This window comes from Janthinobacterium sp. CG_23.3 (genome assembly GCF_046115965.1).
GTDB lineage: Bacteria > Pseudomonadota > Gammaproteobacteria > Burkholderiales > Burkholderiaceae_D > Janthinobacterium.
The window spans coordinates 1-42,865 of sequence record NZ_JBJXIB010000035.1 but is presented as its reverse complement, the minus strand read 5'-3'; the positions used below and the strand labels follow the sequence as shown (position 1 = coordinate 42,865).

At 66.5% G+C, this 42,865-nt stretch carries 40 protein-coding genes and 4 pseudogenes; 20 read left to right on the top strand and 24 right to left on the bottom strand.

The features are described from left to right. From ACFDR9_RS11000 to lon, 12 genes and pseudogenes are all read left to right on the top strand, one after another. Window positions 1–684: pseudogene (locus ACFDR9_RS11000) on the top strand (Na+/H+ antiporter); the annotation flags it as partial. A 68-nt stretch (window positions 685–752) separates the two neighbouring features. Continuing rightward, the gene (locus ACFDR9_RS10995; protein WP_409031024.1) at window positions 753–1,781 is read left to right on the top strand and encodes a LacI family DNA-binding transcriptional regulator; all 1,029 of its coding nucleotides are present in this window, start codon (window positions 753–755) and stop codon (window positions 1,779–1,781) included. A 194-nt stretch (window positions 1,782–1,975) separates the two neighbouring features. After that, entirely contained in the window at window positions 1,976–2,545 is a 570-nt protein-coding gene (locus ACFDR9_RS10990; protein ID WP_017876308.1) for a YfiR family protein, read from the top strand. Further along, a complete protein-coding gene (locus ACFDR9_RS10985) occupies window positions 2,542–3,804 on the top strand; it encodes a diguanylate cyclase domain-containing protein (RefSeq protein ID WP_409031023.1) in 1,263 nt (420 codons plus the stop codon). The genes ACFDR9_RS10990 and ACFDR9_RS10985 overlap by 4 nt, the downstream gene beginning before the upstream one ends. Then, window positions 3,804–4,319 carry an OmpA family protein gene (locus ACFDR9_RS10980; protein WP_409031026.1) on the top strand — a complete coding sequence of 172 codons (516 nt, stop codon included), beginning with the start codon at window positions 3,804–3,806 and terminating at the stop codon, window positions 4,317–4,319. The genes ACFDR9_RS10985 and ACFDR9_RS10980 overlap by 1 nt, the downstream gene beginning before the upstream one ends. A gap of 330 nt (window positions 4,320–4,649) precedes the next feature. After that, window positions 4,650–5,183, top strand: a complete 534-nt coding sequence (locus tag ACFDR9_RS10975; RefSeq protein ID WP_017876311.1) for a gluconokinase — start codon at window positions 4,650–4,652, stop codon at window positions 5,181–5,183. 60 nt (window positions 5,184–5,243) lie between these two features. Next, complete coding sequence (locus ACFDR9_RS10970; RefSeq protein ID WP_017876312.1) at window positions 5,244–5,777, top strand: TRAP transporter small permease; 534 nt, start codon at window positions 5,244–5,246, stop codon at window positions 5,775–5,777. Continuing rightward, window positions 5,774–7,051 carry a TRAP transporter large permease gene (locus ACFDR9_RS10965; protein WP_017876313.1) on the top strand — a complete coding sequence of 426 codons (1,278 nt, stop codon included), beginning with the start codon at window positions 5,774–5,776 and terminating at the stop codon, window positions 7,049–7,051. The genes ACFDR9_RS10970 and ACFDR9_RS10965 overlap by 4 nt, the downstream gene beginning before the upstream one ends. A 22-nt stretch (window positions 7,052–7,073) precedes the next feature. Beyond that, a complete protein-coding gene (locus tag ACFDR9_RS10960) occupies window positions 7,074–8,087 on the top strand; it encodes a TRAP transporter substrate-binding protein (protein WP_327075966.1) in 1,014 nt (337 codons plus the stop codon). Window positions 8,088–8,199: 112 nt separating this feature from the next. Continuing rightward, the gene (locus tag ACFDR9_RS10955; protein ID WP_017876315.1) at window positions 8,200–9,258 is read left to right on the top strand and encodes a porin; all 1,059 of its coding nucleotides are present in this window, start codon (window positions 8,200–8,202) and stop codon (window positions 9,256–9,258) included. 196 nt (window positions 9,259–9,454) lie between these two features. Continuing rightward, on the top strand, window positions 9,455–10,885 hold the full coding sequence (locus ACFDR9_RS10950; RefSeq protein ID WP_017876317.1) for an aldehyde dehydrogenase family protein: 1,431 nt from the start codon (window positions 9,455–9,457) through the stop codon (window positions 10,883–10,885). A 98-nt stretch (window positions 10,886–10,983) separates the two neighbouring features. Then, window positions 10,984–13,383 carry an endopeptidase La gene (gene lon / locus ACFDR9_RS10945; RefSeq protein ID WP_409031022.1) on the top strand — a complete coding sequence of 800 codons (2,400 nt, stop codon included), beginning with the start codon at window positions 10,984–10,986 and terminating at the stop codon, window positions 13,381–13,383. 13 nt (window positions 13,384–13,396) lie between these two features. Here lon and ACFDR9_RS10940 read toward each other — a convergent pair whose 3' ends face one another. The 6 genes from ACFDR9_RS10940 to dnaK all read right to left on the bottom strand — a co-directional run bounded on the left by ACFDR9_RS10940 (window position 13,397) and on the right by dnaK (window position 19,059). Further along, window positions 13,397–13,951 (bottom strand): gamma carbonic anhydrase family protein, encoded by a 555-nt coding sequence (locus ACFDR9_RS10940; RefSeq protein WP_409031021.1) that lies wholly within the window; start codon window positions 13,949–13,951, stop codon window positions 13,397–13,399. 51 nt (window positions 13,952–14,002) lie between these two features. Continuing rightward, complete coding sequence (locus tag ACFDR9_RS10935) at window positions 14,003–14,320, bottom strand: antibiotic biosynthesis monooxygenase family protein (RefSeq protein ID WP_409031025.1); 318 nt, start codon at window positions 14,318–14,320, stop codon at window positions 14,003–14,005. A gap of 169 nt (window positions 14,321–14,489) precedes the next feature. Then, a complete protein-coding gene (locus ACFDR9_RS10930; protein ID WP_409031020.1) occupies window positions 14,490–15,107 on the bottom strand; it encodes an OmpW/AlkL family protein in 618 nt (205 codons plus the stop codon). Between the two features lie 207 nt (window positions 15,108–15,314). Next, on the bottom strand, window positions 15,315–15,827 hold the full coding sequence (locus ACFDR9_RS10925) for a MarR family winged helix-turn-helix transcriptional regulator (RefSeq protein ID WP_409031019.1): 513 nt from the start codon (window positions 15,825–15,827) through the stop codon (window positions 15,315–15,317). Window positions 15,828–15,833: 6 nt separating this feature from the next. Next, window positions 15,834–16,700, bottom strand: a complete 867-nt coding sequence (locus ACFDR9_RS10920; protein ID WP_409031018.1) for a lysostaphin resistance A-like protein — start codon at window positions 16,698–16,700, stop codon at window positions 15,834–15,836. Window positions 16,701–17,148: 448 nt separating this feature from the next. Next, window positions 17,149–19,059, bottom strand: a complete 1,911-nt coding sequence (dnaK, locus tag ACFDR9_RS10915; RefSeq protein WP_409031017.1) for a molecular chaperone DnaK — start codon at window positions 19,057–19,059, stop codon at window positions 17,149–17,151. Window positions 19,060–19,571: 512 nt separating this feature from the next. On the opposite strand from dnaK, the gene fur reads away from it, so the two are divergent. Continuing rightward, entirely contained in the window at window positions 19,572–20,009 is a 438-nt protein-coding gene (gene fur / locus ACFDR9_RS10910; RefSeq protein WP_409031016.1) for a ferric iron uptake transcriptional regulator, read from the top strand. Between the two features lie 73 nt (window positions 20,010–20,082). Continuing rightward, entirely contained in the window at window positions 20,083–20,286 is a 204-nt protein-coding gene (locus ACFDR9_RS10905; protein ID WP_409031015.1) for a MerR family DNA-binding transcriptional regulator, read from the top strand. A gap of 3 nt (window positions 20,287–20,289) precedes the next feature. On the opposite strand, the gene ACFDR9_RS10900 is transcribed toward ACFDR9_RS10905, so the two are convergent. The 16 genes and pseudogenes from ACFDR9_RS10900 to ACFDR9_RS10825 form a co-directional block, all read right to left on the bottom strand. Beyond that, on the bottom strand, window positions 20,290–21,546 hold the full coding sequence (locus ACFDR9_RS10900; protein WP_409031014.1) for a cytochrome-c peroxidase: 1,257 nt from the start codon (window positions 21,544–21,546) through the stop codon (window positions 20,290–20,292). Beyond that, complete coding sequence (locus tag ACFDR9_RS10895) at window positions 21,543–21,977, bottom strand: FixH family protein (RefSeq protein WP_409031013.1); 435 nt, start codon at window positions 21,975–21,977, stop codon at window positions 21,543–21,545. The genes ACFDR9_RS10900 and ACFDR9_RS10895 overlap by 4 nt, the downstream gene beginning before the upstream one ends. Then, window positions 21,971–22,609 (bottom strand): DJ-1/PfpI family protein, encoded by a 639-nt coding sequence (locus ACFDR9_RS10890; protein ID WP_409031012.1) that lies wholly within the window; start codon window positions 22,607–22,609, stop codon window positions 21,971–21,973. Before ACFDR9_RS10890 ends, ACFDR9_RS10895 begins: the two co-directional genes overlap by 7 nt. 188 nt (window positions 22,610–22,797) lie before the next feature. Further along, a complete protein-coding gene (locus tag ACFDR9_RS10885; protein WP_409031011.1) occupies window positions 22,798–23,598 on the bottom strand; it encodes a ferritin-like domain-containing protein in 801 nt (266 codons plus the stop codon). A 210-nt stretch (window positions 23,599–23,808) separates the two neighbouring features. Beyond that, the gene (locus ACFDR9_RS10880) at window positions 23,809–24,813 is read right to left on the bottom strand and encodes a LacI family DNA-binding transcriptional regulator (protein WP_026132794.1); all 1,005 of its coding nucleotides are present in this window, start codon (window positions 24,811–24,813) and stop codon (window positions 23,809–23,811) included. A 61-nt stretch (window positions 24,814–24,874) separates the two neighbouring features. Then, window positions 24,875–25,270, bottom strand: coding sequence for a D-ribose pyranase (rbsD, locus tag ACFDR9_RS10875; protein WP_409031010.1), 396 nt, complete (start codon window positions 25,268–25,270; stop codon window positions 24,875–24,877). Beyond that, window positions 25,267–26,262, bottom strand: coding sequence for a ribokinase (gene rbsK / locus ACFDR9_RS10870; protein ID WP_017876334.1), 996 nt, complete (start codon window positions 26,260–26,262; stop codon window positions 25,267–25,269). Before rbsK ends, rbsD begins: the two co-directional genes overlap by 4 nt. Further along, window positions 26,259–27,281 (bottom strand): ABC transporter permease, encoded by a 1,023-nt coding sequence (locus ACFDR9_RS10865; protein WP_409031009.1) that lies wholly within the window; start codon window positions 27,279–27,281, stop codon window positions 26,259–26,261. The genes rbsK and ACFDR9_RS10865 overlap by 4 nt, the downstream gene beginning before the upstream one ends. Before the next feature lie 13 nt (window positions 27,282–27,294). Next, window positions 27,295–28,836: a sugar ABC transporter ATP-binding protein gene (locus ACFDR9_RS10860; protein WP_409031008.1), complete on the bottom strand. Its 1,542-nt coding sequence runs from the start codon at window positions 28,834–28,836 to the stop codon at window positions 27,295–27,297. Between the two features lie 116 nt (window positions 28,837–28,952). Continuing rightward, entirely contained in the window at window positions 28,953–29,909 is a 957-nt protein-coding gene (locus ACFDR9_RS10855) for a sugar ABC transporter substrate-binding protein (protein ID WP_017876337.1), read from the bottom strand. Between the two features lie 262 nt (window positions 29,910–30,171). Beyond that, on the bottom strand, window positions 30,172–30,852 hold the full coding sequence (locus tag ACFDR9_RS10850) for an aquaporin (protein ID WP_409031007.1): 681 nt from the start codon (window positions 30,850–30,852) through the stop codon (window positions 30,172–30,174). Window positions 30,853–30,860: 8 nt separating this feature from the next. Next, window positions 30,861–31,010: pseudogene (locus ACFDR9_RS10845) on the bottom strand (arsenate reductase ArsC); the annotation flags it as partial. Between the two features lie 3 nt (window positions 31,011–31,013). Beyond that, window positions 31,014–31,133 (bottom strand): annotated as a pseudogene (locus ACFDR9_RS10840) (glyoxalase/bleomycin resistance/dioxygenase family protein); the annotation flags it as partial. A 2-nt stretch (window positions 31,134–31,135) separates the two neighbouring features. Further along, window positions 31,136–31,415, bottom strand: a pseudogene (locus ACFDR9_RS10835) (winged helix-turn-helix domain-containing protein). A gap of 79 nt (window positions 31,416–31,494) precedes the next feature. After that, the gene (locus ACFDR9_RS10830) at window positions 31,495–32,259 is read right to left on the bottom strand and encodes an SDR family oxidoreductase (protein ID WP_017876340.1); all 765 of its coding nucleotides are present in this window, start codon (window positions 32,257–32,259) and stop codon (window positions 31,495–31,497) included. Between the two features lie 294 nt (window positions 32,260–32,553). After that, the gene (locus ACFDR9_RS10825) at window positions 32,554–33,159 is read right to left on the bottom strand and encodes a LysE family translocator (RefSeq protein WP_409031006.1); all 606 of its coding nucleotides are present in this window, start codon (window positions 33,157–33,159) and stop codon (window positions 32,554–32,556) included. A 128-nt stretch (window positions 33,160–33,287) separates the two neighbouring features. On the opposite strand from ACFDR9_RS10825, the gene ACFDR9_RS10820 reads away from it, so the two are divergent. Next, window positions 33,288–33,770 carry an Lrp/AsnC family transcriptional regulator gene (locus ACFDR9_RS10820; protein ID WP_017876342.1) on the top strand — a complete coding sequence of 161 codons (483 nt, stop codon included), beginning with the start codon at window positions 33,288–33,290 and terminating at the stop codon, window positions 33,768–33,770. A 131-nt stretch (window positions 33,771–33,901) separates the two neighbouring features. Here ACFDR9_RS10820 and ACFDR9_RS10815 read toward each other — a convergent pair whose 3' ends face one another. Further along, complete coding sequence (locus tag ACFDR9_RS10815; RefSeq protein WP_409031005.1) at window positions 33,902–36,337, bottom strand: penicillin acylase family protein; 2,436 nt, start codon at window positions 36,335–36,337, stop codon at window positions 33,902–33,904. A gap of 230 nt (window positions 36,338–36,567) precedes the next feature. Here ACFDR9_RS10815 and ACFDR9_RS10810 point away from each other — a divergent pair, with 230 nt between their 5' ends. From ACFDR9_RS10810 to ACFDR9_RS10790, 5 genes are all read left to right on the top strand, one after another. After that, window positions 36,568–37,947, top strand: coding sequence for a GH1 family beta-glucosidase (locus tag ACFDR9_RS10810; protein ID WP_409031004.1), 1,380 nt, complete (start codon window positions 36,568–36,570; stop codon window positions 37,945–37,947). Window positions 37,948–38,036: 89 nt separating this feature from the next. Then, window positions 38,037–39,287 (top strand): ABC transporter substrate-binding protein, encoded by a 1,251-nt coding sequence (locus ACFDR9_RS10805; RefSeq protein ID WP_409031003.1) that lies wholly within the window; start codon window positions 38,037–38,039, stop codon window positions 39,285–39,287. Further along, a complete protein-coding gene (locus tag ACFDR9_RS10800) occupies window positions 39,284–40,192 on the top strand; it encodes a carbohydrate ABC transporter permease (RefSeq protein ID WP_409031002.1) in 909 nt (302 codons plus the stop codon). Before ACFDR9_RS10805 ends, ACFDR9_RS10800 begins: the two co-directional genes overlap by 4 nt. Then, complete coding sequence (locus ACFDR9_RS10795) at window positions 40,189–41,082, top strand: carbohydrate ABC transporter permease (RefSeq protein ID WP_409031001.1); 894 nt, start codon at window positions 40,189–40,191, stop codon at window positions 41,080–41,082. The genes ACFDR9_RS10800 and ACFDR9_RS10795 overlap by 4 nt, the downstream gene beginning before the upstream one ends. A gap of 22 nt (window positions 41,083–41,104) precedes the next feature. Beyond that, window positions 41,105–42,184, top strand: coding sequence for an ABC transporter ATP-binding protein (locus ACFDR9_RS10790; protein ID WP_409031000.1), 1,080 nt, complete (start codon window positions 41,105–41,107; stop codon window positions 42,182–42,184). Window positions 42,185–42,261: 77 nt separating this feature from the next. Here the strand turns inward: ACFDR9_RS10790 and ACFDR9_RS10785 are convergent. Further along, window positions 42,262–42,865, bottom strand: a 604-nt coding sequence (locus tag ACFDR9_RS10785) for a substrate-binding domain-containing protein (RefSeq protein WP_409030999.1), incomplete at its 5' end; no start/stop codon positions are given.

Below are 42,865 nucleotides of genomic sequence, written 5' to 3'. Positions count from 1 at the left end.
GTGATGGCCGTCCCCCTCCCCTCCTTGCGCTTCTGCGTTTGCATTCTCGAGCCAAACCCTGCGCTCTCCCCCCACCACGGTGACGCCGCCGGCCCCCCCCCCCGGCCCAGCCTGCGCCTGCTGATGGTGGCGTCGCTGGCCGGCGTGCGCGGCGCGCTGACGCTGGCCGGCATCCTGACGCTGCCGCTGCTGATGCCCGACGGCAGCCGCTTCCCGGCGCGCGACCTGGTGATCTTCCTGGCGATGGGGGTGATCCTGCTGTCGCTGCTGCTGGCCAGCGTCGCCCTGCCGCTGCTGACGCGCGCCCTGGTGTTCGCGCCGCCGCCGCGCCGCGCCAGCGAGGAGCGCATCGCCCGCGTCGCCGCCGGCGAGGCGGCCATCCGCGCGCTCGAGCGAGCCTGCGCCGGCCAGGCCGCCGCCGACCCGGACAAGGCCGTGCACGCCGAGGCGGCCACGCTGTTGATCGAAGCCTACCGCCGCCGCGTGGCCTGCGGCGAGGGCAACGGCGACGCCGCCGCGCAAATGCGCCGGCTGGCCAAGGCCGAGCGCAGCCTGCACCGGCAGGCGCTGGGCGCCGAGCGCGACGAGCTGTACCGCCGGCGCCTGTCGGGCGAACTCGACGACGACATCCACCTGCGCCTGCTGCGCGAAATCGACCTGCTCGAGGCGACGCTGGAACATTAAGCGGGCGCCGCCGCGCACGGCGCCCCGGCCTCCAGTATGATACCGTTACCAACGACACCCAACAGACCATGACAAAGACTTCGAACGGCAAGAGCCGCGCCAGCGGCCGCGTAACCCTGGCCGAGGTGGCGGCGCACGCCGGCGTGGCGACGATGACGGCCTCGCGCGCCATCAGCCAGCCCGACATGGTCTCGGCGGCGCTGCGCGCGCGCGTCGAGCAGGCGGTGGCCGAACTCGCTTACGTGCCGAACCGGGCCGCGCGTGCGCTCGCCTCGGCGCACTCGAACGTCATCGTGGTGCTGGTGCCGTCGCTGTCGAACGCCGTCTTCACGGCGGTGCTGGCCGGCATCCAGGACGCGCTCGACGCCGACAACTACCAGATCCTGATCGGCAACACGCGCTACTCCGACGCCGAGGAGGAAAAGCTGCTCGGCATCTACCTGCAATCGAACCCGGACGGCATCCTGCTGTCGGGCCTGAGCCACAGCGCGCGGGTGCGGCAGATGCTGGCCACGTCGCAGGTACCGGTGGTCTCGATGATGGACCTGGCCAGTGAGCCGGCGCAACTGTCGGTCGGCTTCTCGCAGCAGCAGGCCGGCCACACGATGACGCAGTATCTGATCGACAAGGGCTACCGCCGCATCGCCTTCCTCGGCGCCCAGCGCGACGAACGCACGCTCAAGCGCGCCGAGGGCTACCGCGCGGCGATGGCGGCGGCCGGCCTGGCCGACCCGCGCCTGGAGCTGATGGTCGACGACCCGTCGACCATCGCGCTGGGCGCCGACCTGCTGGGGCGCATGCTCGCCAGCGTGCCCGATTGCGACGCGATCTTTTGCTGCAACGACGACCTGGCGCACGGCGCGATCTACCAATGCCAGCGGCGCGGCATCGCGGTGCCGCGGCAACTGGCGATCTGCGGCTTCAACGACCTGCCGGCGTCGGCCTGGATGAACCCGTCGGTGACGACCATCGGCACGCCGCGCTACCGCATCGGCTTCGAGGCGGCGACGCTGCTGCGCGCCGTCATCAAAGGCGACACGCCGGCGGCCACCCGCATCGACCTCGGCTTCACGCTGATGGCGCGCGAGAGCGCCTGAACGATCCCCTTGGGCGGGAAAAAAAAGCCCTTGGCATAATGAAAAAGTAATGCAAATTAACAAATCAATTTACTTTTGCTACACATTTCCGTACAGTCGAGCCTGCCCGCGACGCGCGCCGGCGACGGCATCCGACGACGTCACCCGATCTACCGATTTTTGAGGCCGCCGTGCATTCTTCGCCGCGTTTTGACATGCCCACGCCGGCCCCCGCCGAGCGCAGGCGCCGCCTGGCCCGCTACCTGCTGCCGGCCCTGTGCGCGCTGGGCCTGGCCGGCGCCGCCGCCCGTGCCGAGAACGCCGCGGCCGAGCCGAAACGCGCCGCCGAGGTGGCGCAGGTGGTATGGGGCATCATCAGCTACGTGCGCTGGCCGGCGCCGCACGCCGAGTTGCACATCTGCCTGGCCGGCGACACCAAATACGCCGACGCCCTGCTCGACGCCCCGGCCGCCGGCGCGCAGCCGCGCAGCCGCAACCTGCGCCTGGCCGCCGGCGCCGCCGCCCCCACGCCGGAGCAATGCCAGGTACTCTACATCGGCAGCGTCGCCGACGCCGAGCGCGACAAACTCTACGCCCAGATCATCGGCCGCCCCATCCTCGCCATCAGCGAGCCCATCGTTCCGTGCTCCGTAGCCACTATGTTTTGCCTGAAATTGCGCGACGCCCAAGTCACCTTCGACGTCAACCTCGACGCCATCGCCCGCAGCGGCTTGCGGGTGCACCCGAACGCCCTGCGCATCGCCAGACGTTCGCCGCAACCATGACGCGCCCGCGCCAAGGGCCGCACCGCGCCACGCTCGACAGCGTGTTGCGCCGGGCCCACCTGAGCGTGTCGCTGATCGCCGTCGTCACGGCCGGGCTGACGCTGACCGCCGCCAGCCTGGTGGCCATGCGCGTGTATTCCGGCCAGAACCTGCGCCTGGTGGCGCGCTCGATGAGCTACACGGTCGAGGCGGCGGTGGTCTTCAACGACCCGCTCGCCGCGCAGGAGGCGCTGGCGCTGATCGGCGTCAACGAGGACATCGACCAGGCCCAGGTCAGCGACGCCGGCGGCAAGCTGCTGGCGCAATGGCAGCGCCCGCGCGGCGGCGCCCGCTACCGGCTGGAACACGCCGTCACCGGCTGGATCATGCCGGCCGCGCTGACCTTCCCGATCCAGCACGCCGACGCCACCATCGGCAGCATCCGGCTGGTGCCGCACAGCCGCGGCCTGCTGCAATTTCTCGCCAGCGGGCTGGCCTGCGTGCTCGGCTGCCTGGCGCTGAGCATTGTTGTGGCGGTGCGCCTGTCGCGGCGCATGGAGGCCAACCTGACCGGGCCGCTGCGCACACTGGCCGACACCGCCCACCGGGTGCGGCGCGAGCGCGCGTTCGGCTTGCGCGTGCCGCCGGCCGAGATCGCCGAAATCAACCAGATCAACGACGACTTCAACGCCCTGCTCGACGAACTGGAAGCCTGGCAAAGCCACCAGCAACGGGAACACGCGACGCTGTCGCACCGCGCCAACCACGACAGCCTGACCGGCCTGTCGAACCGCGCGCAGCTGGAGGCCGAGCTGCAGCGCGGCGTCGCCGAGGCGCGCCTGACGGGCGGCCGGGTCGCCGTGCTGTTCCTCGACAGCGACCGCTTCAAGCACATCAACGACAACCACGGCCACGCCGCCGGCGACGCCGTGCTGGTGGCGACGGCGGCGCGCATCAAGCGCCAGTTGCGCGACGGCGACCTGGTGGCGCGGCTGGGCGGCGACGAGTTCGCCATCCTGCTGCGCCCGCTGCGCAGCGGCGCCGACGCCGAGCACATCGCCGACATGATCATCGACGCGATGCGCGCGCCGATCGCCTTGCCGGACGGCGCCGGCATCGTCAGCTCGCTGTCGATCGGCGTGGCAGTCTACCCCGACCACGCCGACGCCGCCGCCCTGCTCGGCGCGGCCGACGAGGCCATGTACCGCGCCAAACAGGCGCAACGCGGCTCGCGCCAGCTGGCGCGCCCGCTCACCCACCTCCACGAAGAAAGCACTTGATGTCCGACCGCCCGTCCCACCTCGCCGGCGCGCTGCGCCCGATCCTGCTCGCCGCGGCGCTGCTGCTGCCGCTGAGCGCCTGCCGCACGGCGGCGCCGGCGAGGCCAACCCTGAACCCGCAACAAATCGCCGCGCTGCAAGAACAAGGCTTCAAGCAAACCGACGACGGCTGGGAACTGAGCTTCACCGACAAACTGTTGTTCGACCTCGACGCCGCCGTGCTGACCCAGGCCAGCCGCGCCGGCGTGGCCAAGATCAGCGGCGCGCTGCGCCAGGTCGGCATCGAGCACATGCAGGTGGAGGGCCACACCGACATCAGCGGTAGCGCCGCCCACAACGACAAGCTGTCGCTGGCGCGCGCCAAGGCGGTGGCCGAGGCGATGGCGCTGAGCGGCCTGGCGCGCGATAACATCCTGGTGCGCGGCATGGGCAAGAACAAGCCGGTGGCCGACAACGCCAGCGCCGACGGCCGCGCCGAAAACCGCCGCGTCACCGTCATCGTCACCGCGCCGTAAAGTCAGCGGGCCGACAACGCTGAAACCAGGCAAAAACAAAGAGCCGGGGGCAGGCCTCAAGGTCTGCCCCCCCCAAGGTTGCACCCTTGGTTTGTATTATTTCAGCGCCGAAGCCGCCTAACACAAAGGCGTCACCGACTGCCGCCGCCACCCCTCCCCGTCTTTTCCGCCCCTGTACTCCCGCAACAACACCTCGCATTTTTCCGCGCTGCAGCATCAATTGTTCTTTACAAATCAATCCAGGCGGGTAGACTAGCCTCCAATGTTAGCGCTATCATGGACCGCGAAACAGGACAACAAGCCCCCTCCACGGACAATTTGAAGAAGCGCATGAACAATCATTCCAACAAGACAATCGCGTCAAACCGCCGCTGGGTGGTGATGGGCGTCAGCGGTTGCGGCAAAAGCGAAATCGGCGCCCGGCTGGCGGCCCGCCTCGGCGTCCCCTACGCCGAGGGCGACGCTGACCACACCGCCGACAACATCGCCAAAATGGCCGCCGGCACGCCCCTCACCGACGCCGACCGGCGCGCCTGGTTGCTGTTGCTGCAGGCGCGGCTGGCCAACGCGACGGCCGCCGGCGCCGGCCTGGTGCTGTCCTGCTCGGCCCTCAAGCGCAGCTACCGCGACCTGCTGCGCCAGGCCGATCCGGCGCTGCTGTTCGTCCACCTCGACGGCCCGCGCGGGCTGATCGCCGAACGCATGCACGCCCGCCCAAACCACTACATGCCGATGTCGCTGCTCGACAGCCAGTTCGCCGCGCTGGAAGCGCTGGCCAGCGACGAGCGCGGCCTGCGCCTGGATATCCGCCTGTCGCCGGAACAACTGATCGGCGCCATCGCCGCGCACTTCGCCCTGTCCTGAGTTCCACCCGTCACCCATTACCCATTAACCATTAACCACAATAACAAAACGGAGATAACAATGAAGTACCTGGTCCTGCGCCTCGAGCGCACCGTTGAATACTTGATGGCGCTCGCGCTCGCCATCATGGTTGCCCTGGTCTTTGGCAACGTCCTGATGCGCTACCTCTTCAATTCCGGCTTCGCCGCCGCCGAGGAAGTGGCGCGCCTGATGTTCGTCTGGCTGATCTTCCTCGGCGCTATCCTGGCGCTGCGCCACCACGGCCACCTCGGCGTGGCGATGCTGCAAGCCAAGCTGCCGCGTCCGCTGCGCCGCGCCTGCGCCGTCGTCAGCCACCTGCTGATGCTGTACGGCCTGTACCTTTTCGCCTCTGGCAGCAGGGCCCAGACCGTCATCGGCATGGACAGCTACTCGACCGTGCTGCGCTACCCGACCGCCTTTATGGCCGCCTCCGGCCTGGTCTGCTCGGTGTCGATGATCGTCATCGTCGCCGTCAACCTGTGGCGCATCGTCAGCGACCATCCGCGCGCGGCGGTGCCGGGCGACCCGGTCGCCGAATTCGCCCATCCCGAGCTGCACGGGAGCGCCAAATGACGCTCGCCATCTTCCTCGGTTCCCTGGTGTTCCTGATGCTGCTCGGCATGCCGATCGCCTTCGCCCTGATCATGACCGGCGTGGCCCTGATGGTCCACCTCGACTTCTTCGACGCCCAACTGGTGGCGCAAAACCTGCTGTCGGGCGCCGACAACTTCCCGCTGATGGCGGTGCCCTTCTTCATCCTGGCCGGCGAGCTGATGAACGCCGGCGGCATCTCCAAGCGCATCATCGCGCTGGCGGTCAGCTTCGTCGGCCACATCAACGGCGGCCTCGGCTACGTGGCGATCGCCGCCTCGGTGCTGCTGGCCAGCCTGTCGGGCTCGGCCATCGCCGACACCGCCGCGCTGGCCACGCTGTTGATCCCGATGATGCGCGACCACGGCTACTCGGTGCCGCGCGCGGCCGGCCTGATCGCCTCCGGCGGCATCATCGCCCCGATCATCCCGCCGTCGATGCCTTTCATTATCTTTGGCGTCACCACCAACACCTCGATCAGCAACCTGTTCCTGGCCGGCATCGTGCCGGGTATACTGATGGGCGTCTCGCTGGTGGTGGTATGGACCATCCTGGCGCGCAAGATGGTCGTCACGCCGCAGCCGAAGGCCACCTGGACCCAGCGCCGCGGCGCCTTCGTCGACAGCCTGTGGGCCTTGATGCTGCCGGTGATCATCCTCGGCGGCTTGCGCGGCGGCATCTTCACGCCAACCGAGGCGGCCGTGGTGGCGGCGGTGTACTCGCTGTTCGTCAGCCTGTTCATCTACCGCGAAATCAAGCTGGCCGACCTGGTCAAGCTGCTGGTCGACGCCTCGCGCACCACCAGCACCGTGATGTTCCTGTGCGCCGGCGCCCTGGTGTCGTCGTACATGGTGACGCTGGCCGACCTGCCGAGCCAGGTGACCGAATTCCTCGGCCCGCTGATGGCGCACCCGCGCGTGCTGATGGGCGCCGTGATGTTGCTGTTGCTGGCGGTCGGCACCGTGATGGACCTGACCCCGACGATCCTGGTGATGGGGCCGGTACTGATGCCGCTGGCGGTCAAGGCCGGCATCGACCCGACCTATTTCGGCGTCATGTTCGTGCTGGTCGGCACGCTCGGGCTGATCCATCCGCCGGTGTGCACCGTGCTCAACGTGGTCTGCGGCGTGGCCAAGATTTCGCTTGAAAGCGCGACCAAGGGCATCTGGCCGTTCCTGCTGACGTATTTGCTGTTGACCGTTGTATTCATCATCTTCCCCGGGATCATCACCGTACCGATGACCTGGTTCCGCTAAAAAACAACACACTGGAGACCTCATGAAAAACCTTATCACATCGCTGTTCGTGCTTTCCGCCTTCGCCGGCCTGGCCGCCAGCGGCGTCGCCGCCGCCGCCGACTACCAGCCGCGCATCATCCGCTTCGGCTACGGCCTGGCCGAGGAAAGCAACCAGGGCCGCGCCGCCAAATTCCTCGCCGAGGACCTGGCCAAGCGCACCGGCAACAAGTTCAAGATGAAAAGCTTCGGTAGCGCCAGCCTGGGCAGCGACCCGCAAATGCAGAACGCGCTGATCGGCGGCGCCCAGGAAATGACGGTGGTCTCGACGGCCACCCTGGTCGGCATCGTCAGCGACTTCGGCGTCTACGACCTGCCCTTCGTCTTCGGCAACGAGCGCGAGGCCGACGCCATCCTCGACGGCCCGTTCGGCCAGGCGCTCAACGCCAAGCTGCAAGACAAGGGCCTGGTCGGCCTGGTCTACTGGGAAAACGGTTTCCGCAATCTGACCAATTCGAAACGCCCGGTGACGAAGCTGGAGGACATGCAGGGCATCAAGCTGCGCGTGATGCAAAACCCGGTCTACATCGACATGTTCAAGAGCTTCGGCGCGAACGCCGTGCCGCTGGCCTTCTCGGAACTGTTCACCGCGCTGGAAACGGGCACCGTCGACGGCCAGGAAAACCCGGTCAACACCATCCAGTCGAGCAAGTTCTATGAAGTGCAGAAGTTTTTGTCGCTGACAAAACACGTGTACAGTCCTTGGATCGTGCTGGTGAGTAAAAAATGGTGGGACAAGCTGTCCGCCGACGAGAAGAAGGCGCTGCAAGCCTCGGCCGAGGCGGCGCGCGATTTCGAGCGCAAGGACAGCCGCGACAGCGCGGGCAAGGCGCTGGAGTTCCTGAAACAAAAAGGCATGCAAGTGAACGTCGTCAGCGACAAGGAACTGGTACGCATGCGCGACACCAGTCGCGGCGCGATGCAAAAGTTCGCCAGCGACGGCCACGTTGCCTTGATCAAGGACCTGCAGACCAATCTGGAAAAAATGCGCAAGTAAGCATCGTTGGTCGGGTTACGCCGTGCCGGCTAACCCGAAAAAATCCGGCAAACACCCCAAGCGGCGCACACAGCCGCATCCACATTATATAAGTACTTTTCTGGAGAGATTGATGAAACAAACCCTTCCCGCACTGGCAGTCCTGGCCCTGTGCAGCGGCGCCGCGCTGGCCCAAAGCGGCGTCACCGTCTACGGCGTCGTCGACATCGGCGTCTCGCACGACCGCGGCGGCGTCGCCGGCGACGCGACCCGCGTGACCAGCGGCATGGCGACCCAAAGCCGCTGGGGCTTGCGCGGCATCGAAGACCTGGGCGGCGGCCTAAGCGCGCTGTTCGTCGTCGAAGGCGGCTTCAGCGCCGACAAGGGCACCTCGACCCAGGGCAACACCCTGTTCGGCCGGGCCACCATCGTCGGCCTGCGCGGCGGCTTCGGCACCGTCACCATGGGCTTGCAGGACACGCCGCACTTCACCACGCTCAACGCCGTGGTCGACCCGCTGCGCAACGGCATTGCCCGCTCGAACAACCTGATGGCGCCAACCGGGGTGCGGGCCCGCAACTCGGTGCTGTACCGCAGCAAGCCGCTGAACGGCTTTTCCGGCGACATTATGTACGCGGCCGGCGAAGTGGCGGGCGACAACGCGGCCGGCCGCGCGCTGGGCGGCTCGTTCGGCTACAGCGAAGGGCCGCTCAACGTGCGCCTGGCCTACCACAACCGCAACAACGACACCGAGGTGCTGAAAAATACCGGCAACGCCAAGAACATCTTGCTGGGCGCTAACTATGACTTCGGCCCGGCCAAGGCGTATTTCGGCTACGCCAGCGACAAGGGCCTGAACAGCTCGCCGCTGAACAACGCCGCCGCCTCGTTCGGCGGCGCCGCGCCGAAGGCTTCGACCGACAGCAACGCCCTGCTGCTGGCCATGACGGCGCCGTTCGGCGCCAGCACGCTGGTACTCAGCTATGTCGCCAAGAACGACAAGACCGCCTTCAACCAGGACGCCCGCCAAATGGCGCTGGCCTACATGTACGCGCTGTCGAAGCGCACCGACCTGTACAGCTCGTTCGCGCGCATCAGCAACAGGAACGGCGCCGCCTATACGGCCGGCAACAGCGAAGAGGCCGGCACTGGCAACCGGCAGTTCACGGCCGGACTGCGCCACCGTTTCTAATAGCCGACATAACACCAGGGGCGTGAAACCGGGGGCGGGCTTGAAGGTCCGCCCCCGGCTCTTTGCCGCTTTTTTTTTGGCGTGGCCGGCATTTCGGCATGGAAAACATGACATTCTTACTAGCTGCAAGCGCCGCCTTGTGGCACCATCCCCTGTCCGCCGTCGCCGACGGCGCAACCCTGGATGACGAGAACACATGAAGCAAAACTACATCAACGGCGCCTGGGTCGACGGCGCCTCGGCCGCGGCCAACATCAATCCCTCCGACACCAGCGACGTCATCGGCCATTACGCCCAGGCCGACGCGCAGCAGGCCGCCCTGGCCATCGCCGCCGCCGCCGCCGCCGCGCCGGGCTGGGCGCTGTCGAACATCCAGATGCGCGCCGACGCGCTCGACAGGATCGGCAGCGAAATCCTGGCCCGCAAGGAGGAACTCGGCACCCTGCTGTCGCGCGAGGAGGGCAAGACCCGCCCCGAAGGCATCGGCGAGGCGGCCCGCGCCGGCGCCATCTTCAAGTTTTTCGCCCAGGAATGCCTGCGCCTGCGCGGCGACAAGCTGGCCTCGGTGCGGCCCAACCTGGACGTGGAAGTCACCCGCGAGCCGGTCGGCGTGGTCGCCATCATCGCGCCGTGGAACTTCCCGATCGCCATCCCGGCCTGGAAAATCGCCCCGGCCCTGGCCTACGGCAACTGCGTGCTGATCAAGCCGGCCGAGCTGGTGCCCGGCAGCGCCTGGGCGCTGGCCGACATCATCAGCCGCGCCGGCCTGCCGGACGGCGTCTTCAACCTCGTCATGGGGCGCGGCAGCGTCGTCGGACTAGCCTTCCTGAACGACCGCCGCGTCAACGCCATCAGCTTCACCGGCTCGGCCGCCACCGGCGCCAAGGTGGCCCAGGCCGCCATCGGCCGCATGGCCAAGGTGCAAATTGAAATGGGCGGCAAGAACCCGCTGGTGGTGCTCAACGACGCCGACCTGGCCAGCGCCGTCCACTGCGCGGTGCAAGGCTCGTTCTACTCGACCGGCCAGCGCTGCACCGCGTCGAGCCGGCTGATCGTCGAAAAAGGCATCTACCCGGCCTTCGTTGCCGCCGTGACGGAAAAACTGGCGGCGCTGTCGGTCGGCCACGCGCTGGACGCCGGCACCGACATCGGCCCGGTGGTCGACGCCAGCCAGCTGGAACAGGATTTGTCGTACATCCAGATCGGCCGCGACGAGGGCGCCCACCTGGCCTTCGGCGGCGAACGCCTGGAGCGCGCCGCCAACGGCTTCTACCTGCGCCCCGCCCTGTTTACCGAGTGCAGCAACGACATGCGCATCAGCCGCGAGGAAATCTTCGGCCCGGTCGCCAGCGTCATCCCCGCCGACAACTACGAGCACGCGCTGGCGATGGCCAACGACAGCGAATTCGGCCTGTCGAGCGGGATCTGCACCGGCTCGCTGAAATACGCGACCCACTTCAAGCGCGCCGCCCAGGCCGGCATGGTGATGGTCAACGTGCCGACCGCCGGCGTCGACTACCACGTGCCGTTCGGCGGCAGCAAAGGCTCCAGCTACGGCGCGCGCGAACAGGGCAACTACGCCGCCGAGTTTTTCACCACCGTCAAGACCGCGTATTGCGGGGTGTAGGCGGATCGGCGGGCCGGCGCTGCGCCGGTGGTTTTTTGCAGGAACGCGGCGCGATGGATTGTGTCCAACCACCACAGCCCTCCACGCCAGCGAACGCCATGAACGCCGAACAAGAATTTTACGATCCGCCCGCCAGCGCGCAGCCGCATCCGGCGTTGCCGCCCGACGCGCTGATCATCGTGCCGCTGCGCAACCTGGTACTGTTCCCGGGCCTGGTCGCGCCGGTGCATATCGGCCGCGAGGACACCATCGCCGCGGTCCAGCGCGCCACCCGCGACGACCGCGACGTCGGCATGGTGTTGCAGCGCGACCCCGACGTCGACGCGCCGCGGCCGGACCAGTTGCACCAGATCGGCACCATGGCCGGCATCCTGCGCTACGTCAGCGCGCAAGACAACGAGCACTACATCGTCTGCCAGGGCTTGCAGCGTTTTCGCGTCATCGAATTCCTCGACGGCTACCCCTTCCACGCGGCGCGCGTGCAGATGTTGCCGGAGGCGAGCGAGCAAAGCACGGAAATCCAGGCGCGCCTGATGCAACTGCGGGAACGGTCGATGGAAATCCTCGGCCTGCTGCCGCAGGTGCCGGCCGAGCTGGCCGCCGCCGCGCAGCACATCACCTCGGCTGCCAGCTACGCCGATTTCGTCGCCGGCCTGATGGACATCAGCGTGCAGGAGAAGCAGGTGATCCTGGAAACGCTGGACTTGCCGGAGCGGCTAGACAAGGTGCTCGCCGAGCTGGTGCAGCGCATCGAGGTGCTGCGCCTGTCGCGGCACATCAACCAGCAGACCAAGGAGCGCATGGACGAGCGCCAGCGCGAATTCATGCTGCGAGAGCAACTCAACACCATCAGGAAGGAGCTGGGCGAAGGCGAAGGCGGCCCGGCCGAGTTGGCCGACCTGGTCGAGGCCATCGCCGGCGCCGGCCTGCCGCCCGAGGCAGAGGCGCACGCCCGCAAGGAGCTGAGGCGGCTGGAAAAAATGTCCGAGGGGGCGGTCGAGTATTCAATGCTGCGCACCTACCTGGAGTGGCTGGCCGAGCTGCCGTGGGCGGCGCTCAGCGAGGACAAGATCGACCTGCCGGCGGCGCGCCGGGTGCTCGACGACGACCATTTCGGACTCGACAAGGTGAAGCGCCGCATCCTCGAATACCTGGCCGTGCGCAAGCTCAATCCGCACGGCAAGAGTCCGATCCTGTGCTTCGTCGGCCCGCCCGGCGTCGGCAAGACCTCGCTGGGCCACAGCATCGCCCACGCCACCGGCCGCAAGTTCGCCCGCGTCAGCCTGGGCGGCGTGCACGACGAGGCGGAAATCCGCGGCCACCGCCGCACCTACGTCGGCGCCCTGCCCGGCAACATCATCCAGGCGCTGCGCAAGGCCGCCACCCGCAACTGCGTGCTGATGCTCGACGAACTCGACAAGCTCGGCGCCGGTTTCCACGGCGACCCGGCGGCGGCCCTGCTTGAGGTGCTCGACCCGGAGCAGAACGCGACCTTCCGCGACAACTACCTGGCGCTGCCCTTCGACCTGTCGAAGGTGATGTTCATCTGCACCGCCAACGTGCTCGACACCGTGCCGGGCCCGCTGCGCGACCGCATGGAGGTGATTTCGCTGCCCGGCTACACGGCCCAGGAAAAGGAGCAGATCGCCCGGCGCTACCTGCTGCTGCGCCAGCGCGAAGCCAACGGCTTGGCGCCCGGGCAATGCGAAATCGGCGACGCGGCGCTGCGCGCCATCATCGGCGACTACACCCGCGAGGCCGGGGTGCGCAACCTCGAACGCGAAATCGGCGCCGTGTTCCGCCACGCGGCGATGCGCGTCGCCGAGGGCAGCGCGCAGCAATTGCGCATCGAACCGGCCGACTTGCACGCGCTACTCGGGCCGGCCAAATTCGAAAGCGAACTGGCCATGCGTACCAGCCTGCCGGGCGTGGCCACCGGGTTGGCCTGGACGCCGGTGGGCGGCGACATCCTGTTCGTCGAAGCGAGCCGCACCCCGGGAGCGGGCAAGCTGATCCTGACCGGCCAGCTCGGCGAGGTGATGAAGGAAAGCGCGCAGGCGGCGCTAACGCTGCTGAAGGCGAATTCGGCGGAACTGCACATCGGCGCCGAGCGGTTCAAAAAGCACGACATCCACGTGCACGTGCCGGCCGGCGCGATCCCCAAGGACGGTCCCAGCGCGGGAGTGGCCATGTTCATCGCGCTGGCCTCGCTGATGACGGGGCGGCCGGTGCGCAGCGAACGCGCGATGACCGGCGAAATCAGCCTGCGCGGGTTGGTCCTACCGGTCGGCGGCATCAAGGAAAAGGTACTGGCGGCGCAGCGGGCCGGCATCGCCACCGTGCTGCTGCCGGCGCGCAACCAGAAAGACCTGGAAGACATCCCCGAGGACACGCGGCGGCAGCTGCAATTCATCTGGCTCGGCAACGTCGGCGACGCGGTGCGCGAAGCGCTGGCCGAGCCGGCGCAGCACATCCCCGGGCCGGCCATCGAGGTTTGACCCGACGGGCGCTTTATTCAGCGGCGGCGACGGCCGGCGCGCCGGCCTGGTAGTTGTTCTTCACGCGCACATAATGTTCGGCCGAATATTTGAGGTAAGCCACCTCCTCCGCGCTGAGCGCGCGCACTTGCACAGCCGGGCGGCCGACGTACAGGAAGCCGCTCTCCAACACCTTGCCAGGCGACACCAAACTGCCGGCGCCGACCATCACCTGCTTCTGCACCACGACGTCGTCCATGACGATACTCCCCATGCCGATCAGACATTCGTCGCCTATCGTGCAGCCGTGCAGGATCACCGAATGGCCGATGGTGACGTAGTCGCCGATCAGCAACGGCGAGCCGTTCGGCTTGGACGCGCTCTTGTGCGAGACGTGGCCCATCGCAAAGTCCTGGATGTTGCTGCACACGCCGATGCGGATGCGGTTGACGTCGCCGCGCAGCACGGTGTTGCACCAGACCGAGCTGTCGTGGCCGATCTGCACGTCGCCGATCACCTGGGCCGTGTCGTGCAGATAAACGCGCTGCGCCAATTGCGGGCGAGTGTCGAGGTAAGAGCTGATAGGCATGTAACGTTCCTGATACGGTAGAAGGAAAAATAGCGCGGCGCGCGGACCGGCTTACGTCGCCGCCGGGTGGTCCATGGTCTTGTCGCCATAGGTGCGCAGCACTTGGGAAATGATAACCTGATAGCCGCTGAGCCATTCGCTGTAGCGCTTTTTCGCCTCCTGGTGGCTGGGATGCTCGATCAATTGCTTGAGACCCAGTTCGGACTGCCAATAGTAAACGTTGGAAACGCGGCCGGTCTTCGGGTCTTCCCACGACTCTTCGCCGAGATAGCCGTCGGTAGCCTTGGCGGCCTCGGCGATCAGCGCATCGAGCCGGTGGAATTCGGCGTCGAATTGTTTGGTGTCGAAAATAAATGTGGCGGAATACATGGCGTCCCTTATCGAAGTGCCGGCGGCGGAGAAAAACCAGAGGCGTACATCCTTGGTTTGCGTGACCACGGTGGCATTCACGCAAAATGCAGATTGTAATCGGGAGAAGATGCAATGGACAAAAAAATTCCGGCCACAGCGGCCGGATGCTTGCTTCAAACGATATTCTTTAGAAACGATAACCCACGCCCACGCCGATCAACAACGGATCGATCTTGACGGCGCTGACCCTCTGGCCGCCAATCATGACGTCGCTGCGGATCTGCACTTTTTTGATATCCAGATTCAGCGACCAGTTTTTGTCGAGCTTGAAATCAACGCCGGCTTGCACGGCCAGGCCCCAGCTGCTGTGTTCCAGCTCGGCGGCGCCGTTCAGCAACTTAACCTTGGAAATATTGGTGTAGTTAATGCCCGCGCCCAGGTAGGGATTGAGTTGCGCGTCGGGCAGGAAATGGTATTGCATCGACAGCGTAGGCGGCAGGTGTTTGAAGGTGCCGATCTTGCTGCCGTCGAGCATGACGTCGTGTTTTTGCGGATAGGTCAACACCAGTTCGGCCGCGATATTCGGTGTGAAGAAGTAGGAAATATCGACTTCGGGAATGGTCTTGCTGCTCACGCTCAACAGGTCGGAGCGGCCGACGCCGGCGATCGGGTCGGACTTGTCGGCCGGGTTCAGATGCACCGCGCGTGCGCGCACCAGCCACGGGCTTTGCTGCGCCATTGCCTGGCCGGCGAACAAACCCAATGCCGCGAAAATCATCGCCGATGCAATTGCTGACTTCTTCATTCTATTTCCCTCTTTCTTGTCGTTAAGTAACGCTGCGAAGTGTATTTGTGCAGCGCGAAAAAATCATTGATCTATATCAAAATTCCAAGGATGGCCATCAGGATATAGTTCTTTTCGACAGAGATAATCAGGATAGATGATAGTTATTCACACTAACGGCTGTAGCCGCATTCCAGCATCAAAGAAGTAGTGCTTCATCGTTTTGTATTACATTTTTTTGAAGCTATCCTGAGGCTGCCGATCCGCCCGCTCGGAGGCGGCCAGGCGTGCGCGCGCCTCGGCGATGCGCGCGCCGAAGGGCTTGGCTTCGAGCGCGGCGATGGCGTTGCCGAGCGCCTCGGACAGCGGCGACGCCAGTTCGGCGTCCAGCGCCGCGGCCGCCGCGCCGTTCGCCTGCCAGCAAGCCTGCAACTTCGGCAGCAGTACCCGGCCCTGCTCGGTAAGCCGGATCAGGCGCTGGCGGCCGTCAACCGGCCCCGGCTGCACCGACACCAGCCCTTCCTTGCTCATCAGGGCGATGGTCTGCGTGGCGGCCGGCTGCGTGATGCCGGCCAGCTCGGCGATTTGGCCGATGCTGGACGGCTCCAGCCGTATCAGCGCGCGCATCACCGGCGTGTAGCGCGGCCGATACGACAGGCCCGCTTCCACGTAGGCCCGCGCAACCGCGCCGTCCAACAGCTCGATCAAATGGCGCAATTGCGTTCCAAGTCCAGGTTTCATGGAGCACTACACCGCGTACGGATAGGTGAAGCCAATAAAGTGGATGGCGTTGAAGACGAAATGCGCCACGATCGGCGCTTCGATGCGTTTCGTGGCCGCGTATGCATAGGCGTAGCCGAAGCCGGCCACGCTGGCCAGCGCCACCAGGATCGGCCCGCCGCCGGCATGGGCGGCGCCAAACAGCAGGCCCGACGCCAGCACCGCCAGCACGGCGCCGCCGCGCACCCCGGCCAGCGCGCCGGCCAGCCGCTCCTGCAGCAGGCCGCGGAAGAACGCCTCCTCGGCGACGCAGGTCAGGAACAGATTGACCGCCAGGAAGGTGGCCGTATAGGCCGGCAGTTTCAGGTCCCCGCGCAGGTAGCCCAGCGCCGTCGCGGCGCCAAGCATGAGCAGCGCCATGGTCATCGCCAGCGGCAAGGCCAGCCGCAGCGCGGCGCCCAACTCGCGCCAGCTCTGGCAGCGCCGGCAAAACAGCGCCAGCAGCACCAGGCCGACGGCGCCCTTGTCGAAGTTGGCGTACTGGGTGAACGGCGCGCTGTCCGGCGAGAAATGCGCGCCCGACACCAGCAGCGGATTGCGAAAGCCCGGTACCAGGTGCATCGCCAGCGCCAGCGCCAACACGCCGCTCAGCGTGGTAAAGACGATGCGCTGGGCGCGCCCGGCGGCCGGGCGCGTCGCCAGCCAGGCAAGCAGGGCCAACAGGCCCAGCGCGGCCAGCGCCGGCAGGGCCAGAATGCCGGCCAGCGCGCCGGCACCGGCCGCCAGCGCGAACGGCAACGGCCACAAGGGCATCGAAAAACGCTTGCCGAACTGGACCGGCGGCAGCCAGACGCAGCAAATGGCAAGGCCAAGCAAAAAATACGTTATCGCCATGTGTCACCCTAAAAGTAGGGCTGCCGCCGACACGGCGGCAACGGCAATGGAGCACGCCGACGCGGGTCCCTTGGTGTTTGGCGCGTCGGCGACAGCGTGAATGGTTATTGGCGCGCCAGGCCGTCGACCCGGCCACGCCATTTTCTGCGCCGAGAATAGCCCAGATTGCCACGCATGACAAGTTTGTCTTTTCATCATGCTTTTTACCAGGGACTGGCGCCGCGTCGCACGCCGCCCTTTCCCGCGCTGCCACGACATCAGCAATACCGTCCGGCGCCGACCTATGCCCTATCGTGGCCGCACGCCACGCGCCGGCACCGCCAGCCGCGGCGAGCACGCGGCCCGCCGGCGGCCTGGAATTAAATGTCGGCGTCAACGCCGGCGAAACCACCATCAGGAAAATGTTGAGGGGACGCTACCCGGTTGCGATCGAACACGAGGCGCTCGCCTAGTTCCTCTTGACCTCCTTGAAGTCGGCGTCGACCGCGCCCTCGTCCGGCGGCTGGCCCGGGGCCTGCTCCTCGCCGGCGCCGCCCTGCCCGGCCGCGTCGGTCTGCCCGCCCAGCGTTTGTGCGGCGGCCGACAGCGCGGCGATCCGCGCGTCGAGTTCGGCCTTGCCGCCGCCTTTCACCGCCGCCTCCAGCGCGACGATGGCGGTCTCGATCTTGTCGCGCGCCCCGCCGTCGAGCTTGTCGCCATGCTCGGCCAGCGACTTGCGCGTCGCGTGCACCAGCGCGTCGGCCTGGTTGCGCGACTCGGTCAAATGCTTCACACGCTGGTCCTCCTCGGCGTTCAACTCGGCGTCCTTCACCATCTTCTGGATTTCCGCCTCGGTCAGGCCGGAATTGGCCTTGATCGTGATCTGGTTCTCCTTGCCGGTGGCCTTATCCTTGGCCTGCACGTGCAAGATGCCGTTGGCGTCGATATCGAAGCTGACGTCGATCTGCGGCACGCCGCGCGGCGCCGGCGCGATGCCGACCAGGTTGAACTCGCCCAGCAGCTTGTTGCCGGCGACGATCTCGCGCTCGCCCTGGTAGACCTTCACCGTCACCGCCGGCTGCTTGTCGTCGGCGGTGGTGTAGACTTGGCTGAACCTGGTCGGTATCGTGGTGTTCTTCTGGATCATCTTGGCCATCACGCCGCCCAGCGTTTCAATGCCCAGCGACAGCGGCGTGACGTCCATCAGCAGCAGGTCGGAGCGCTCGCCCGACAGCACCGAGCCCTGGATCGCCGCGCCCACGGCCACCGCCTCGTCCGGGTTGACGTCCTTGCGCGCCTCGCGGCCGAAGAACTCGCGCACATATTCCTGCACCTTCGGCATGCGCGTCATGCCGCCGACCAGGATCACGTCGACGATCTGGCCGACCTCCAGGCCGGCGTCCTTGAGCGCGATGCGGCACGGCTCGATGGTCTGCTGGATCAACTCCTCGACCAGCGACTCCAGCCGGGCGCGCGACAGGCGCAGGGTCAGGTGCGCCGGCGCGCCGCCGGCCATCGCGATGTACGGCTCGTTGATCTCGGTCTGCTGGGTCGACGACAGCTCGATCTTGGCGCGCTCGGCCGCGCTCTTGACGCGCTGCAGCGCGATCGGGTCCTTGCCCAGGTCGATCCCGCTGTCTTTCTTGAACTCGGCGATGATATGCTCGATCACGCGCTGGTCGAAGTCCTCGCCGCCGAGGAAGGTGTCGCCGTTGGTCGCCAGTACCTCGAACTGCTTCTCGCCCTCGACGTCGGCGATCTCGATGATGGAGATGTCGAAGGTGCCGCCGCCCAGGTCGTAGACGGCGATCTTGCGGTCGCCCTTGGCGGCCTTGTCCAGACCGAAGGCCAGCGCCGCCGCGGTCGGCTCGTTGATGATGCGCCTAACGTCCAGGCCGGCGATGCGGCCGGCGTCCTTGGTCGCCTGGCGCTGGGCGTCGTTGAAATACGCCGGCACGGTAATGACCGCCTCCGTCACCGCCTCGCCCAGGTAATCCTCGGCGCTGGTCTTCATCTTGCGCAACACCTCGGCGGAAATCTGCGGCGGCGCCAGCTTGGTGCCGCGCACCTCGACCCAGGCATCGCCGTTGTCGGCTCGGATAATTTGGTAGGGCATCAAATGGATGTCCTTCTGCACTTCCTTCTCGTCGAACTTGCGCCCGATCAGGCGCTTCACCGCGTACAAGGTATTTTGCGGATTCGTCACCGCCTGGCGCTTGGCCGGCGCGCCGACCAGGATCTCGCCGTCGTCCTGGTAGGCCACCACCGACGGCGTGGTGCGCGCGCCTTCCGCATTCGCAATCACCTTGGCCTGGCCGCCCTCCATCACGGCGACGCAGGAATTGGTCGTGCCAAGGTCGATACCGATCATCTTGCCCATACATCCTCCTTAACGATAAGTTTGCGGCGGCTCCGGCGGCATCAACGGTTCGGGGACGGGCGCCCACGGCTCCGACGGCGGCGTCAAGGGCTCCGGGGGCGGCGTCAAAGGCTCGCGCTCGGGCGGCGGCGGCGTCCCGGGCCGCTGGCCCGTCGCGCCGCGATGGCGCCCTGTTCCAACATTGTTCATGGTAAAACCTCCTCATCGCACCGCGTCCCCGGCCCACCAACATACATGCTTCGGCAAATAAAGTAAGGCGTGTCCGGCTCAATTCAAGGCCAAATCGCCCGCGACAGACGTAGATCAATCGCCGCGCCCCCTCCCGGCGAGCGGCGCGTCGTCGCGGCTTGCCCAAAACCGCCATGTCGAGGCCTGACCCCGGGATGCAGGTATGCCCGGGGACGTTCATTGCAGGGATTTCCATCTTTTGTTTGCTAATGCGAATAATAATGATTATCATTACCGGATAATGAAAGCTTGCCGCTTTGGCACGCCCGACATAAAGGTAAGCAATGGATATTCTGAAGGAACTGCGCGAGTCAGGCTTGAAAGTGACGATCCCCCGCTTGCGGATTTTGCAGCTATTCCAGGAGGGCAAGGGCAAGCATTTGAGCGCCGACGACGTCTACCGTTTTTTGCTGACCGAGAAGATCGACGTTGGCCTGGCGACGATTTACCGCGTGCTGATGCAATTCGCCGAGGCCGGCATTTTGTTTCGCCGCCATTTCGAGTCCGGCCACGCGGTCTTCGAGTTGAACGAGGGCACCCACCACGACCACCTCGTCTGCACCGTCTGCGGCAGGGTCGACGAGTTCTTCGACGAGGGCATCGAGCAGCGCCAGGACGAGATCGCCGCCGAGCGCGGCTTCGTGCTGCACGAACACGCGCTGTCGCTGTACGGCACCTGCGCGACCTGCTCGCAGCAAAAGCGCGCGCTGACGGTGCTGTAAGCGGCGCCGGCGTGGTGGTAAGGTCTGCGCTGCGCCGGCGCGCCGAGCGCCGCGTGCCGTTCGAAGGAAAACCATGTATATCGGAGCCATCTCCAAACTGACGGGCGCGTCGCCGAAGGCGATCCGCCATTACGAGTCGCTCGGCCTCATCCTCGGCCCCCCGTCCGGCGACACCTACTGCGAAGCGGCCCGCGCGCCGGCCACGATGTGCGCCAAGTGCGGGACGCCGCGAGCAATCCCTAGCGCTTTTCGTAGACCGGCGTCGACGCCGGGCTAGCCATCACTTCTCCGCAACCTCAATAAGTGGGCCCGACAGCGTCGCCAAAAACGCCGCCACGTCGCGTACCTCCGCCTCGGACAGCCTCATCGGCTTGAGTTCGCTGTGGCCGAAGGCCGCCGGCGGCGCCACCGCGTAATGGCGCACCACGTCCGCCAGCGACGCCACTTGTCCGGCGTGCATATACGGCGCCCGCAGCGCCACGTTGCGCAATCCGGGCGTTTTGAAAGCCCCGCGCATATGCGGATCGTCGCTCGCCATGAAGTTGAGCTCGCCACATTGCTCCGGCCGCGCGTCGCTATACCGCCCCAGGCAATTAAACTCGTCCCGCGCCAACTTGTCGAAGGCCGCCGAACGCCCCTGGTCCGGCCTGCCGGCGTCGCGCGGGGCGATGCCGGTGTTGTGGAAGTGCTGGTCGGTGAACAAGGGTCCGTTGTGGCAGGTGATGCAGGCGTGCTTGCCGATGAAGACGCGCAAACCGCGTTTTTCCTGCGGCAACAACTGGCTCAGCGCGGCCGCGTCGCCGTTTTGCACGCCGACGATGTAACGGTCCAGGCGCGACTCGCCATGGCCCAGCGTAGTCTGGTAAGCCGCCAGCGCCTTGCCCATATTGGCGAAAATGCGCGAAACGGCGTCGCGCGCGGCTTCGTCCATCCCGCGCCAGGCCGACTGCTCCGACGGCGAACCGAGCGGGCCGGCGTTGGCCGGCAGCCGCGCCAGGTCGGGCATGGGGCCGAAGAGCGCGGTGTATTGCGGCCGGTAATGCGCGCGCACCAGTTGCGCGTATTGCAGCCGGTTGCCGCCGTGTTCGAGCGGATCTTCAAGCGGACCTAGCGCCTGCGACCACAGGCTGTCCTTGCGGCCATCCCAAAACTGCCACGCACTGAACGCGGCGGCGGCCAGCGGCATGGTGCGGCGCGAACCGGCGCCAACGCCCCGCCCGACCGGCAAGCCGTCCTGGAATTGCTTGCCGGGATCATGGCAACTGGCGCAAGAGACCGCCTGGTTGGCGCTGAAGCGCGCGTCGGCGAACAGGCGTTTGCCCAACTCGGCCGCCATCGGCTGGTGCGCGACGGCGTTGGACGGGTCGGCCGGCGCCGGCGCCAGCCGGGCGATGTGCAGCGACGCCAGCAGCGCGCGCTCCTGGACGCTCCAGCGGTCCGGCTCGGCGGCGTCCGCCAGGGGCGCCCCGTCCGCCAGCGCGGCCATGCCGCCGGCAAACAAGGCCGCGCCCAGCAACGCGCCGAGCGCCGGCCTCACCGCTTGCCCGCTTCCGGCAGCGCGACCACGGTATTGAAGGTGATATTGTCGCTGCCGGGCGCCGCGTCGATGGCCAGTTTCAATTCCCACCAACCGGCCATGCTGAACTTCATGCCCTCCAATAAATAGCGGCCCTCGCCCAGCTCGCGCGTTACCCGCGGGCGGGTCGGAAGGCCGTGGCCGTGCTGCGGCATGCCGCCGTCGACGCTGAAGCGCGCCTGCGTGACCGGCGCGCCGTCCGGCGTGGCAAGCTTGATTTGCCACGAATGCAATTGGTTGATGGCGACGGAATCGAGCAGCGGGTTCACCGTGACAACATACTTGTGTTGCGCCGACGGCCGCGTCAGCGCCAGGTCGAGCCCGGCGGGCGGCGTCGAACAAGCGGACAGCGCCGCCATCATGCCCAGCGGCAGGAAGAATTTTTTCAACATGTGGATTGCTTCAGCCGAGCCGGCACGACGACATGCTTGCCGTCGACGGCGTGGTGCTGCCAGTCGTACTCCATATAGCGCGCGGTTTCAAGCGCCTGCGCCTGCCCGTGGTGTTTGGCGACGGTGTACAGCGAGGCCTCGATGCCCATCGAAATCCCCGCCGACACCACGATCTTGCCGTTGTCGACCACCCGCGCCTCTGGCCAGATGGTGCAATCGGGCGCGTCCAGCGCCAACTCCTCCAGCGCGCCGCGGTGGGTGGTCGCGTGCAAGCCGTCCAGCAAGCCGGCCTTCGCCAACATCAGCGCGCCGGAGCAAATCGACACCACGCTGCGCGCGGCGGCCACCCTTTCTTCGAGGAAGCGCAACACGGACGGGTTGCGCTTTTCGCGGCGCGTGCCGAAGCCGCCCGGCACGACGAAAACGTCGGCGTCCGGCATGGTCTCGAAACTATAGTCGGGGTTGATGCTGAGCTGGTTGCGCGCCATGACCGGGCGCAGCGATTGCGCCACGGTGAACACGTCGTACAGCGGCCGCTTGCCGCGCCCTCCAGTCACCCCGAACACCTCGAACGGGCCGGCGAAATCGAGCACTTCCACATCATTGAAAATAAGTATCGCAACGGTTTGCACGCTGACTCCCCTGTAACGGCGCCATTCGAAGGCGGAAGCGTCGAGTATGGCGGAACGGGGGTTGGCACAAATGACAAAAATATCGCTATTTCCGCCAAAACCAAGGTCGGTATGCCCTGCCGCGCCTGATGATTTTCGCAGGTCGGCTTAGCAGGCTGATCGGCATTAGCGCGGAGGGGGTGATGGATCTACACGAAATCCGTCAACTCCGTTTCGGTGAAGCCCGCCAGGCGCCGCGCCGCGATGTTGAACGGCCCCTTCAGCACCGGCGCCTGGTAACGCGCCGCCAGCTCGACGTAGGTGGCGCGCGGTTCCAGCCCGCGCTGCCCGCACAGGTAGCGATACCAGCGGTTGCCGATCTCGACATGGCCGACTTCCTCTTCCAGGATCAGGTCGAGGATCTTGGCCGCCGCCAGGTCGCCCGCCTGCGCCAGCTTGGCGCGCAACGGCGGGATCGCGTCCAGGCCGCGCGCCTCCAGCGTGCGCGGCACCAGCGCCATCCGGGCCATGATGTCGTCGCGGGTTTTATCGACCATTTCCCACAAGCTGTCGTGGGCCGGGAAATCGCCGTATTGGTAACCGAGCACCTGGAGATGCGCAGTGAGCAGGGAGAAATGCACCGCCTCCTCCTTCGCCACGCGCAGCCAGTCGGTGTAGTAGCCGACCGGCAGACCCGGGAAGCGCCACAACGCGTCCAGGGCCAGGTTGGCGGCGTTAAATTCGATGTGGGCCAGCGCGTGGATCAGCATCGCCCGCCCTTCCACCGTGACCATCGAACGCCGCCCCACCAGGCGCGGCGCCACCAGCGCCGGCCGCTCCGGGCGGCCGGGGATAGCCGCCGACACCCGCGGCGCGGCGCCGGTGTCGACGCCCCAGCCGCCGCCGAGGTAGGCCTCGGCCATGGCCGCCACCGCCGCGGCCTTGGCGACGGGGTCTGTTTCAAGCAAGCATTGCAGCGCGCTTGCGCGCAGTTCAAACGCTGGCGCCATCGTATTACCCTGTGCAAATAAAAGGACGCAGTGTAGCAAATCAATCGTGCCGGCATCGCCGCCGCGCTCACTCGGCCTTCAGCAACACCGTGTCGTACCACCGGCGCATTCGCGCCACGCCCTCGTAGTCGCGCCCAGCAACAATGCGTACAAGCAGTGTCAGCACGGCGCTGCGCGATGGCAAGCACAACGGCGTTCCCGTCGCGCCAATTAGCCGGGGAAAGGCGCCGTCGACTTGCGCACCACCAGGCTCGGCTTGAGCAGTTCGCGCCGCCACGGCAGCGTCGGGTCGCGCATGCGTTCGAGGAGGATGCGCGCCGTCAACGCGCCCATCTCCTGCTTGGGCTGGCCGATCGAGGTCAACGGCGGGTTGCTGTAGGCCGCCAGCGCGATGTCGTCGTAGCCCACCACCGACAGCTGGCCGGGGATCTGCACGCCGGCCTCGCTGGCGGCGCAGATGCCGCCGATGGCCATTAAGTCGTTGCCGGCGAATACCGCCGACGGCCGCCGCGGCAGCGCCAGCAGCTGCCCGAAGGCGGCGTGGCCGCCGGCGCTGGTGAAGTCGCTGTACAGCAACCACTCGGCCCGCGGGGCGACGCCGGCCTCTTGCAGCGCGCGCTGGTAGCCGGCCACGCGCTCGCGGCTGGTCAGCAGCTCCCGCGGCCCGGACACGCAGGCGATCGAGCGGTGCCCCAGGTCGAGCAGATAGCGGGTGCCGAGGTAGCCGCCCAGCGCGTGGTCGGACTCGATGAAGTCGGCCGCCACGCCGCTGATTTCGCGGTCCACCAGCACCACCGGAATCTGGTCGTCGGCCAGGAAACGCGCCAGCTCGGCGTCGGTGCCGGACGACACCAGGATCAGGCCGTCGATGCGCTTTTCCATCAGCACGCGGATATACGCGACCTGCTTGCCCGGATCGTCATACGAGTTGCACAGGATGATGTTATAGCCCAGCTTGAAGGCGGCGTCCTCGATGCCGCGGATGACCTCGGCGAAATACGGGTTCGAGTTGTTCGGCACCATCATGCCGATGGTGTGGGTGCGGTCGTTCTTTAGGCTGCGCGCCACCGCGCTGGGCACGTAGCGCAGCTGCCCGATCACCGCCAGCACGCGCGCGCGCACGTCCTCGCTGACCACGCGGGTGTTGTTGATGACGTGCGAGACCGTGGTCGTCGAGACGCCCGCCTGCTCCGCTACTTGTTTCATTGTTGCCATGGTGACCGCCTTTCTCCCGCCGGATTATGCCGCAGGAAGCGGCGCAAACAAACCTGCAATTTCAAAACGCCACGCCGGCAACCAGAATGATGTTGGCGTAGGGCGTGAATTGGCCGGTGCGCACCACCGCGCGGGCGCGCGCGCTGGCCGCTTTCAGCGCCTCGTGCGCGACCCGTTCCACCGGCGTCGCCGCCAGCAACGCGCCGATGGCGGCGTCGATGGCGGGGCTGGCCAGCGCGGTTTCCTGCGCCACGATGGCGCGCTCCACCTGCATCTCGGCCAGCACCACGCGCAGCGTGTCGACGAAACCGGGGATGTCGCGCGTCAGCGCCAGGTCGATGCATTGCACGCCGGCCGGCACCGGCAAGCCGGCGTCGCCGATCACCAGCATGTCGCCGTGGCCCATGGCGGCGATGACCTGCGACAGCGCGCTGTTGAGCAAAGTCGTCTTCTTCATGTCGGCTCCGTTTCGACCGGCGCGGCGCCCCCGCATCGGGTGATGAACCGCTCCACCTCGTGGCGGAAGGGAATCGCGCTTTGCGCGCCCAGCTTGGTGACGGTCAGCGCGGCCGCGTATTGCGCCGCGGTGGCCGCCGCGACCAAGTCCAGGCCCTGGCCGACGCCGACGGCGAAGGCGCCGACGAAGGTGTCGCCGGCGGCCGTGGTGTCGACCGCGTCGACCCGCACCGCGTCGAGCATGCGGCTGCGCCCGCCCTGGCCGACGATCAGCACGCCCTGCTCGCCCATCGTCAACAGCACCGCGCCGGCGCCCATCGCCAGCAGCCGGGTGGCGGCCTGGCGCGCGCTACCGCGGTCGACGACCTCGGTGCCGCTCAGTTGCGAAGCCTCGGTCTCGTTGACGATCAGGTAGTCAACCAGCGCCACCAGGTCCGGGCGCAGCGGTTGCATCGGCGCCGGGTTGAACACCACCGTCACGCCGCCGCGGCGGGCGATGTGGATCGCCCGGATCACCGCCGTCAACGGCGTTTCAAGCTGGCACACCAGCAGGTCGGCCGCCAGGATCGCCGGCGCCAGCGCCTCGACCATGTCGGCCGTCAGCGTCATGTTGGCGCCGGGCGCGATGACGATGCTGTTGCGCCCGGCGTCGTCGACCATGATGCCGGCCACGCCGCTGGCCGCGCCGGCCTGCGTGTGCAGGTGCGTGACGTCGATGCCGTCGCCGACCAGGCCGGCGCGCAACTGCGCGCCGAAGGCGTCGTCGCCGACCCGGCCGATCATCGTCACGGCGCCGCCCAGGCGCGCCGCGGCGACCGCCTGGTTGGCGCCCTTGCCGCCGGGGATTTGGCAAAATTGCTGGCCGGCGATGGTTTCGCCGGCCGCCGGCATGCGCGGCGTGCGGAACACCAGGTCCATGTTGAGGCTGCCGACGACGGTGATGCGCGGCTGTTTGCGCGGCTTGGCGCCGCTCGTGCCGCTCGTGCCGCTCATGCCGCGCTCCGGGCGATCATGCGGTTGCGGTACATGTCGACGATCACCGCGATGACGATGACGGTGCCGGTGATAATGCGTTTGGCCGGGTCGCTGGCGCCGATCTGCGCCAGCCCGGCCTCCAGCACCGCGATAATCAGCACGCCGATGAAGGTGTTGACGACCGAACCGCGCCCGCCCATCAGGCTGGTGCCGCCGATGACGACGGCGGCGATCACCTGCAATTCCATGCCGGCGGCGGCGTTCGGGTCGGCCGCCTCCAGGCGCGAGACCTGGAACGCCGCCGCGATCGCCGCCAGGAAGCCCAGCAGCGCGAACACGGCGGTCTTGGTCGGACGGGTGCGGATGCCGGCCAGGCGCATCGCCTCCTCGTTGGTGCCGATGCCGATCATGTGGCGGCCGAACACCGTGTACGACAGCACCAGTTGGCCGGCGACGACGATGGCGATGGCCAGCAAAAAGGCCGGCGAGATGCCGCCGATGACCGGGTCGTTGATGAACGAGACCGCGCCGCCGATGTATTTGGTGCGCGAGTCGGTGGCCAGGTAGGCCGAGCCGCGCGCCACTTCCAGCATGCCCAGCGTGACGATGAAGGACGGCACCGACCACGTCACCGTGATCAAGCCGTTGACCATGCCGCACAGGAAGCCGACGGCCAGCGCCAGCGCCGCCGCCGGCACGAAGCCGAGCTGCCAGTCGACCATCGCCAGGCTCAGCACGCCGCCGCACAGCGCCAGCACCGAGCCGACCGACAGGTCGATGCCGCCGATGATCATCACGTAGGTCATGCCGACCGCCATCACGGTCAGCGCCGGGATCTGGTTGGCGATGGTGCTGAAGGTTTTCATGCTCAGGAAATACTTGCTGGCGTAGCTGAAAAACACCACCATGCCGGCCAGCACCAGTACCAGGCCGAGGTATTCCTTGGCGCGCCGCAGCCACGGCGAGGCCGCCTTGGCGCCGCCGGCCGCGCCCAGCGGGGAACGCGGCGCTTGTGCTTCGATTGTTTGGGTAGTCATAGGATCGTCCTTCTTATATTGGTTGAAGCGCCGCCGGCGCCGCGTCGACGTAGCCGCTGAAGGCCGCCTCCATGATCGCGTCGGCGCTGGCCTCGTCGCGTCCGAAGGTGCGCACCATCTTGCCGGCGCTCATCACGGCGATGCGGTCGCACAGCAACATCAGCTCGACCAGGTCGCTCGACACCACCACCAGCGCCTTGCCCTGCGCCGCCAGTTGCGCCATCAGCTTATAGATTTCGAATTTGGCGCCGACGTCGATGCCGCGGGTGGGCTCGTCGAACAGCATGACGTCGCACTCGCGGTGCAGCCAGCGGCCGATGGCGATTTTCTGCTGGTTGCCGCCGGACAGCTGGCCGACCGGCTGCTCGACCGAGCTGGCGCGCAGCGACATCAGCTTGCCGATACGCTCGGCGATGGCGCCCTCCTTGTTGCGGCTCAGCCAGCCCGCCCTGGCCACCGCGGCGATGCCGCTCAGGGTGGTGTTGACGCGGATCGACTGCGGCAGCAGCAAGCCCTGCTCCTTGCGGTCCTCCGACACCATGGCGATGCCGTGGCGCACCGCGTCGTACGGCGAGCCGATGGCCCGCTCGCTGCCGCTGACGCTGACGCGGCCGCTGTCGCGCCGGTCGGCGCCGTAAATGAGCCGCAGCGTTTCGGTGCGGCCCGAACCGACCAGGCCGGCGATGCCGAAGATTTCACCGCCGCGCGCCTCGAAACTGACGTCGCGCACCGCCTTGCCGCGGCTCAGGTTCTGCACCTTCAGGGAGATCGCGCTCGGCTGCGGCTTGGGCCGGTCGAGCCGGTCGCCGACCTCGCGCCCGACCATCAGTTTGACCACCTCTGGAATGCTGATGGCGTCGGCCGCGTGGGTGCCAACCACCAGGCCGTCGCGCAGCACCGAAATCGAATCGGCGATGCGCTTGGTCTCTTCCAGCCGGTGCGAAATATAGATGATGCCGACGCCCTTGGCCTTGAGCCGCTCGATCTGCACGAACAGCAGGTCGACCTCGCGGCCGGTCAGCATCGCCGTCGGCTCGTCGAGGATCAGCACCTTGCAGTCGGCGCTGATGTTGGCGGCGATCTCGATCATCTGGCGCTGGCCGATGCCCAGGCGCGACACCGGCGTGGCCGGGTCGAGCGCGCCCAGGCCGACCTGCGCCATGCACTGGGCGGCGGCGGCGTTCAGCCTGGCGTAGTCGACGAAACCGAAGCGGCTCGGCAGCTTGCGCAGGAACAGGTTCTCGGCGATGCTCAGCGTGTTCACCAGGCTCAGCTCCTGCAGCACCATGCGCACGCCGCGCTCCTCGGCCTGCGCGCGCGACGTCGGCGCGAACGCCTCGCCGTTCAGCCGCATGCTGCCGGCCAGCGGCGTCACCAGCCCGCAGATAATCTTCGACAGCGTGCTCTTGCCGGCGCCGTTCTCGCCGGCCAGCACGCGCACCTCGCCCGGGCGCAGGCTCAAATGAACGTCCTGCAACACCGGCCCGGCATAGGACATCGACACGCCGTTGATTTGCAACAAGGGCTGCGACTGCGGCTCAATAAAGGAACTCATGGGGATATTCTCGGGGAATAGATGATTTGCGGGGGCCGCCGGCGCGGACAAAACCACCGGCGTAACCCCGGCCCTCGCCGTTGGTTTAAGAGTGCGCCAACAGCGGCTGCGCAAGCTTACTTCTTGCTACCGGCAACCAAATCAACCGGGGTTTCGACCACGCCGCCCAGGGTTTTAATCGGCGCCTTGGCTTTCAAGAACTTCAGCGCGTTTTCAATGCCGTAAATGGCCAGCTTGTCGGCGTGCTGCTCGGCGGTGGCGGTCATACGGCCATCCTTGAGCATCGGTGCAACGGCCGAAATATTGTCAAAGCCAACCACCCGCACCTTGCCGGTCAAGCCGGCCGATTTCACGGCGGCCACGGCGCCGATGGCCATGCTGTCGTTACCGCACAGCAGCGCCTTCATATCCGGGTTCTCGCTCAGCATCGCGGCGGCCACCTTGTTGGCCTTGTCGATTTCCCACTCGCCGGTCTGGACGCCGACCACTTTCGCGCCGGCCTTCTTCATCGCGTCCTGGAAACCGGCGGTGCGCAGCTTGGCGTTGTTCGCCGTTGGCAAGCCTTCAATGATCGCCACCTTGTCGCCCGGCTTCAAGAACTTGGCCAGGTAGTCGCCCACCTGCTCGGCGCCCTTGCGGTCGAGCGGCCCGACGAACGGCACGGTGATGCCCTTCTCTTTCAGCGCGCTGGCGTCGAACTGGTTATCGATGTTAATGACGACGATGCCGGCGTCGATGGCGCGCTTGGACACCGCCACCAGCGCCTTCGAATCGGCCGGCGCGATAACGATCGCGTCGACGTTGGAAATAATCATCTGCTCGACCAGTTTGATCTGGCCGGCGGTGTCGCTCTCGTCCTTGACGCCGTTGGTGATCAGCTCGTATTTGTCGCTGTTTTTCTTTTGATGCGCCTTGGCGCCGTTTTCCATCGTCAGGAAAAATTCATTGGCGAGCGACTTCATCACCAGGGCGACGCGCGGCTTCTCGGCGCTGGCCTGGGCCATCGGTACGGCCAGCATCAAGCTGGCGGCGGCAACGGCGATCGATTTGGCAAAAAGGGAAATGGTGCTCATTGGGTGTCTCCGAAAGGGAAGTTGTAGTTTTAAGTGAACTCGCGCTGATCAGTCAAAAAACGGTACGCAATCGATTGCGCAATCGATTGCGTATTAGATCGCGGAGTACCAACCGGTGTCAAGGAGTTATTTTTTTTCGGGAAACTATCGAAGCACTTGTTGATAAAAATCAATCCGCATTCCGCTTGCGGCGCGGCTTGGGGCCGGAAATGGCCGCCACGCGGGCGCCGGTGCGGATCTGGACGCGCTCGCTGAACCAGTCTTATTGCACCGACTTGGTAGAGGATGGCGCCGCCTTATACAGCCAGCCGAACACTACCGCCGCCGTCGCCGCACCGACCAGCTGGGCGACAACGAACCCCGGGGTGTCCGCTGGCCTTATCCCGGCGAAGGTGTTGGTAGCGGCACGCGCCAATGTCACGGCGGGGTTGGCGAACGAGGTGGACGACGTGAACCAGTAGGCCGCCGTAACATAGGCAGCGACGGCGAACGGCGTCACGGTTGGCCGGCTGCGCGAACATCCGACGATCACGGCCAGCAGGCCAAACGTGGCGACGAACTCGCTCCACAATTGCGGAAGACCGTCCCGAACGTGCTGCGAAGCGGAAAACAGAGGCTCGCCGAACATCGCGTGCGCCGCGGCCACGCCGGCGAACGCCCCGGCGACTTGCGCCACGACGTATGGCGGCACATCGCGCCAGCCGGTGTTGCCGTGCCAGGCATCGACCAAGGTCACGGCTGGATTGAAGTGCGCCCCGGACACCGGGCCGAAAGTCAGGATGAGTGCCGCCAAGCCAGCGCCGGTCGCTATCGCGTTGGCCAGCAGCGCAAGGCCAACGATTCCAGCGGCCAGCCGTTCGGCCATGATGCCGGAACCGACTACGATTGCCAGCAGCATGGCGGTGCCGAGGCTTTCGGCGACGACGCGGCGCGCAAGCGTCATACCGGCGTAAACGGGTTGACCGAGCCGCCCGGGTGGCTGCCAGCGCAGCATCCTTTGAACCGGCTTTTCCCCATCGTCGTTACCAAGGCTTCGGCCATGACGCCGCGGGCGGAATTGCCGGTGCAAGGAAAAAGGACGTTGTAGATTTTTTCGCTCAGGTTCAGCATCGACTTGGCGTAATCGCTTTTTACGACCGTCGGTTCGCTTGAAAAAAGCGCCGAGTAGAAGCCGATGCTGTTGTTCAAATCACCGACGGAAATATGCACATGTAAGCGATTCATCTTTACACCTCTTCGGTTGTGGGACAGGCGGGGGAACAGACCGGCGCACATGGATTGCCGCCGCAACAGTTCTCAGTCAGGAAGACCAAAAGGCCGTGCATGGTCGGCGTGGCTAAGTTCGTTCATGTGAAAGGATAGTGACGACGGGGGAATACCGGTCCTTTCACCGATCTTGCCAGCGGCAAGACCGGTAGGCCCGGCTTGCACCAAGGCGCGAAAGATAGCGAGCCGGGATTCCTGAGAGAGTGCGGCCAAGGCCGTGATTGCGTTTTTCGCTTCCATACTTCAATAATACTTGAAATATTAAAGCATTGTAAACCCCTACTTTTTCGGTGCGAAGGCAGCGCTAGTGATTTCCCGCTCAGGTACGATTAATGGAAACGCCACCATCGACCATCAGGCACGATCCCGTCGTGAAACTTGACGCGTCGGACGCCAGGTAAAGCGCCGAACGCGCAATTTCCGCCGGCGTTGCCAGACGCTTGAGCGCGTACAACCCTTCGATGAAGGCACGCGCCTCCGGCGTATTGGCGACGGCGCGCCCCGCCGGCGTATCCGTGCCGCCCGGCAGCAGGGCATTGGCGCGCACCCCATGCGCCGCGTACTCAACGGCGATCACTTGCATCAGGCCGGTCAATCCCGCCTTGCTGGCGGCATACGCGCCCATACCGGGGAAGCCAACGGTATGGCCGACGAAGGAGGAGGTGAAGATGATGGAGCCGCCGCCGCGTTTGACCATCGCTGGAATCTGAAACTTCGCGCCAAGGAACGCGCCGGTCAGGTTGGTGTCGAGCACGGATTTCCAGGCATCGACCGAAAGATCGGCAAGCGCCGCGATCTCCCCTACCGATCCGGCGTTGTTGAAAGCGATATCCAGTCCGCCAAAGCGACCGACCGCGACCTCCACCAATGCGCGGGCAAGTTGTTCGTCTTTGATGTCACCGGCGACGGCAATCGCTTCGCCCCCACCTTGCTCAATGTCGGCGACAAGGGCGTCCAACTCGGCTTGACGGCGCGCCGTCACGACCACTTGCGCGCCCTCCCTGGCAAACAACTTCGCGGTCTCGTAGCCGATGCCCGAACTTGCGCCGGTCACAATCGCGACTTTTCCTGATAACTGCTTCATTTTGCTATCCTTACGTTGAGTTATGGCGAAACATCAGCGTAACGAAGCGGCCCCTGCCGTTCTATCCGTTTCTTGCGGCCGCATTCAGGACGGGTCGCGCACACCGCACATGTCGGCGGCATAATTGGTGAAATCCAGCCCGGCCGCCGCGTCGAAGCCGCCGTCGGGCGGTGGCCGAGGCGGTGCGCGCGACCACCGTCACGCTCAGCCGCCAAGTTCGCCATACTGGAAGCGGCGCGGGCATAAAGTTGCCTAACTAGTTGTCGCTGGTTTTCGCGGGGGCCGCGGCCCCGCTCAGCTGGCAACCAGCCGTCCCGCCAGCACGACAAACACCGTCGGCAACACATACTTGCCGGCGCCCGACTTCGACTTCACCCGCCGCGTAATGCGCGCCGCCAACAGCGCGTAAATCGCGTCGAAAAACAAGCCGGTCAGCACCAGCAGCGTGCCCAGCCACAAATACTGCATCGGCACCGACGCGCCGCCGGCGCTGACGAACTGCGGCAGGAACAAGCTGCAAAACAGCAGCGCCTTCGGATTGAGCAAGTTGGTCAGGAAACCGCGCACGAACGAGGCGCCGGGCGTCGGCGCCACAGCGCCGACCGCGTCCAGGCTCAAATCGGCGCGCAACACTTTTACCGCCAAATACACCAGATACGCCGCCCCGCCCCAGCGCACCAGTTGCAGCGCGCCCGGATGCGCGGCCATCAGCGCGGCCAGGCCGAGACCCGACATCAGCACATGCATCGCGCGCGACGCGGCAATGCCCAGCGCCGTCACCAGCGCGATGCCGGCGCCGCGCGCCGCGCCGGTGGCGATCACCAGCGCCATGTCCGGCCCGGGCAACAAGAACACGCCGGCAAGCGCCGCCAGGTACATAAAAGTGGCCGATGTTTCCATACTAACTCCCGAGAAAGACAATGAACGATGCCGTCATTATCGAGCTGGGGCGCTGAAATGTGCTTGCTATTTCCTCCCCGCATGGCATAGTTACGAGCAGATTCCACTCATTTTTCTCATATACTTAAATGAAAAATTCATATAGCGATCTGGACGAAGTAGACATCCGCATTTTGACGCTGCTACAGGAAGAAGGCCGGCTGTCGAACGCGCGCCTGGCCGAGCGCCTCAAGCTGAGCGAAACGCCGGTATGGCGGCGCCTGCGCCGGCTGGAGGAGGACGGCTACATCACCGGCTATCAAGCGCTGATCGACCGCAAGAAGCTGGGCATCGGCCTGATCGCCTTTGTCCGCGTCACCTTCGCCAACCACGCCGGCGAGCAACCGTTCCAGTTCGAAGAGGCCATCCAGGCGATACCCGAAATCCTCTCCTGCCACAACGTCACCGGCGAATCGGACTACCAGTTGCAGGTGGTAGCGCGCGACATTGAAAGCTACGGCGACTTCGTCTCCACGGTGCTGCGCAAACTGCCGGGGGTGGCCGAAATCCACTCCAGCCTGTCGATGCGCGAAATCAAATCCTCGAACCGCCTGCCGATGCCGGCCATATAAACCAGCGGCGTAACCCAGGGGCCGGACCCCGGCCGCTAACTTAACGCGATTTTCGTCGGTCAGGTTAGCCCGCCGGGCGTAACCCGACTGGCGTCGGCGGTTGCCCGGCGCCGGCTTACGCCCCGCGCATCCTACCGGCTCAACGTCAGCGTATGCTGGGCCGGCCCCGGCAACAGCGGCGTCGTGCGCCCCGCCACCCAGTCGGCGTGGCCGGCCAGGAAAAACGGCGACAGCGGATGCCCGCTCTGCCCGCCCGGCATGTTGAAGACGCCCTGCTCCTCCCTGCCCGGCGACACCGTCAGCCGTTCCGACTGGCCGAAGGTGCTGCCGGCAACGCGCGGCATGTGGTTGTCGCCAGGCAGCATGTCGGGCGGCACCGCCAGCCAGCGCCGCAGCCACGGCACCGCCGCGCTGATCGGATGCGCGATGGAGGCCGTGTTACGCTCGCCCCAAGTGGCCGCCGACAAGGGCTTGGCGCCCTTGCCCAGGTCGGCGATGACGCGGTCGACCGCCGCCAGTTGCAGCGCCTGCCAACTGGCGTGCCCGAGCGGAAGCCAGCCGGCCGGCCGCGCGTCGAGCAGGCGCGCCAGCACCACCGGCCAGCGCGAGGTGGCGAGGGCCACGTTGGCCTTGCCGTCGAGCTTGGCCAGCTCGGCGTTGGCGCCCTCGAACACCAGGTCGTGCAGCGCCCACATGAAGGCGCGCGTGAGCCGGTAGCCAACCGAGTCGACGCTGGCGCGGCCACTCCAGCCGTTTTTCAGCAAGGCCAGAAACTCCGCCCGCTGCGGCCGTTTTTCCAGCGCGCCGGCGTCCAGCGCGGCAATCGCGCGCTCGCGCCAGCCCGACAGGAAGATGGCGCGGTCGTCCAGCCCGACGCCGTAGGCGCCGCGCACGTCGGTCTTGGCGCCCAATGCGCTCAGGCCGTCGCGCACCTGGCGCCCGCGCGCGCCCAGGTCGAAGCCGCCGTCGCCGAGCAGCTCGGCGCCGGCGCCCATCAACTGGCGGCTGTTCGCGGTCGACAACTGGCCGTCGGCCGGATTGCTCACGCGCGGATATTCGGCCGGCGTCAGCCAGCCCTGCCATGAGGCCGCCGCACCGTCCAGCGCCAGCGGGAAACTGCTGGCCGGCCCGAGCTGGGCGCGCCGCGGCAGCGGCCCGGCGATGGTCCAGCCGATGTTGCCCTGGTCGTCGCCGGCGACGAAATTCTGCGCCGGCACGCCCATGGCCGCCGCCACGGCCAGCGCGTCGGCCATGCTGTCGGCCGACTCCAGCAGCGCCGGGTTCAGGTTGACGGCCTCGGCCGCGTGCGCGACCCAGTGGACGGCGTAGAGCCGCCCCGCCACCTCGCGCAGCGGCCCCAGCGAACTCTCGCGCACCAGCAACTGCTGCGCCGGCGCGCCCTTGATCAAAATCGTTTCCTGGTACGCGGCCGGGCGTTCCCAGCCGGCCGGCGTGCGCACCCGGCCCGGCTGGGCTGGGTCGCGGCCCAACTCGACCAGGTCGAGGTAGTCGCCGTAGCTGTTGGTGAAACTCCAGGCGACGTGGCCGTTGCTGCCGACGGCCAGCAGCGGCGGCGCGCCCGGCAGCATGACGCCAACCATGCGACGCTGGCCGCCGCGCGCGTCGAGAAACTGCAGCGCCACCCGATACCAGGTGTTCGGCAGCTGGATGTTCAGGTGCATGTCGTCGGCGATGATCGCCGCGCCGTCCTGGCTGCGGCTACCCGCCAGCGCCCAGTTGTTGCTGCCGACGGCGTTGGCGCCGACCGCGTCGAGCATCTCGGCGCCGGCCAGCTTGGGCGCGTCCAGCGCCGGCGGCCGGCCCCACCACAGCGGTGGCGCCGCCGGAATCGGCGCGCTGGGCGGCGGCACGCGTTCGGCGTCCAGCGGCGCGTCCCACTGTGTCGACTCCGGCAACAGGAAGGCGCGCTGCTCGACGCTGCTGTGCTCGCGCAACCAGCCGCGCGCCAGTTCGCGCGGCTCCAGCCCGCCCTGCAAGTCGAAATACATGGCCCATACCACCAGCAGCGAATCGGCCGGCGTCCACGGGCGCGGCTTGACGCCGATCAAGGCATATTCAAAGGGCCGCGTCGACAGCGCCGCCAGGCCGTCGTTGACGCCGCCGACATAGCGTTCCAGGAAGCGGCGCTGTTCGGCCGGCAGCGCCAGCACGGCCCGTTCGGCGCGGGCGCGGAAGCGGTGCAGGCGGCGCGACCTGTCGAGTCCCAGCGCGCGCGGCCCGAACAATTCGGCCAGTTCGCCGGCGCCGACGCGGCGCAGCAAGTCCATCTGGAAGTAGCGCTCCTGCGCCTGCACGAAACCGCTGGCGTAGGCCACGTCGAGCCGGTTGCCGCCGCTGATCAGCGGCACGCCCAGGGCGTCGCGCGTCACGCTGACGTCGCCGTGCAAACCGGACGCCGCCCGCGTGCCGTCCAGCTGCGCCAGGCTGCCGCGCAAAAACAGCCACAGCGCCAGCGCCGCCAGCGCCGCCAGCACCAGCAGTCCGAGCAGCGCCAGCAGCAGGCGCCGGGACCAGATCCGAATCTTCCCCGTAGCATTCTTCCGCATACCATTCCCATGAAAAAACTGTCGATGTCGAATTCATACACCTGACGGTTTTACCATGCGGGTGACGATCCGGCAAGCCGGCGGCCCGGACCTGGGACGCTGTTGCGTCCGCCTAAAAAATTATCATTTAGCAATTTTAAAATTTTCGTTGACGCAAGAAATTCTTCGCTGTTACTATCGGCAACACCGTATGGAAGCGCTTCCACTTTATCGCCACCGAAGGAGTTCCCGTGTCAAACGATGCGTCAGTTTCCCTTGAAACCACATTTTCGCCGCCGCCCGATTCCGCGCTCTGGCGCAAGGATTTCCTGTTCGGCGCCGCGACCGCCGCCTACCAGATCGAGGGCGCGGTCGACGAAGACGGGCGCCTGCCGTCGATCTGGGACACCTTTAGCCAGCGGCCCGGCAAGGTGCTGGCCGGCGACACCGGCGCCGTCGCCTGCGACCACTACCACCGCTGGGAAGCCGACCTGGACCTGCTGTCCGAGTTGAACGTCGGCGGCTACCGCCTGTCGATCTCCTGGCCGCGCGTGATGGATGAAGCGGGCCGGCCCAACCGCAAGGGCATCGACTTCTACAGGCGCCTGCTGGGCCGCCTGAAAGAAAAAGGCCTTTCCACCTTCGTCACGCTATACCACTGGGACCTGCCGCAGCACCTGGAAGACAAGGGCGGCTGGCTCAACCGCGAGACCGCCTACCGCTTCGCCGAATACGCCGACTTGATGAGCCGCGAACTGACCGGCCTGGTTGACGCCTGGGCCACGCTGAACGAGCCGTGGTGCTCGGCCCAGCACGGCTACGGCAGCGGCCACCACGCGCCCGGCGTGACGAATCAAACGTCGGCGCTGCAAGCCATGCACCACCTGCTGCTGGCGCACGGCTTGGCGCTGCCTATCCTGCGCGCCAACGATCCGGCCTCGCTGAAGGGCATCGTCGCCAACGTCGGCCGCGGCACCACCACCGGAAGCGGCGAAGCCGACCGGCGCGCCGCGCGCCTGTTCGAAGTCCAGCACAACAACTGGGTGCTCGACCCGCTGCTGAGACAGGCCTATCCGAGCGAGCTGTTCGCACTGTGGCCGGGCACCGAACCGGTCGTGCTCGACGGCGACATGCACATCATCGGCGCGCCGCTCGATTTCCTCGGCATTAATTACTACTTCCGCACCAACGTCGTCAGCGACGGCGCCCACGGCTTCGCCGAAGTGGCCCTGGAAGGCGTCGAGCGCACCCAGATGGGCTGGGAAGTCTATCCCGACGGCCTGCGCGACCTGTTGATCCGCTTCCACGGCGACTACCCCGCGCTGCCGCCGATCTACATCACCGAAAATGGCACCGCGTCCGACGACGAAGTGGTCGACGGCGAAGTCGACGACCGCAGCCGCGTCTCCTTCCTGAACCGCCACCTGGCGGCGGTCGACAGCGCCATCAAGGCCGGCGTCGACGTGCGCGGCTACTTCATCTGGTCACTATTGGACAATTTTGAGTGGGCTTTCGGCTACGAGCGCCGCTTCGGCATCGTCCACGTCGACTACCGCACCCAGAAACGCACCTTGAAGCGCAGCGCCAAACTGGTTGCCGCCTTCCTGGCCGAGCGAAATAAATCATCCTGAAAAGAGGCCAAACATTGTTTTTCGTTTTATCGTGGCAACCTGTATAAAAATTCAATAAAAATGCGGCAAAACGCACATTGGAGACAAACATGAAAACAGCACACTTGGCTGGCGCATTCGCGCTGGCGTTCGCGGCCCACGGCGCGGCACAAGCGCAAACCGCGGCCGCGGCCCCGGCGCTGAAAGCCACCGTGATCCACTGGTGGACCTCGGGCGGCGAATCGGCCGCCATCAAGCAGTTCGCCGACGCCTATAACAAGGCCGGCGGCCAATGGGTCGACAACGCCATCGCCGGCGCCGACCAGTCGCGCGCCACCACCATCAACCGCATCGTCGGCGGCGACGCGCCGACGGCGGCGCAGTTCAACACCTCCAAGCAGTTCCGCGACATCGTCGAACAGGGCATGCTGAACAATATCGACGACGTCGCCGCCAAGGGCAACTGGGACCAGATCCTGCCCGCTTCCATCATCGACAGCATCAAGATCGACGGCCACTACTACGCCGCGCCCGTCAACATCCACATGCCGGCCTGGTTCTTCTACTCTAAGGCGGCGTTCCAGAGGGCCGGCATCGGCGCCGAGCCGAAAACCTACGACGAGTTCCTGGCCGTGCTGGCCAAGCTGAAAGGCGCCGGCGTGGTGCCGCTGGCCTTCGGCGGCCAGGTCTGGCAAGAGAAAATCACCTTCGACGCGGTCTTCGCCAGCGTCGGCGGGCCGGAGCTGTACCTGAAGGTCTACCGCGACCGCGACATGAACGCCGTCAAGTCCGACGCCTTCAAGCAGGTGCTGGTGGCCTTCAAGCGCCTGCGCGGCTTCGTCGATCCCGGTTCGCCGGGGCGCAACTGGAACGACGCCACCGCCATGGTCGTCACCGGCAAGGCCGGCGTGCAGATCATGGGCGACTGGGCCAAGGGCGAGTTTTCGGCCGCCAAGCAGGTCGCCGGCAAGGACTTCGGCTGCTTCCCCGGCTTCGGCGCGCGCTCGCCCTACATCGTCGCCGGCGACGCCTTCGTCTTTCCCAAGTCGAGCAACCCGAACACGGTGAAGGCGCAAAAACTGCTGGCCGGCGTAATGACCTCGCCGGCGGCGCAGGTGGCCTTCAATTCGCGCAAGGGGTCCATCCCGATCCGCGGCGACATCGACGACAGCTCCCTCGACCTGTGCGCCAAGATGGGCGTGGCCATCCTCAAGGATAAAACCCGCCAGTTGCCGAACTCGGAAATGCTGGTCGCGCCCGACCTGAACGGCGCCCTGCAAGACGTGCTGACCAACTTCTGGAACAAAAACCAGTCGGCCGAGGACGCGCAGAAGGCTTTCGCCAGCGCGCTCAAGGGATGAATAAAAAGCCGCCGCGCCAACCGCTGCGCAGGCGCTACTCGGTGGCGGCCCACATCGCGCTGCTGCCGATGGCCTTCACCGTGTTGTTCGCCTACCTCGGCACCATGCTGTGGACGGCGCGCGTCTCGGTCAGCAGTTCGCGCACCTTCCCGGCCAGCGACTTCGTCGGCCTGGCCCAGTACACGCGCCTGTTCAACAACGACCGCTGGCTGCTCTCGCTGCACAACATCGTCTGGTACGGCGCGCTGTTCATCGCCGCCTGCCTGCTGCTCGGCTTCCTGCTGGCGGTCTTCATCGACCAGAAGGTGGCGGCCGAGGGCGTGCTGCGCACCGTGTTCCTGTATCCGTACGCGATGTCCTTTGTCGCCACCGGCTTGATCTGGCAATGGCTGCTCAATCCCGAACTGGGCATCCAGGAGGTGCTGCGCCAGATCGGCTTCCCCGAGGCCCGCTTCGACTGGATCGTCGACCAGGACAAGGTCATCTTCACGGTCGTCATCGCCACCGTCTGGCAAGCCTCCGGGCTGGTCATGGCGCTGCTGCTGTCGGGCCTGCGCGGCATCGACGACGAACTATGGAAAGCCACCCGCATCGACGGCATTCCGCGCTGGCGCGTCTACGTCAGCATCGTCCTGCCGATGCTGGGCGCCTCGATATCGACCGCCTTCGTGCTGCTGTTCGTGATGGTCGTCAAGCTGTTCGACGCGGTCGTCGCCATGACCCAGGGCGGCCCCGGCACCGCCAGCGAAGTGCCGGCCAAGTTCATCATGGACTACCTGTTCGGCCGCGCCAACCTGGGGCTGGCCTCGGCCGCCTCGGTGGTCCTGCTGAGCACCGTGCTGGCCATCGTCGCGCCGGTTTTGTACGCGCGCCACCGCGGCAACCGCAGAAAGGACACGGCATGACGCCCATACCGCGAGCACCAGCTGCACGACGGCGCCGTTCCCGCATCACGCCGGCGCGCATCGGCGTGTACGCCTTCCTCGTCATGGCGGCGCTGTTTTTCCTGCTGCCGCTGTACGTGATGCTGGTGACGTCGCTTAAACCGATGGCGGAAATCCGCCTCGGCACCCTGTTCGCGCTGCCGCGCCAGGCCACCTTGGCAGCGTGGGGCGTGGCCTGGCAGTCGGCCTGCACCGGCCTGGCCTGCAACGGCATCCGCGGCGGCTTCTGGAACTCGGTCTTCATCGTCGTCCCCAGCACCGTCCTGTCGATCGCCATCGGCGCGGTGAACGGCTACGCGCTGTCGTTCTGGCGCCCGCGCGGCGCGGCGCTGCTGTTCGGCGTGCTGATGATGGGCGCCTTCATCCCGGCCCAGGTGATGGTGTATCCGCTGGTGCGGCTGCTGGCCGCCGCCCACCTGTTCAGCTCCCTGCCCGGCATCGTCCTGATCCACACCATCTTCGGCATGCCGGTGATGACGCTGTTGTTCCGCAATTACTACGCCGGCCTGCCGCTGGAACTGTTCAAGGCGGCGCGCATCGACGGCGGTGGCTTCTGGCGCATCTTCCTGCACCTGATGCTGCCGATGTCGACCCCGGTGATCGTCGTCGCGGCGATCATGCAGGTGACCGGGATCTGGAACGACTTCCTGCTAGGGCTGGTGTTCGCCGGCTCGGAGAACCTGCCGATGACGGTCCAGCTCAACAACATCATCAACACCACCACCGGCGAACGGCTCTACAACGTCAACATGGCGGCGACCATCCTGACCTCGCTGGTGCCGCTGGCGCTGTACTTCGTCTCGGGCCGCTGGTTCGTGCGCGGCATCGCCTCCGGCGCGGTCAAAGGTTAACGATCAAAGGTAAAGATAAAATATGTCCAACGTAGCCATACGCGATCTGCACATCCAGCTCGGCGCCAACACCGTCATCGACCGGCTCAACCTCGACGTCGAGGCCGGCGAATTCATCGTCCTGCTGGGGCCCTCGGGCTGCGGCAAATCGACGCTGCTGCACACCATCGCCGGCCTGATCGACGTCAGCGGCGGCAGCATCGAAATCGGCGGCCGGGATATGACCTGGGCCGACCCGAAGGACCGCGGCATCGCGCTGGTGTTCCAGTCCTACGCGCTGTACCCGACCATGAACGTCGAACGCAACCTGTCGTTCGGGCTGCGCATCGCCGGCACGCCCAAGCCCGAAATCGAACGGCGCGTGGCGCGCGCGGCGCACATGCTGCAACTCGAACCGCTGCTCAAGCGCAAACCGGCCAACCTGTCCGGCGGCCAGCGCCAGCGCGTGGCGATCGGCCGCGCCATCGTGCGCGAGGCCGACGTGTTCCTGTTCGACGAACCGCTGTCGAACCTGGACGCCAAGCTGCGCACCGAACTGCGGCGCGAACTCAAGCAACTGCACAAGCGGCTCGCCGCGACCATGATCTACGTCACCCACGACCAGGTCGAGGCGATGACGCTGGCCACGCGCATGGCCGTCATGCGCGCCGGCGCGATCCAGCAATACGACACCCCGGCCGAGGTCTACCGCGCGCCGGCCAACCTGTTCGTCGCCAGCTTCCTCGGCTCGCCCGGCATGAACCTGTTCAGCGGACAGCTGCGGCAGCGCGCCGGGCGCAGCGTCTTCAGCAACGCTCACCTGGAACTGGACGTGTCGGCCTATCCGTTTCGCCGGCCGCCGTCGGACGGGCAGCCCTGCGTGCTGGGCGTGCGGCCGGAAGACATCGGCGTCGGCGCGCAGTACGAACAGCGCGGCACCGTCTCGCTGGTCGAACCGATGGGCAACCACCGCGTGCTGTGGCTCGACTTCCACGGCAGCCAGATCGCCAGCATCGCCCAGGACCAGCAAACGGCGGAGCTGGACCAGGCCACCGGCTTCGCCATCCGCGCCGAAAACGTCTCCCTGTTCGACGAGGCGGAAGCCGGCGGCCAGCGCCTGTAGCGGCGCAATGCGGGGTCGGACCCCGAGGGTCTGACCCCGGCTTGACGCCGCTGGCTTTTCTCGCGGTCCGTGGCGCTTTAAAGCGGCGCCGGCGCGCCAAGCGAATCGCGCAGCGCCAGCGTCACCGGAAACTCGCGGCTGATCTGGTGCCGCGTGCCATAGCACTGGTTGAGCAACCAGCGCACCGCGTTCTGCGTCAGGTCGACTATCGGTATATGCACCGACGTCAACCGCGGCGATGCAAACGCCGCCGAGTAATCGTCGTCATAGCCAATCACCGACACCTGCGCCGGCACCGCCACGCCGGCCCCGTGCAGGCAGGCCAGCGCGCCGATCGCCATCTCGTCGTTGGCGCAGAACAGGCCGGTGAAGCGCAGACCCGCGTCCAGCAGCTCCCGGGCCGCCGCAAACCCGCCTTCGCGCGAAAAGTCCGACTCCACCAATTGCACGGCGGCGCGGGCGATGCCATGGCGCGCCAACTCCTCGAAAAAGCCGTGCATGCGGATCTGGTTGTCCGACGTATCGGCCGGACCCGAGATCGCCGCCAGTTGGCGGTGCCCCTGCTGTAGCAGCGGGGGGGGGGGGGGGGGGGGGAGGTGGGGGGGGGGAGGGGGGGGGGGGGGGGGGGGGGGGGGGGGGGGGTGGGGGGGGGGGGGGGGGTGGTTTTTCTTTTGTTTGTTG

Coding starts and splice junctions, on each gene's coding strand:
- ACFDR9_RS10995 (WP_409031024.1), top strand. CDS start 753: ATGACAAAGACTTCGAACGGCAAGAGCCGCGCCAGCGGCCGCGTAACC.
- ACFDR9_RS10990 (WP_017876308.1), top strand. CDS start 1,976: ATGCCCACGCCGGCCCCCGCCGAGCGCAGGCGCCGCCTGGCCCGCTAC.
- ACFDR9_RS10985 (WP_409031023.1), top strand. CDS start 2,542: ATGACGCGCCCGCGCCAAGGGCCGCACCGCGCCACGCTCGACAGCGTG.
- ACFDR9_RS10980 (WP_409031026.1), top strand. CDS start 3,804: ATGTCCGACCGCCCGTCCCACCTCGCCGGCGCGCTGCGCCCGATCCTG.
- ACFDR9_RS10975 (WP_017876311.1), top strand. CDS start 4,650: ATGAACAATCATTCCAACAAGACAATCGCGTCAAACCGCCGCTGGGTG.
- ACFDR9_RS10970 (WP_017876312.1), top strand. CDS start 5,244: ATGAAGTACCTGGTCCTGCGCCTCGAGCGCACCGTTGAATACTTGATG.
- ACFDR9_RS10965 (WP_017876313.1), top strand. CDS start 5,774: ATGACGCTCGCCATCTTCCTCGGTTCCCTGGTGTTCCTGATGCTGCTC.
- ACFDR9_RS10960 (WP_327075966.1), top strand. CDS start 7,074: ATGAAAAACCTTATCACATCGCTGTTCGTGCTTTCCGCCTTCGCCGGC.
- ACFDR9_RS10955 (WP_017876315.1), top strand. CDS start 8,200: ATGAAACAAACCCTTCCCGCACTGGCAGTCCTGGCCCTGTGCAGCGGC.
- ACFDR9_RS10950 (WP_017876317.1), top strand. CDS start 9,455: ATGAAGCAAAACTACATCAACGGCGCCTGGGTCGACGGCGCCTCGGCC.
- lon (WP_409031022.1), top strand. CDS start 10,984: ATGAACGCCGAACAAGAATTTTACGATCCGCCCGCCAGCGCGCAGCCG.
- ACFDR9_RS10940 (WP_409031021.1), bottom strand. CDS start 13,951: ATGCCTATCAGCTCTTACCTCGACACTCGCCCGCAATTGGCGCAGCGC.
- ACFDR9_RS10935 (WP_409031025.1), bottom strand. CDS start 14,320: ATGTATTCCGCCACATTTATTTTCGACACCAAACAATTCGACGCCGAA.
- ACFDR9_RS10930 (WP_409031020.1), bottom strand. CDS start 15,107: ATGAAGAAGTCAGCAATTGCATCGGCGATGATTTTCGCGGCATTGGGT.
- ACFDR9_RS10925 (WP_409031019.1), bottom strand. CDS start 15,827: ATGAAACCTGGACTTGGAACGCAATTGCGCCATTTGATCGAGCTGTTG.
- ACFDR9_RS10920 (WP_409031018.1), bottom strand. CDS start 16,700: ATGGCGATAACGTATTTTTTGCTTGGCCTTGCCATTTGCTGCGTCTGG.
- dnaK (WP_409031017.1), bottom strand. CDS start 19,059: ATGGGCAAGATGATCGGTATCGACCTTGGCACGACCAATTCCTGCGTC.
- fur (WP_409031016.1), top strand. CDS start 19,572: ATGGATATTCTGAAGGAACTGCGCGAGTCAGGCTTGAAAGTGACGATC.
- ACFDR9_RS10905 (WP_409031015.1), top strand. CDS start 20,083: ATGTATATCGGAGCCATCTCCAAACTGACGGGCGCGTCGCCGAAGGCG.
- ACFDR9_RS10895 (WP_409031013.1), bottom strand. CDS start 21,977: ATGTTGAAAAAATTCTTCCTGCCGCTGGGCATGATGGCGGCGCTGTCC.
- ACFDR9_RS10885 (WP_409031011.1), bottom strand. CDS start 23,598: ATGGCGCCAGCGTTTGAACTGCGCGCAAGCGCGCTGCAATGCTTGCTT.
- ACFDR9_RS10880 (WP_026132794.1), bottom strand. CDS start 24,813: ATGGCAACAATGAAACAAGTAGCGGAGCAGGCGGGCGTCTCGACGACC.
- rbsD (WP_409031010.1), bottom strand. CDS start 25,270: ATGAAGAAGACGACTTTGCTCAACAGCGCGCTGTCGCAGGTCATCGCC.
- rbsK (WP_017876334.1), bottom strand. CDS start 26,262: ATGAGCGGCACGAGCGGCACGAGCGGCGCCAAGCCGCGCAAACAGCCG.
- ACFDR9_RS10865 (WP_409031009.1), bottom strand. CDS start 27,281: ATGACTACCCAAACAATCGAAGCACAAGCGCCGCGTTCCCCGCTGGGC.
- ACFDR9_RS10860 (WP_409031008.1), bottom strand. CDS start 28,836: ATGAGTTCCTTTATTGAGCCGCAGTCGCAGCCCTTGTTGCAAATCAAC.
- ACFDR9_RS10855 (WP_017876337.1), bottom strand. CDS start 29,909: ATGAGCACCATTTCCCTTTTTGCCAAATCGATCGCCGTTGCCGCCGCC.
- ACFDR9_RS10850 (WP_409031007.1), bottom strand. CDS start 30,852: ATGACGCTTGCGCGCCGCGTCGTCGCCGAAAGCCTCGGCACCGCCATG.
- ACFDR9_RS10830 (WP_017876340.1), bottom strand. CDS start 32,259: ATGAAGCAGTTATCAGGAAAAGTCGCGATTGTGACCGGCGCAAGTTCG.
- ACFDR9_RS10825 (WP_409031006.1), bottom strand. CDS start 33,159: ATGGAAACATCGGCCACTTTTATGTACCTGGCGGCGCTTGCCGGCGTG.
- ACFDR9_RS10820 (WP_017876342.1), top strand. CDS start 33,288: ATGAAAAATTCATATAGCGATCTGGACGAAGTAGACATCCGCATTTTG.
- ACFDR9_RS10815 (WP_409031005.1), bottom strand. CDS start 36,337: ATGCGGAAGAATGCTACGGGGAAGATTCGGATCTGGTCCCGGCGCCTG.
- ACFDR9_RS10805 (WP_409031003.1), top strand. CDS start 38,037: ATGAAAACAGCACACTTGGCTGGCGCATTCGCGCTGGCGTTCGCGGCC.
- ACFDR9_RS10800 (WP_409031002.1), top strand. CDS start 39,284: ATGAATAAAAAGCCGCCGCGCCAACCGCTGCGCAGGCGCTACTCGGTG.
- ACFDR9_RS10795 (WP_409031001.1), top strand. CDS start 40,189: ATGACGCCCATACCGCGAGCACCAGCTGCACGACGGCGCCGTTCCCGC.
- ACFDR9_RS10790 (WP_409031000.1), top strand. CDS start 41,105: ATGTCCAACGTAGCCATACGCGATCTGCACATCCAGCTCGGCGCCAAC.